Genomic DNA, 57,042 nt, shown 5'->3' on the forward strand with positions numbered 1-57,042 from the left:
TCAGAATCCGAAGATTTCCTTGCCCAGCGCGAACACCGGCAGCGCGGCGAGCACGCCGTCGATGCGGTCCAGCACGCCGCCGTGGCCGGGAATGATGTGGCCCGAGTCCTTGGCGCCCGCGTGGCGCTTGATCAGGCTCTCGTACAGATCGCCCAGCACCGAGGCGAACACGGTGACCACGGCGGTGACGACCAGGCCGACCACGTGGCCGCCGTCGATGCCGGCCAGCCAGCCGAAGCCCAGCGCGACGATCAGGCCGGCGAGCATGCCGCCGCCCAGGCCTTCCCAGGTCTTGTTGGGGCTGATCCGCGGCGCCAGCTTGGTGCGGCCGAAGGTGCGGCCGGCGAAGTAGGCGCCCGAATCGGCGGCCCACACCACCGCCAGCGCGGTCAGCAGCCACAGGTGGCCGTTGTCGCCGCTGGCGTGGATGAGCACCAGCGAGGCCCATGCCGGCACGATGGCGAGGGTGCCGGCCAGCAGCTTGAGCGCGCGCGCCGGGCTGCTCGGGCTGGCGCCGAAGGTGAAGAAGCGCAGCCACAGCAGCGCCATCAGCCACCAGGCGATGCCGACCAGCGCGGCGATCTGGTACAGCACCAGCGAGCCGTCGCCGGCCCATACCATCAGCACCATCAGCAACAGGTTCAGCACCAGCAGCACGGTACGGGCGAGGGTGTCGTCCACGTCGGCCAGCTTCAGCCATTCCCACAGCCCGATCAGGAACACGGCGGCGGCGGCGGCGGCCAGCCACTGGGTGGGCAGCATGAGAATGGCGAGGATGGCGACCGGCGCCATGATCAGCGCGGCGATGACTCGGGTCTTGGTCATGGGGGGGACGTCTCGGTGGCCAGGGCGGCGATCTGGGCGCTGGTCAGGCCGAAGCGGCGTTCACGTGCGGCGTAGGCGTCGAGCGCCTGCTGCAGGACGGCGGCGTCGAACTCGGGCCACAGCACGTCGGTGAACCACAGTTCGGTATAGGCCAGCTGCCACAGCAGGAAATTGCTGATGCGGGTGTCGCCGCCGGTGCGGATGAACAGGTCTGGCGGCGGCAGGTCGGCCAGGGCGACCCGGCTGGACAGCATCGCCTCGTCGATCTGTTCGGGCAGCAGGCGGCCGGCGGCCACGTCCGCGGCCAGCTCGCGTGCGGCCCGGGCGATGTCCTGGCGGCCGCCGTAGCTGGCGGCGATGCTAAGGGTCATCGCGCGGTTGTCGGCGGTGCGCTGCTCGGCCAGCTGCATGCGGCTGACCAGCGCGGCGCCGAAGCGCTCGCGTTCGCCGATGAAGCGGACGCGCACGCCACGGCGATGCAGCTCGTCCACCTCGCGGTCGAGCGCATTGAGGAACAGCTTCATCAGCGCGTCGACTTCCTCGCTCGGCCGGCCCCAGTTTTCACTGGAAAAGGCGAACAGGGTCAGCGCGGCGACGCCACGCTCCAGGCAGAAATCGATGGTGCGGTTGACCGCGCGCGCGCCGGCGCGATGGCCGATCACGCGCGGGCGGCGTCGTTTCTGCGCCCAGCGCCCGTTGCCATCCATGATGATGGCAACGTGGCGCGGGATCGGCGCGAGGGTCGGGGTGGTCGGGGCCTGGGACATGGGGCTCAGACCGCCATCAGTTCCTTTTCTTTCTCGGCCACGACACTGTCGACGTCCTTGATGGACTTGTCGGTCAGCTTCTGGATGTCGTCTTCGCCGCGCTTCTTGTCGTCTTCGCTGATCGCCTTGTCCTTGATCAGCGCGGCGATCGCCTTGTTGGCGTCCTGGCGGATGTTGCGGATGGCGATCTTGGCGCCTTCGCCTTCCTTCTGCACCTGCTTGCCCAGCTCCTTGCGGCGCTCTTCGGTCGGCGGCGGCAGGTTCAGGCGGATGACGGTACCCGCCACGTTCGGGGTCAGGCCGAGGTCGGAGGCGTAGATGGCCTTCTCGACGTCCTTGATCATGCCCTTGTCGAACAGGGTGATGACCAGCGAGTGGCCTTCGGACACGCTGATCGAGGCGACCTGGTTGAGCGGGGTGTCGGTGCCGTAGGCCTTGACGGTGATGCGGTCCAGCAGGGCCGGGGACGCACGGCCGGTGCGGATGGAGGTGAGGGTGTGCTTCAGAGCATCGATGCTCTTTGCCATGCGCGTCTGCGCGTCCTGCTTGATTTCGTTGAGCATCGCCCGAATCCTGGATGTAACCGGTAATCGGGCGATTATAGGCGAATACGGGGCCTGGCCGCCTTATCGCTGCCGCCAGCGGCCGCTCCCCGGGGGAGCGGCGCGTGCCGCGTTCAGGCTGCCGGGTCGCGACCCTTCACCAGGGTCCCGATGTTCTCGCCGTGCAGGATCTTCAGCAGCTCGCCCGGCTGGCCCATGTCGAACACGCGCAGCGGCAGGTCGCTGTCGCGGGCCAGGGCGAAGGCGGCGGTGTCCATCACTTCCAGGCCGCGACGGATCACTTCGTCGTAGGTCAGGCTGTCGAAACGGACCGCATCGGCGTACTTGTTGGGGTCCTTGTCGTACACGCCGTCGACCTTGGTGGCCTTCAGCAGCAGGTCCGCGCCGATCTCGATCGCGCGCAGGGCCGCGCCGGAATCGGTGGTGAAGAACGGGCTGCCGACGCCGGCGGCGAAGATGACCAGGCGACCCTTTTCGAGGTGGCGGATGGCGCGGCGGCGGATGTAGTCCTCGCACACGTCGTTGATCTTGATCGCGCTCATCACCCGCGCCTTGGCGCCGAGCTTCTCCAGCGCGTCCTGCATGGCCAGCGCGTTGATCACGGTGGCCAGCATGCCCATCTGGTCGCCGGTGACCCGGTCCATGCCGCCCGCGGCCAGGCCGGCGCCGCGGAAGATGTTGCCGCCGCCGATCACCAGCGCCACTTCGGCACCGGCCTGCTGGGCTTCGATCACTTCGCGGGCGAGGCGGTTGATGACCTTCGGGTCGATGCCGTAGTCCTCATCCCCCATCAGTGCCTCCCCGGAAACTTTCAGCAGGATGCGACGATAGGAAAGATTGGACATGGTGGCCTCTGGATGCGTGGAAAACGCGGGAATTCTACTGGAAGCCGGGTCGCACCGTGAGAAAACTTGTTGCACTGCGGCGGCGGCCGGGAGGGCCCCGGCCACGGCCGGCGGGGCGCCCCGGTCAGGCCGGGGCGGTGCCCGGAGAGCGAGCGATGACGCGGTTGCGGCCCAGGTTCTTGGAGCGGTAGAGGACGTCGTCGGCCGCCTTCAACAGGTCCTGAACATCGGCGAAACGCTCGTAGCCCCCCTGGGTCGCCACGCCGGCGGAAAACGTGACGAACAGGGGGCCGTCGGGGACTTCGGCCATGGGCGTGTTGACGATGTTGGCCAGTACCCGGCGCACCACGTCCAGCGCGACCAGCTCGGTGGTGTTGGGCAGCAGGGCGATGAACTCTTCGCCGCCGAAGCGGGCCACGGTGTCGCTGTTGCGCAGCTGTTCCTGCAGCTTGCCGGCGAAGGCGCGCAGCACCTGGTCGCCCATCAGGTGGCCGTGGGCGTCGTTGATCTTCTTGAAGTCGTCCAGGTCGATGAAGGCCACCGACAGCGGCCAGCCGTGCCGGGTGGCGCGCAGGAATTCCTGTTCCAGCACGGCCTCGAGCTGGCGGCGGTTGAGCACGCCGGTGAGCGCGTCGCGGTGGGCCTGCTCGGCGAGGCGGTTGGCGCGGGCCTCGAACTCGTCGGCACGCTGCCGGGCCAGGGCGGCATCCTGCATTTCGCGCAGGTTGCGCAGGGTGGCCAGTTCCTGGGCGTGGTCGATCAACTGCTGCACGCGCGAGGGCGAGAACAGGGTGGTTTCGAACAGGGCGCTGATGTCGGGCAGGGCCTCGCCGATGCGGGCCAGCACCTGGTCGAACTGGGCGCTGTCCAGCTGCAGGGTTTCGTTGACCTGCTGCAGCGCGTGTTCGCGCGCGGCATCGGCGTCGGCGTTGAGCCAGATGTCGGCGACCGCGCCGGACAGCGCCACGCAGGCCTGGAAGGTGTCTTCGGCGGCGGCCGGCGACTCGCTGCGCGCGATGCTGTCCACCAGGTAGCGCGGCAGATCCCATTGCTCGGCCATCCAGGCGCCGACGTCGGCATGGCTGGACTGCAGGTGCTCGCGTTCCAGCGCGACCAGCGCGTCGTTGTCGGTGGCCTGGCGCAACAGCGGCAGGTAGGTGTCCGGCTGCGACTGGGCCAGCACCAGGATGCCCAGGTCCTGCAGCAGGCCGGCCAGCATCAGTTCCTCGGCCTTGCGCAGGCCACGGGCCTGGCCGAGCAGGCTGGCGGCCAGGGCGCTGAGGATGCTGCGCCGCCAGGCGCGCTCACGCAGGTCCTGGCCCCGGCCCGGTGCGGTCAGGCCCTGGGTGACGGTGAAGCCCAAGGCGAGGCTGACGGTGGCGTTGAGGCCGAGCATGGTCAGTGCCTGGCCGAGGTTCTCGATCCGGCGGCGGCTGGCATACAGGGGCGAGTTGGCGATGCGCAGCATGCGCGCGCTCAAGGCCATGTCGATGGCGATGATGTCGGCGGCGGTGGTGATGTCCGCTTCCGGGTCCTGCGCCAGTTCGATGATGCGCAGGGCAATGCCTGGCGGCGAGGGCAGGTTGCGGCAGAGCGCCAGGGCGGCTGTCAGCTCGGGAGGCATGGCGGGATGATGTGTGTGTTGTGGCAAGAATACATGGAGTCCGTCACAGATTTGAGCGTTGATTCCTGCCCTGGGCTCCACGCTGGCGTGGGCATCACGATGGTGATGCGCCATGCCATGCAAGCCCGGTGGGCAGATCGCGGCGGGTGTGTTCGTCGCGCCCTTGGTAACACATTCGCCGGCGTAGGGGGAGGGTCGGAGGGCTCGGCTGCGGCCCGGCGCGGCGTTGCGGGCCGCGTAGCGCTACCATGCGCGGTTCATTCACAAGGAAGGCGCACCACATGGCGGTCAAGACGCTGCAGGAATTTCTGTCCACCACCCAGGAAAAGGACGTCAGTGCCGATGCTTTCGAGCTGGAAAGCCCGCACATGCTGGAGGTCCGGGTCGATGGGATGGTATGGGCCAAGGCGGGCTCGATGGTGGCGCGCAAGGGCGGGGTGAAGTTCACCCGGCAGGGGCTGCTGGAGCAGGGGTTGGGCACGCTGCTGAAGAAGATGGTGAGCGGCGAGGGCCTTCAGTTGATGAAGGTCGAGGGGCAGGGCCGGGTGTACCTGGCCGATGCGGGCAAGCAGGTGACGCTGGTGCGGCTGGCGGGGGAGTCGATTTTCGTCAACGGCAACGATGTGCTGGCGTTCGAGACGGGCGTGGCGTCGAAGATCACGATGATGAAGAAGGTGGCGGGGATGCTGTCCGGCGGCCTGTTCAACGTGAAGCTGAGCGGGCACGGGATCGTGGCGATGACGTCGCACTACGAGCCGATGACGCTGCCGGTGACGGCGCAGGGCGGGCCGGTGTTCACCGATCCGAACGCGACGGTGGCCTGGTCGGGGTCGCTGGTGCCGGAGATCGTGACCGACATTTCGCTGGGGACGCTGGTGGGACGCGGGTCGGGCGAGAGCCTGCAGATGCGTTTCGCGGGCGAGGGCTGGGTGGTGGTGCAGCCGTACGAGGAAGTGACGTTCCAGTCGAAGGGGTGAGGGTGGGGGGGGGGGGGGATGTGCGCTGGCGCGCGGCTTTTTTGCGTCAACGTCAACTTCAACGTCAACTTCAACTTCAACTGCCACTGCCACTGCAACTGCAACTGCGGCGCCGCGGTGCCGCGGGTTGGGTCGGCGCGGGTGGGCTGGCGGGACACGCCGTGAATCCATCCCTGGAGGCTCGTGGGCGCCATCCATGGCGCCCAACGGTCCCGCCAGCCCACCCGCACCAACCCCCGACAATGTGCGGGCGCGTTGGGAGGGCAACGGCAACAGCCGGGGGGCGGTGGGGGGTGTCGGTTTGCTGTGGGGTGGTGGCTGGTGAGTCAGTGGTGTGGGGTGGTGGCTGGTGAGTCAGTGGTGTTGGGTGGTGACGGGTGAGTCAGTGGTGGTGGGTGGTTAATGGCTGGCGAGTGATTGGTCGTTGGTTGGGGGCCGCACGGTGGTTGGCCTTCCGGCCGCCGGGTGGTTAGGGGATGGTGGATGGGGTGGTGGATTCGTCGAGAGATGGGGGGTAGAGCCGACCGTTGGTCGGCTGCTCCGGACCACTCGATATCCCACCCCAAAACCACACCTCATCTCCCCATCCAACCCATCCACAAACCAACCATACCGACCACGCCGACCACCCSCCCACCCSGCCACTCAGCCACTCAGCCACCCGGCCACTCAGCCAATCGGCCAATCGGCCAATCGACCAATCGACCAATCGACCAATCGACCAATCGACCAATCGACCAATCGACCAATCGACCAATCGACCAATCGACCAATCGACCAATCGACCAATCGACCAATCGACCAATCGACCAATCGGCCAATCGGCCAATCGACCAATCGACCAATCGACCAATCGACCAATCGACCAATCGACCAATCGACCAAGCCCGCTTCAACAGCAGAACCAAAGCCCCGCTGTCCCCATCCATCCGTCCGCGACACCATGTCGGGGCTGGCAGGCTTACCCCCTGCCGGGACCGTTGGGCGCCATGGATGGCGCCCAACGAGCCCCCATGGATGGGTTCACGGCGTGTCCCGGCAGGGGGTAAGCCTGCCAGCCCGCACGGAACCACAGACAGCAAGGAAGCCAGCTCTTCGCTCTTCGCTCTGCGCTCTGCGCTTCAACGCTTCAACGCTTCAAAAAAAACAACCACCCACAAAAAAACCCGGCCGAAGCCGGGTTTTTTCGTTGAAGCGAATCACCCGCCATCGCCGAAGCGACAGCGCGGTGGATCAGGCCAGGCCGGCCTGCTTCATCACTTCGGCGGCGTAGTCTTCCACCACCTTCTCGATGCCTTCGCCAACGGCCAGGCGCTTGTAACCGACCACGTCGGCGTTGGCAGCCTTGACCACCTGCTCGACCGACTGGTTGGTGTCCAGCACGTACGGCTGGCCGTACAGGGTCACTTCGTTGACGATCTTGGCGATCTTGCCGCTGATGATCTTTTCCAGGATGTCGGCCGGCTTGGACTTGTCCTTGTCGGTCATCTTGGCCAGTTCGATTTCCTTTTCCTTCGCAACGAACTCGGCCGGCACGTCGGCCGCCTTGTTGTGCGGCGGGTTCATCGCAGCCACGTGCATCGCCAGGCCGCGGGCCAGCTCGGCGTCGCCACCGGCCAGTTCCACCAGCACGCCGATACGGCCGCCGTGCACATAGGCAGCGACGTTGTTGGCCGATTCCAGGCGCACGATGCGACGCACGTCGACCTTCTCACCGACCTTGGCGATCACCGCGGCGCGGGATTCCTCGACGGTCTCGCCCGACGGCAGCTTGGCCGCCTTCAGCGCGTCGATGTCGGCGGCGCCCGAGCTCAGGGCCACCGAAGCAACGGCCTTGGAGAAGTCCAGGAAGTTGCTGTCCTTGGCGACGAAGTCGGTTTCGGAGTTGATCTCGACCAGCACGGCCTTGTTGCCGTCCTGTGCCGCCACGATGATGCCCTCGGCAGCCACGCGGTCAGCCTTCTTGTCGGCCTTGGCCAGGCCGGACTTGCGCAGCCATTCGGCCGAGGCGTCGATGTCGCCGCCGTTTTCGGTGAGTGCCTTCTTGCACTCCATCATGCCGGCGCCAGTGCGCTCGCGCAGTTCCTTGACCAGGGAAGCAGTGATTTCCACGGGATTTCCTCACGAAAGAAAGGGGTTGGGCCGGCATGGTGGCCGGCCCGTGTGACAGTGTCCTGTCGTCGCGCCGTCGGCAGCGGACAGGAGCAGCGGCGGGCGCGTGGCGCCCGCCGGGGGCCTGGATCAGGCCTGGGCTTCGCCAGCCTTGTCGGCAGCCGGAGCGGCAGCGGCCTTCTTGGCCGGCGCGCGGCGGGCCGGCTTGGCTTCGTCGGCAGCGCCGGCTTCGGCGAACTCTTCCTCACGCACGGTAGCGGCGTGCGGCGCAGCGGCCTTGCCTTCCAGCACGGCGTCGGCAGCGGCGCGGGCGTACAGCTGCACAGCGCGGATGGCGTCGTCGTTGCCCGGGATCGCGTAATCGACCAGTTCCGGGTTGTAGTTGGTGTCGACCACGGCGATCACAGGGATGCCGAGCTTCTTGGCTTCCTTGATGGCGATGTCTTCGTGGCCGATATCGATGACGAAGATCGCGTCCGGCAGACGGTTCATGTCCTTGATACCGCCCAGCGAGGCTTCCAGCTTGTCGCGCTCGCGACGCAGGCCCAGCACTTCGTGCTTGACCAGCTTGTCGAAGCTGCCGTCGGTTTCGCCGGCTTCCAGTTCCTTCAGGCGGGCAACCGACTGCTTCACGGTACGGAAGTTGGTCAGCGTGCCGCCCAGCCAACGCTGGTTCATGAAGGGCATGCCGCAACGCTCGGCTTCTTCACGGATCGACTCGCGGGCGCTGCGCTTGGTGCCCAGGAACAGGATGGTGCCGCGCTTCTGCGCAACGCTGGAAATGAAGTTCATCGCGTCATTGAAGAGCGGAACGGTCTTTTCCAGGTTGATGATGTGGATCTTGCCGCGGGCGCCGAAGATGTACTGGCCCATCTTGGGGTTCCAGTAACGGGTCTGGTGGCCGAAATGGACGCCGGCTTCCAGCATCTGACGCATGGTGACCTGGGGCATTGCAGTAACTCCTGATGGGGAACCGGCCGCCACGGGGAATAGTTGGGCGGTCCGCCGCAAGGCGGGTGGTTCCGGGGTTTGGCTTCCCTGTCGCTTCCGTGGCCGAACTCCTCGCGGAGCACCCCGGCACGGATATGGGCGGCAGGTGTGGATTCACCGGTGACGTCCGGTGTTGACGTATTGCCGCGCCAAGGCGGCAGCAATCCGGTCGATTATAGCCCGCCCGGGGCGTTGCCTGCAATGTTGCCAGCGGCGGCGGGCAGGTCGGCCTCGCCGGCGTGGTCCAGGCGGGCGCGGAAACGGCCCCCGGCGTAACCCTCGGGCCGGGCGGGCAACGGCCAGCCACGGGTGCTGCGCGGCAGGACATAGCCGGCCAACCCGTTGATCAGGGCGTGGCGCCGGCCCTGCGCATCGACGAACACCAGGTCGGCCAGGTGGGCGTGGCCATCGCCGTCATTATAAAGGCGCAGCAGCGGCGCCGACGGCCCCCCGGCCAGGGCCACGCGCAGGCGCGAGGACGGTGCCGCCGGCGCCTGCGGCTCCAGGAATACCGGCAGCGAGACGCGGGTGGCATCGGCACTGGCGTCCGCGCCCGGGCTGATCACCAGCCGATAGCCCTGCTCGGCCGCCGCCGGCGCGGCACCCAGCCGGACCACCCGCAGGCGCTGGCGCTGGCCGGGCGCGATGCGCAGCTGGGCCGGGCTCACCACCAGCGTGTCGTCGGCCTGCAGTCGCTCCTGGTCGCCGTCCTGCTCCCAACGGTACAGCCGGGCCTGGCCGGTCCATGGCGTGCCGGCGGGATTGGCCAGCCACAGCTCGGCGTGCGCGGGGACGGCCGGGACCGAGACGCTCAGCGGGCTGATCTCCAGGGCACGCGCGGACAATGGCACCAGCGCCGACAGCGCGACGACCAGCAGCGATCGCATCAGTAGGTCACCGTGACCCGCGGCGCCTGGCCGGCCTTGGTGGGCGGTGCGGGCGGGCTCAACGCACTCACTTGGGCCGGAACCGGCGCGCGGCCGTCGCTGCGCTGGTGCGCGGGGCGGCAGGCTGCATCGGCCGACGCACCGGCGCGGGCGCAGTCGGCGATGATCCGCACCCCGACCCGCAGCGCGGCGCTGCCGGCGGGCCGGGCCTGGGCGGTCGGGGCGCCCGCGGAAAGGCTCAGCAGGCAGGCCAGGGCAAGCGTGGACGGGCGCGGGGACATCGGGCGTCGCAAAGCGGGGGATGCGACCGTTAGCGGCCGGGATCGCAGCCGCTTGAGCAAATGTGTCTAGTGGGTCAATAAGTGATGGTGACGGTGATCACATCGCTGTAGCTGCCCTGCGCCGGAACCGCGCCCGTGGTGGGTGGGGCGCGCCCATACACCGTCAGCGTCTGCGCCGCCCCGTTGCCGGTGCCGGCCTGGGTGTCCGTGTTGACGGTGGTGCCCCAGCGCTGCGAGCGGGCCGGATCGCGGTAGAGCTCGTAGGGGATGTAGTAGACGCTGTTGTCCGGTGCGGTGAAGCGCATGCGCCGGGTGGTGCCCTGCGCGTTCTGGCCGTTGCCCAGGCCGATGCTGTAGGCGGTGCGGTTGATGCAGGTCAGCCCGATCGTCGAGGTGCGGTCCAGGTTGGCGGTGATCGCCCCGGCATTGCTGCCGAAGTCCATGTCGGTGGTCACGTAGGCGCTGCACTGGGGCAGCACGTTGGCGCTGACCGTGAACGGGAAGGCGCTGTCGGCGGTCTTGTGGCCGCTCACGCCGCTGGCCGTGGTGCACAGCGCGGGCGGCTGCGCGGTGCCGATGATGCTCTCGTTGTAGGCGTATTCCAGGCTGACGTTGGCCGCGGTGAAATTGCTGGCGAAGCTGCCGGCCGAGAGCACCTGCGCGGCTGGCACCTGTCCGTACAGGGTGACGCTCTGCGCGCCGCTGCCGCCGGTGATCAGCGGGACGGCATAGCTGAGCGTGACGATCGCCGCCGGCGGTGAGCCGCCGGGAACGGTTCCCCACACGGTCGTGCGCCCGGCATTGGTGTACAGCTGGAACGCCATGGGGTCGGCGGTGGCGTTGGTCATGCTGCGGGTCGGCAGCACGCTGGTGCCGGTGCTGCCCGTGCCGATTTTCAGGCAGGCGCGCACGCTGGCGCTGCCGAGGATGCTCAGCGCGGCGGTGCTGCAGGTGATGGTGAAGCTGGTCATGGCATTGGTCGGGCTGGCCGCGCCATTGGTGATCGTGCCGAACGCCAGCGTCGTCGGTGCCGTGGCGGTGCAGGTGGTGTCCGCGCGCGCCGGCACCGCGTGGCCCGCCAGCGCGATGACCAGCAGCAGGGCGAGGCGCAGCGCGGCGGTCATGGCGCCGGCGCCGGCAGGCAGCGCAGTGGGCCGATGCGCGTGGCGCCCGGCGAGGTGGCGGTGACGGTGGGCGCGACGTGCACGCGGCAGTACCCGTTCGGCACCTGCACCTGCAGGTCGGCCGGCAACGCCACGTCTTCCAGGTAGGTCTCCCCGTCATAACCGACCGTCGCGCTGCGTCCGCCGGGCAGCCGCACGCTGCTGCCCACCGGCAGCGGTGCCCCGCTGGCATCGTGCAGGACCACGCTCCAGGCCTGGGTGCGGCGCAGCCCGAAATCCACGCCGAGCCCGGCACTCTGGCGCGGCGTGACCCAGGTATCCACGCGGTCGGCGCGCATGTCGGCGGGCAGGTCCAGGGTGTCGATCGACAGCCGGTTGCGCTGCCAGGACAACAGCGGGGTGACCAGCAGCAGGCCGTTGCGGTCGGTGCTGCCGATCAGCCGGTTCTCCAGCCGCACCGGGATGCCGGGATGGCCGTCGGTGGAGACCACGGCGAAGGCGTCGGAGACCTCGCGCGCGGCGAACAGGTGCCCGCCCATCCAGACCACGCTGCCGCTGGCACTGGCGTAGCCGTAGTCGAACTCGCCCTGGCGCGCGTAGCCCAGCGAGTAGCGGCCCACCCGGTTGAGCCAGCCCAGCTCGGCCAGCCCGCCGCCGCCATCGTCGCCGCCACGCGCCTGCACGCGCCAGCCATGGCCGCCCTGGCTGCCATCGCCGGGCACCGGCTGGGAGAGGTCGGCGACATAGGTCATGCGCTCGCCGTTGCGCTGTGCCGACACGCTGCTCTGGCGGTTGCGGCCCAGCGCGGCCGACACCGACAGGTAGGCGCTGCGGTCCTCGCTGTCGGACAGGTTCTGGTTGAAGGACAGGTAGGCCGACCAGCGGTCGCCGAAGCTGCGCGACCAGAACAGGCTGGCATAGCGGTTGTCCTCGCCGTCGGGGTAGCGCAGGCGCAGGTAGCTGGCGCTCAACGAGCCGGCCCGCTGCAGGTTGAGGCCGAGCGTGGCCTGCTCGCTGATGTCCGGCGGCAGGGTGTCCTGCAGCGCGCCCAGGTCGCGATAGTCGCCATGGCTGCGCCGGGTGGACAGGTTGATGTTGAAGCGCCGGTTGTTCCAGCTGTAGCCCAGCGCGTATTGGCCGCCCTGCAGGCCGTCGAGGCGGCTGTGCGCATACGCCGCGTTGAGCACCCCGGCGCCGCCCAGCAGCCACCAGCCGCCGACCCCGCCATTGATCACCCCGCCGCCGCCCTCGACGTGCGCCTCGGCGGTGAACTGGTCGCTGGCGCCATGCCGCCAGGTCGCGCCGCCGATCACCGGCGCTTCGTAGCCGAACGAGCGGATGCCGTAGTCGCGGCGCATCTTGCCCAGCCCGGCCGACCAGTCCGATAAGCCCTTGGCGAGCAGCTGCTGGGCCCCGTAAAAGGCGAAGTCCAGCGTCTGCATACGGCCGAACGCATCGGTGATGACCACCTGTGCGTTGCCGGTGCCGTTGATGCCCGGTTGGGCCGCCAGCTGGAACGGACCGACCGGGACCTCGCCGTTGTACTGGCGCAGGCCATCCACGTACAGCTCCACGTTGGAGGGCACGACCGCTTCGCCGAGGAAGGTCGGCGTGGGGGTCAGCACGCGGTACGGCTGCAGGCCGTAGTTGCGCCCGATCTGCACGCCGCCCATGCGCACCGGCCGGCTCCAGTCGACGAAGCCGCTGTAGAAATCGCCGACGCTGAGGGTCACCGCCGAATCAGGGAAGTCCAGGCGCCAGGCGGTATCCAGGCGCACGCTTTCGCCGCGCCACTGGTGGTCGGCCGGGTCCTGGTAAGTGCGCAGCAGCGCGCTGGACTCGAACACGCCGCTGCCCAGCCCGAACAGGCGCACCTCGGTGGTCAGGGCAAGGTTGCCGCCGCCTTCGTTGTGGCTGCCGTAGAGGTCGTAGTTGAGCACCGCGCCGGGCGAGGCCGCGGCGGCGGGCGCGGTGTCGGTCGGACGCTCCAGGCGCGTGGTCGGCAGCGACAACTGGTCCAGCGGCACGTCCAGGGCCAGCGTCTGCAGGCTGGCGTCGTAGCGCACCACCACCCCGCTGAGCTGGTCCAGCGCGACCGGCTCCTCGCCCCGTGCCGAAAAACCGAGCTGGCGCAGGGTTGCCGCCGACGCCATCAGCCGGCCCTGCAGTTCGGTGAACGGCAGCAGGCCGCGCGGGGTCTGGTTGAGGGTGACGTCCAGGTACAGCGTCTGCGCGGCCGTCAGCGGCGTGGGCGGTGGCAGCAGTGCTTCCCCGGACGCGCCGATGTCGGCGTCGGCGGCCATCGCCGCGCACGGTGCCAGCGTCGCGGTGAGCAGCATCCGCACGCAGGCCTCAGCGAGCCGCTGGCGCGACGGGCAGTGGCGTCTGGGCCGACTCGCCATTGATCTTTGCCGAGAACGTGGCGCCCGCCAGGCGGGCCGCCGGAACCTCCAGCGGCCAGCGCATGGTCTGCCCGCCGAGGACGTAGCCGATCAGGCCGGGATGGATGATCTGCGGCCGTTCCGCCGTGCCCGCGCCGATGTCGGCCAGCTGCGCGTAACTGTTGCCGCTGTTGTGCACTTCCAGGGCCGGGCGCCCGTCATCGAGCCGGGCCACGCGCGCCTGCAGGGCGTGTTTGAGCGGCTGCTCGCCGGCCGGCTGGATGAAGACCGGCATGGAGTAGCGCAGCACGAACTGCATGCCGGTGCGGCGCGGGTCCACGCTGGGCAGTTCGTCCACCACCACCCGGTAGGCGCGCTGTGTGGTCGGCGCCGTGGGATCGCTGCGCACGACCCGGATCAACTGCTGCTGGCCGGCGGCCAGCGACTGCATGGGCGGGCTGACCTGCAGCGCGGTGGTTGGCAGGAGCTGGTCCTGGCCGGTGTCCTGGCGCCACTCGAACACGCGCACCTGCACCTGGACCGGCGTGGTGCCGCTGTTGGTGAGCCACAACGCGTCGGCGTTCTGGCGCGGCGTCAGTTGCAGCGACGTAGGGGCGACCTGCAGGCTTGCGGCGGTGGCGCTCCCCATCAGCAGCCACAGCCAGCCAAGGGCCGCGCACCCGAACCGCCAAGGGCCAGGCCCTGCGGAAATCGGCATGGCGGACCTCAGTAGGTGATGGTGGCGGTGATGGTGTCCTGGTAGTTACCCGCGGCGGCATTGTTGACGCTGGGGTTGGCGATCTGGCCGTAGACATTGAGCGTCTGCGCCAGTCCGGTGCCGATGCCGGCGGCGGTGTTGGTGCCGGTGGTGGTGCCCCACACGTTGGTATGGGCGGCATCCCGATACAACTGGTACCCGACGAAGTTGTTGGCGGTCACGCTGACGTCGGTGTTCTTCATGCGCCGGGTGGTCACGTCGTTGGCCGTGCCGGCATTGGCGCCGGCGTTGAGCGCGACGGTGTACGGTGTCAGCGCCGAGCACTGGGCGGTGATGGTGCCCTGGGCGTTGGACGGGGTGGTGGCGGTGGACAGTGCCGAGCCGAAGTCCACATCGGTGGCGGCCGCGGCGGTGATCGTGCAGGCCTTGGTAATGATGATCTTGACGTTGAAGGTGGTGGTGTCGGCCGCGAAGGCGGGCGCCGCCAGGCCGGACAGGGCCAGGCTCAGTATGGTCGTGCGGAGGAATCGCATGGGCATGCTCCTTGGACGGATGTCCTTGCTGAACAACACGATGCTGCCGGGACTGCTACTGCGGGGGTCACCCCGGTTATAGGGAGGAACTTGTTGCGAAGCCGTGAGATTGGGAAAAATCAATGGCCGTTTTCGGCACGATCTAGCGTTGCGTGACTGCCATCACATATGTTCAGGAACCTGACACTGCCCCCAGCCCAAACCCCGCCTGTCAGCGTTCCACCCGATCCCGTTCAGATTGGCCCCGGATCGGCGATAATGGTCGACATGAGCGTGAATCTGAAAACCCCCGAGGAAATCGAACTGATGCGCATCGCCGGCCGCTTGGCTAGCGAGGTGCTCGACATCGTCACCCCGTACGTCAAGCCCGGCGTGACGACCGAAGAGCTGGACCGCATCTGCCACGACCACATCATCAACGTGCAGAAGGCCACGCCGGCCAACGTCGGCTACCGAGGCTTCCCGAAGACGGTCTGCACGTCGGTCAACAACGTGATCTGCCACGGCATCCCCAGCGAAGCCAAGGTCCTCAAGGACGGCGACATCGTCAACATCGACGTCACCGTGATCAAGGACGGCTGGCACGGCGATACCAGCCGCATGTACTACGTAGGTACCCCGTCGACGATGGCCAGGCGCCTGGTCGATACGACCTACCAGGCCATGTGGGCCGGCATCCGCGCGGTCAAGCCGGGCGCCACGCTCGGCGATATCGGCCATGCCATCCAGACCCTGGCCGAAGGCGAGCGGTTCAGCGTGGTGCGTGAGTACTGCGGCCACGGCATCGGCAAGGTCTACCACGATGAGCCGCAGGTGGTGCATTACGGCCGCCCGGGCCAGGGCCTGGTGCTGCAGCCGGGCATGACCTTCACCATCGAGCCGATGATCAACGAGGGCACCCGGTACAACAAGGTGCTGCCCGACGGCTGGACCGTGGTGACCAAGGACCGCAAGTTGTCGGCGCAGTGGGAGCACATGATCGCGGTCACCGAGACCGGCGTGGACGTGCTGACCCTCTCGCCCGGCGAATCGCAGGTCTGAGCATGCTGCCGGCGAGCCCGATGCTGGACGCGCCGGCCGACTCCGTCGCCGACCCGGACTGGGCGGCGCTGGCACGGCAGTCGCTGCAGCAGACCGACGCGCGGCTGTACCGCCGCTTCGACCAGGGCGACAGCATCGAGCGCCTGCTTGCGCTGCGTGCGCGCGCGGCCGATCACCTGATCCGGCTGGCCTGGCAGCGCTGCCTGCCCGCCGGCTCGGGGCTGGCGCTGTTCGCGGTGGGCGGCTACGGGCGCGGCGAACTGTTCCCGCGTTCGGACATCGACGTGCTGGTGCTCGGCGCGCCCGAACAGCAGCGTCGGCATGAATCGGGGCTGGCGCGCTTTTTCGCGCTGGTGTGGGATTGCGGCCTGCCGGTCAGCCATGCGGTGCGTTCGCCCGCCGAATGCACCCAGGCCAGCGCCGACCAGACCGTGCTCACCGCCTTGATCGAATCACGCCCGCTGGTCGCCGACGAGGCCGCGCGTGCGGCGTTGAAGGCGGCGGTGAACGTGGACGGCCTGTGGTCGCCGCGTGCGTTCTTCCTGGCCAAGCGCGAGGAGTTGCTGGCCCGCCATCAGCGCTTCGGCGATACCGCCGACAACCTCGAGCCGGACATCAAGGACGGCCCGGGCGGGCTGCGCGATCTCAATACGCTGGGCTGGATGGCGTTGCGCGCCTTTGGCGTGCGCGACCTGGAGGCGCTGGTCGGCCTGGGCCATCTGGGCCCGGATGAAGCGGCCGCGCTGAAACGCGAGCGCTGCGCGCTGGCGCGGCTGCGCTTCGGCCTGCACCTGGTCGCCAACCGGCCCGAGGAACGCCTGCGGTTCGATTACCAGAAGACCCTGGCGGCACGCCTGGGCTTCGAGGACGACCTCGAAAGCCTGGCCGTGGAAAAAATGATGCAGGGCTTCTACCGCAGTGCCACCGTGGTGCGGCGGATCAGCGATCGGCTGCTGCAGCGCTTCGAGGAACAGTTCGACGGCGAAGCGGTGCCCGAGCCGGTCAGCGTCGGCTTCTCGCTGCGCCGCGGCTACCTGGCCGCCAACGACCCGGCGTGGCCGCAGGGCGACATCGAGCAGGTGTTCGCGCTGTTTTCCAGTTGGGCCTACAACCCGGAGGTGCGCGGCCTGCATTCGCTGACCGCGCGCGCGCTGGCCGAAGCGTTGCCGGAGCTGGCCGCCTATACCGATGCCAGCCCGGCCGCACGCGAGCAGTTCCTGGCCCTGCTGCGCAGCCCGCGCGCGGTGGACACGCTGGCACGGATGGCGCGCCTGGGCGTGCTGGGGCAGTGGATCCCCGCGTTCGCGCAGGTCTCCGGGCGCATGCAGTTCGATCTGTTCCATGTGTACACGGTGGACCAGCACACCCTGATGGTGCTGCGGAACATCGGGTTGTTCGCCAGCAGCCGTGCCGACGAGCGGTTCTCGATCGCGCACGAAGTGTGGCCGCGCCTGCGCAAGCCGGAGCTGCTGCTGCTGGCCGGCCTGTTCCATGACATCGCCAAGGGTCGCGGTGGCGACCATTCCGAACTCGGCGCGGTGGATGCGCACGCCTTCTGCCAGGCGCTTGCGCTGAGCAGTTCGGACACCGAACTGGTGGCCTGGCTGGTCGAGCAGCACCTGCGCATGTCGGTCACCGCGCAGAAGCAGGACATCTCCGATCCGGAGGTGATCCACCGCTTCGCCACGCTGGTGGCCAGCCGCGATCGTCTGGATTACCTGTACCTGCTGACCTGCGCCGACATCGCCGGGACCAGCCCGAAACTGTGGAACGCCTGGAAGGACCGGCTGCTGGCCGACCTCTACTTCGCTGCGCGTCGTGCACTGCGCGACGGGCTGGAAAACCAGATGCCGGCCGCCGAGCGCGTGGCCGAGGCGCGCGAGTCGGTGCGCCAGCTGGTGCGTGAGCGGGGTTACGACGATGCCACCATCGAGCGCCAGTTCACCGTGATGCCGGACGAGAGCTTCATCCGCCTGCGGCCGGAGCAGCTGGCCTGGCAGGCCGCGGCGCTGGTGCCGGTCAAGCAGGGCCAGACCCTGGTCAAGGTGCGTCGGATCACCCCCGACGACCAGGCGCTGGAAGTGTTCGTGCATTCGCCCGACCGCGATGGCCTGTTCGCCGCGATCGTGATGACCCTGGACCGCAAGGGCTACGGCATCCATCGTGCGCGCGTGCTGGATGGCCCGGTGGACACCATCTTCGATACCTTCGAAGTGACCCCGGCCGACAGCTTCGCCGATGGCAACGCACAGCGGCTGGAACTTGCCCTGCGTGAAGCGCTGGCCGGCGATCTGACCCGCTTGCGCCCGTCGCGGCGGGTGATTCCGCGGCAGTTGCGGCATTTCCGCTTTGCCCCCCGCATCGAGTTCCGCGATGGCAGCGACGGCAACCCGGGCACCCGTTTCAGCCTGGTCGCGCCCGACCGCCCCGGCCTGCTGGCCGACGTGGCCTTCGTGCTGCGCAACCAGCGCCTGCGCGTGCATGACGCACGCATCGCCACCTTCGGCGAGCGCGCCGAAGATATGTTCGTGATCAGCGACGAGCACGACCACCCCCTTACCGAATCCGCCAGGCAGCAGCTGCACGACGCGATGCTGGCCTGCCTGGACCCTGATCGAAACGCCGGAGACCCCCACTGATGGCCACCAAGCCCGCCAAGAAGACCGCTGCCAAGACCGCAGCGGCCAAGAAGACCGCTGCCCCCAAGGCCGCGCCTGCCACCCGGCCGGCGGCGGTGAAAAAGGTCGCGACGAAGAAGGCCGCGACGAAGCAGGCGCCGGCCACCAAGGCCGTTGCCACCCCGGCCGAAAGCGCGGCCAAGCGCAGCGCCAGCCGCGATGCCACCATCGCCCGCAAGTCGCTGCGCAAGCCGGCCACCCCGGGCGTTGAAGAACTGAAGTTCGGCATCGAAAGCGCCTTCGAGCGCCGTGCCACGCTCACCCTGCACGAGCTGGAAGGCTCGACCAAGCCGCTGGTCGGCCGGGTCATCGACGGCCTGGAAACCGGTGAATTCCGCGTCGCCGAGCCCGATGGCCACGGTGGCTGGAAGGTCAACGAATGGCTGAAGAAGGCCGTGCTGCTGTACTTCCGGGTCAACGACATGGCCGTGGTCGACGCGCGCCCGGCGCCGTTCTGGGACAAGGTGGAATCGCGCTTCGCCGGTTTCGATGAGGCCAAGTTCCGCCGCGCCGGCGTGCGCGTGGTGCCCGGCGCGATCGCCCGTCGCGGCAGTTACTTCGGCAAGGACGTGGTGCTGATGCCGAGCTTCACCAACATCGGCGCCTACGTGGGCGAGGGCACCATGGTCGATACCTGGGCCACGGTCGGTTCGTGCGCGCAGATCGGCAAGCACTGCCACCTGTCCGGCGGCGCCGGCATCGGCGGCGTGCTCGAGCCGCTGCAGGCCAGCCCCACCATCATCGAAGACCATTGCTTCATCGGCGCGCGTTCGGAAGTGGTGGAAGGTTTCGTGGTCGGCCACCACAGCGTGATCGGCATGGGCGTGTTCCTGGGCCAGAGCACCCGCGTCTACAACCGCGCCACCGGCGAAATCAGCTACGGCTCGGTGCCGCCGTACAGCGTGGTGGTGTCCGGGCAGCTGCCGTCCAAGGACGGGTCGCACTCGCTGTACTGCGCAGTGATCGTCAAGCAGGTCGACGCCAAGACCCGCAGCAAGACCAGCGTCAACGACCTGCTGCGCGGCCTGGCCGACTGAGCACGCCGCTGCCCGCGCTGGCGCAGGCAGCGCGCTACCGCCACCCGGTTGCCGGGTGGCCGGGACGCGCGCTGCAGCGTCTGCTGGCCTGCACGGCATTGACCGCCGCGCGGCGCGGACTGACCGGCGTGGTGCCGGTACCGCCGCTGGTCAGCGACGTGCGCGAGGTGGTGTACCTGAGCTGGTGGGTGGAGGCGCGGCATGCGCCCCCGCCGCCGCCCGGCCACCGGCTGTTCGTGCATGACGGGCGCACCCCCTACACGATCCTGACCTACCGTCATGGCCACTTCGGGCCGGCCCTGGCCGGCCCGTTGCGTCGTCTGTTCCCGTCGCCATTGCAGAGCAACTGGCGCTGGTACGTGCTGCCGGACGCTGCCGACGCACGGTCGGACGAGCCGCGCGTGCTGTTCGATCGCAATGTGATCGACAGCGTGGTGCATGCGGTGGGCGCGCGGCTGTGGAGCGATGCCATGCAACCGCACCTGGCCGCGCGGTTCGAGCATGCCGTGGATGCGCACGGCGGCCACACCCTGATCGAACCGGGGCAGGGCAGTGCGCCCATGCTGCGGGCACGGGTGCGGCCCGCCGATGCGCTTCCGGCGGCGTGGGCCGCCGGCGCCTTCGGCGATGCGGCCCGGGCGATGGCGTTCCTGGCCTGCCAGGATGCTGCGTTCGCGGTCGCCCCGGATGGCCGGCTGGCGCTGACCCGCATCGACCTGCCGATCGCCCTGGCAGCGGTGCAGCCGTTGCAACTGGACGGGCCGGTGTCCTGCCCGCACCTGGCCGCGATGGGCGTGGCGCTGGACGATGCGTTCTGTTTCCGGGTGCCGCAGGTGCCGTTCCGGGTCGTGTCCGAACGTCTGTTGTGACATCCTCAGTGCGTCCTTCCTGATCGATGCTGCACGCCGCGCCATGACCACCACCCTGTACGGATTGAAGAACTGCGACACCTGCAAGAAAGCCACCAAGTGGCTGGATCGTTTCCAGGTGCCGTACACCTTCGTCGACTACCGCGACCAGAAACCCTCGCCCGAGACGCTGATCGACTGGGCCCGCCAGGCCGGCGGCTTTCCCGCGCTGATCAACCGCTCCTCCACCACGTGGCGGCAGTTGCCGGAGAACCGCAAGGCGGCCGACTCGGACGCCGAATGGAAGCTGCTGCTGCGCGAGTACCCGCAATTGATCAAGCGCCCGGTGGTGGTCAGCGCCGATGGCGTGATGACCCAGGGCTTCTCGGACAACGGCTTCAAGCAGCGCTTCGGAGTGGACGCGTGAACGATGTCGTCGCCCTGACCTGCGACCTGATCGCGCGCGCGTCGGTCACCCCCGAAGACGCCGGCTGCCAGGCGCTGCTCGCCGCGCGGCTGGAGCGCGCGGGGTTCCAGTGCGAACACCTGCGCCTGGGCGAAGTGGACAACCTCTGGGCCACGCACGGGCACGGTGCGCCGGTGCTGGTGCTGCTCGGGCACACCGACGTGGTGCCGACCGGGCCGGTCTCGGCCTGGACCAGCGATCCGTTCGACCCGCAGATCCGCGACGGCGTGCTGTACGGGCGCGGCGCGGCCGACATGAAGGGCAGCGTCGCCGCGTTCGTGGTCGCCGCCGAGCAGTTCGTCGCCGCCCATCCGCAGCACGCCGGCACCCTGGCGGTGCTGCTGACCAGCGACGAGGAGGGCGATGCCATCGACGGCGTGCGCCGGGTGGCCGATATCTTCCGCGCGCGCGGGCAGGGCATCGACTGGTGCATCACCGGCGAACCGTCGTCCACCGCGGTGCTTGGCGACCTGCTGCGCGTCGGTCGTCGTGGCAGCCTGTCGGCAACGCTCACCGTGAAGGGGGTGCAGGGCCATGTCGCCTATCCGGACAAGGCGCGCAACCCCATCCACCTGGCGGCCGCGGCGCTGGCGGAACTGACCGCCCGGCAGTGGGATGATGGCTTCGAGAGCTTCCCGCCGACCAGCCTGCAGGTGTCCAACATCCACGCCGGGACCGGGGCCAACAACGTGATCCCCGGCGCGCTGCAGGTGCTGTTCAACCTGCGCTACAACCCGCATTGGAACGCCCCCGCGCTGGAACGGGAGATCGCCACGCTGCTGGACCGGCATGCGCTGGACTACACGCTCGGCTGGCACCGCAGCGGTGAGCCGTTCTATACGCCGGAAGGCACCCTGCGCCGGGTCGCGCGCGAGGTGCTCGGCGAATTCGCCGGGGCACCGCCGGAAGAGAGCACCGGCGGCGGTACCTCCGATGCGCGCTTCATCGCGCCGTTGGGCGCGCAGTGCATCGAAGTCGGGCCGGTCAATGCGAGCATCCACCAGGTCGACGAGAACGTGCGTGTGGCCGACCTGGAACAGCTGCCGGCGCTGTACCAGCGCCTGATCGAACGCCTGCTGGCCTGAGCCAGGAAAGACCTGGCGCCGGCCGTTGGCCGTTGGCCGTTGGCCGGTGCCGGCGTCGGCCCGGCCATCACCGGCACGGGCCAGCATCGGCCGGCGCGACGCCCGGGTCAGGCCACGATCAGCCCGAACGCGGCCAGGGCCGCGGCCGCCTGGCGCTGCGAAATCACCGCCTTCTTGAACAGCTTGGCGTCCATCACGTTGAGCCCGCTGATGTCGGTGCCGCGCAGGTCCGCGCCTTCAAAGCGGGTCAGCCGGGTCTGCGCATTGCGCAGGCTGCCGCCATTGAACACGGCATCGCGGAAGTCGCAGCCGGAGAGCTCGGCATCGGAAAAATCCATGCCCTCCAACTGCGCCTTGCGGAACGACAGCCCGCGCAGGTCGGCGCTGACCAGCAGGCAGTCGCGGAATTCCAGCGCCCACCCGGTCACCTCCTGCAGGTGCGCACCGGTCAGCTTGCAGTCGGCGAACTGCACCGAGGACAACGTTGCACGGCGCCAGTGGCTGTTGTTGAGGTCGCAATGCGAAAACCGCGCGTCACTCAACAGCGCCGCGCTGAAGTCGCACGCGCCGCCGCGGCACTTGTGCCACTGGCTTTCTTCCAGTGATGCCGCCAGCCAGTTGGCGCCGGCCAGCGAACACTGGTTGAACTGGAACCCGTCCATGTCCAGCCGCGAAAAGTCGCCGTGGTCGAACGTGCAGCCCTCGAAGACGGCTGCACGCGGATGCGCGGCGATGATCGCCTGCATGCGCGTGCGGGTGATGGATTCATCGCGGAAAGTGGCGGTGTTCATGCGGTCATTCTGGAGGATGGGGGGCACAGGCGGCAGTCTTGAAGGCAGCGGCGGAGTGTGTACAGCGTCACCGGCGCACATCCTGCGGCTCCCTCCGACGTAGAGCCGACCGTTGGTCGGCTGCCGTGGGTGCAGACACGTGGGGCGACACGTGCAGCCGACCAACGGTCGGCTCTACCGGGTGGTTGTCCTGGATGTCCGGCGTCAGTCGAAGGTCCAGAACGGCGCCTTGATCCGCTCGCGCCAATAGGGCTCGCCGGCCAGGTAGAACGTCTGCGCATGGGCCTTTGCGAACCAGCCGGCGGCGGCGTCCAGATCGCGCGTCACGCCGGCGCGGCCACGGCCGAGCAGCAACCCGCTGAAATACTGCCCGTACACATTGCCCTGGTCAGCGGCCAGGCGGTACCAGCGCAGTGCGTCCACGCCATCGCGCGGCAGGCCCATCCCGAGTTCGTACATCGCGCCCAGATCCACCTGGGCGTCGGCATCGCCGCGCTGCGCACGCCGCTGGATGTCGACGACCAGGGAATGCAGGGTGCCATCGGCCTGCGCCGCGATCGCCTGTGGCAGCCGCGAGGATTCGGATGGCATGTGGAAGTAGATCGTTGCGCGCAGGTCCCAGCGCAGTGCGCTGGCCGCGTCACCGTGTTCGCGATGGACCTTGGCCAGCATCAGCATGGCCATCGGATTGCCGTGCCCGGCGGCAGTGCGGTACCACCGCTCGGCTTTTCGGGGTGAGGCGCGCAGGGCGGTGCCCTGCACGATGTTCGGGCCGGTGCCATGCAGCAGCTCGCCGTGGGTCCAGATCCGGCCCAGGGCTTCTTCGGCCTGGGTGTTGTGGACGCTCCACGGGGTGACAGCGGCGGCACGTTCGTACCACGTCACCGCGCGGGGGTCGTTGAAGGTTTCAAAGGTCCTGGCTGCGTCCCAGGCACCCACGAAGCTGCCATCGGCTGCCTGGGTTTCGATCGACTGCACGATGCTGGCCGGCGTCCGTGGCGGGGCGCTGCTGCAGGCGATGAGGGAAAGGGCCAGGGCGATGCTGGCCGGGCGTGAAGCGATGCGTCCGATGCGGGGGATCATGCCGGCCAGGTGATGCGGAAGGGCGCCGATTATCGCCCGGTCCCGCAGCGCCGGGTTGCCCGCGGCGGTCGGTTTGGTTGCCATCGCAACAGTTGCGCCGCTGCCAAAAGCCGGTTACGGTCGGTCCATGTCCTCGTTCCCGGCCACCGCTGTCAGCAATACCAACCGCACCAATCTGCGCGCGAATAATCGTGCGCGGCCGATGCGGGACTGCGACCAGGGCTAGTACAAGCAACACGCCCGGACCCCAGAAAACCCGCATCGACCGATGCGGGTTTTTTTGTGGCCCGGGTTTACCCCTTCCGGGCCTGGGTGGCCGGTCGAATGCCTGCAATACGTGTATTCCCCCATCATCAGGAGCTGTTCCCATGTGTTCGATCTTCGGTATTTTCGGCCTGCAGGTCGGTGACGACCTCCCGGCGCTGCGCCGCCACGCGCTGGACCTGTCCCAGCGCCAGCGCCATCGTGGCCCGGACTGGAGCGGGGTGTATGTCGATGCCGGCGCCGTCCTGGTGCACGAACGGCTGGCCATCGTCGACCCGGCCGGCGGCTCGCAGCCGCTGCTGTCCGAGGACGGCCAACTGGCGTTGGCGGTCAACGGCGAGATCTACAACCACCGCGAACTGAAGGCCGAACTGGCCCAGCCCTACGCCTTCCAGACCGGCTCGGACTGCGAGGTGATCAACGCGCTGTACCGCCAGGACAGCCCGGCCTCGTTCCTCAACCGCCTCAACGGCATCTTCGCCTTCGCGTTGTGGGATCGCGATCGCCAGCGGGTGCTGATCGCACGCGATCCGATCGGCGTGGTGCCGCTGTACTGGGGCCATGACAAGGACGGGCGCCTGGTGGTGGCCTCCGAGCTGAAGTCGCTGGTGGACATCTGCGCCGATGCCGCGCAGTTCCCGCCGGGCCACTGGTACGACAGCGCCACCGACACCCTGACCCGCTACTACGAGCGCCCTTGGCGCGACTATGACGCCGTGGAAGGCGTGGAGGCCGACCGGGTCGAACTGCGCGAGGCGTTCGAGCGCGCGGTGCACCGCCAGTTGATGACCGACGTGCCCTACGGCGTGTTGCTGTCCGGTGGCCTGGATTCCTCGCTGGTGGCCGCAGTGGCCGCACGTTACGCCCGCCACCGCATCGAGGATGGCGACCAGAGCGAGGCCTGGTGGCCGCGCCTGCACTCCTTCGCCATCGGCCTGAAGGGCTCGCCCGACCTGGCCGCCGCCGCCATCGCCGCCGAGGCGCTGGGCACCGTGCACCACGGCTTCGAATACACCTTCGAGGAAGGCCTGGACGCGCTGCCGGAGGTGATCCGGCACGTGGAAACCTACGATGTCACCACCATCCGCGCGTCCACCCCGATGTTCCTGCTGGCGCGTCGGATCAAGGCGATGGGGGTGAAGATGGTGCTGTCCGGCGAGGGCAGCGACGAGATCTTCGGCGGCTACCTGTACTTCCACAAAGCGCCGAACGCGCGCGAGTTCCACGAAGAGCTGGTGCGCAAGCTCGATGCGCTCAACAACTACGACTGCCTGCGCGCCAACAAGTCGATGATGGCCTGGGGCGTGGAGCCGCGCGTGCCGTTCCTGGACCGCGAGTTCCTCGACGTGGCCATGCGCATCGATGCGCGGCACAAGATGGTCGGGCAGGGCCCGCAGGGCGCGCGCCGGATCGAGAAGGCGGTACTGCGCGAGGCCTTCGAAGGCTATCTGCCCGACTCGATCCTGTGGCGACAGAAGGAGCAGTTCAGCGATGGCGTCGGCTATGGCTGGATCGACGGGCTCAAGGCGCATGCCGAAACGCAGGTCAGCGACCGGGTGATGGCCGCGGCCGACAAGCGCTTCGTGCACAACCCGCCGCAGACCAAGGAGGCGTATTACTACCGCCACGTCTTCGAGCAGTACTTCCCCACCCAGGCGGCGGCGGAGACCGTGCCGGGCGGCAAGTCGATTGCCTGTTCCTCGCCTGCGGCGATCGCCTGGGATGCCAGTTTCGCCACGATGGCCGATCCGTCCGGCCGCGCCGTAGCCGGCGTGCACGAGCAGGCGCTGGCCTGATCGCAGGAGGGCCACCACGGCGTTGGCGCGCCGTGGTGGAAAGAGGACTGCCGTACGCCGCGCCACCCCGTAGAATCGCTCCCTCAATCGATGGGGATCGGTAATGGAATTGAAGAGCAGCGGCGGGATGCGTCGGAGCGGGTTGGCATGGCGCTACCTGGGGTGGGTGGCGGTGCCCTTGCTGGTGGGCCTGGGCCTGGCGCGGTATGCCGGCCCGAGCGTGACCGCGCAGGTCAGCCGTGCCGACGCCTCGCTCGGCGCCGACTGGGCCGCCCACCTGCATGCGCCGCTGGGCCTGTTCCTCATGCAACTGCTGGTGCTGCTGCTGGTGGCCAAGGGCGCCGGCTGGCTGTTCCGGCGCTTCGGCCAGCCCGGCGTGATCGGCGAGATGGCCGCCGGGCTGATGATGGGCCCGCTGGTGCTGGGCGCGCTGCTGCCGCAGGTGCACGGTGCACTGTTTCCTGCCGCGTCGCTGGGCTCGCTGGGCCTGCTCAGTCAGTTGGGCGTGCTGATGTTCCTGCTGGTGGCCGGTGCCGAGCTGGACCTGGGCGGCCTGCGCGGTCGTCGGCGCTTCGCCTTCGTGGTCAGCCATGCCGGGATCGCGGTGCCGTTCGTGCTGGGCGTGGCGCTGGCGATCTGGCTGTACGGCGCGCATGCGCCGCGCGGGATCGGCTTCACCGGGTTCGCGCTGTTTGTCGGGATTTCATTGAGCATCACCGCGTTCCCGGTGCTGCTGCGCATCCTCGCCGACCGCGGCATGACCAGCACGCCGCTGGGCCAGACCGCGATCGCCTGCGCGGCGCTGGGCGATGCCACCGCGTGGTGCCTGCTGGCACTGATCGTGGCCGCCGCACAGGCGCAGGGCTGGGTGCCGGCGGCGATCAACCTGGGCTGCGTGGTGCTGTTCGTCGGGCTCATGCTGGGCGTGGTGCGGCCGTGGTTCTCGCGGCAGGTCATCGTGGCCGGGCAGGAAGGCCGCTGGCTGCTGGTGATGCTGCTGATGGCACTGGGCTGTGCGCTGGTCACCGAAATGCTGGGCATCCACGCGTTGTTTGGCGCATTCGCCGCGGGCGTGGCGGTGTCGGGCAATGCCACCTTGCGCCACACCGTGGCCAGCCGGGTCGAGCCCTTCGCGGTGACCCTGCTGCTGCCGTTGTTCTTTGCCATGACCGGCCTGCGCATGCGCGGCGATGCGTTGCAGGCCAGCGACCTGCTGCTGTGCCTGGTGGTGATCGCGGTGGCCACGCTTGGCAAGCTGTTTGGCACGTGGAGCGCGGCGCGCAGTGCCGGCATGGACAGCCAGGAGGCATGGAAACTGGGCGCGCTGATGAACACCCGTGGCCTGATGGAGCTGATCGTGCTCAACCTGGGCTACGAACTGGGGTTCCTCGGCGATCGCCTGTTCGCCGTGCTGGTGATCATGGCGCTGGTGACCACGGCGATGACCGGCCCGTTGTTGAGCTGGATGGAGCGCGGCAAGCGCTGACCGGCCCGGATGCACGCGCGCGGCGTGGAGCCGGTGGCCGCGTGGGGGCAGCCCCGCATGGCGTGGCGCTACCTCGGTTGCAGCGTCAAGGTGTAGACCGTCGGTCCTGGCAGGAACGGCGTCGGCGCGCCCGTCACCCAGTCCGCATGCCCGGCCCCCCAGAACGGTGACAGCGGGTGCCCGCTCTGGCCGCCGGGCATGTGGATCACCCCGTCGGCCTCGTGCCCGGGCGACACCACCATGCGCTGTGACGCGCCGAATGCCGGGCCCTGCACGCGCGGCATGTCGCGGTCGCCGGGGAGGCGGTCGGCGGGCATGCACAACCAGCGCCTGGCGAGGTCGGGCAGGGCGCGGCTGACCGGGTGGCAGATCGCCGCGGTGTTGCGCTCGCCCCAGGTGCGGTCGGCCAACGTCGGCCCCTGCGCGGCGAGGTCGGCCTCCAGGCGTTTGGCCGCATCGGCCAACAGCGCATCCCAACTCGCGTACGGCGGTGGCAGCAGGTGCGCGGGGCGTTCGCTGACCAGCGGCCACAGCACCCCTTCCATCTGTGCCAGGCGGGGTTCCAGGTAGTCATCGCCCAGGCGTCGCTTCGCGGGGGCGAGCAGGCCGGTCGAGACGCTGTCCAGCACCATCCCGCGGAAACCGCGGGTGATCCGGTAGCTCACCGCGTTGGCCGACGCGTGCCCCTCCCAGTGACGGGTGGCCACGTCCAGCCGCTTCAGCGCCGGGTCGTCGCTGTGCGCCACCACCTGCCGCAGCAGCACCCACCAGCGTTGCAGGAACAACGCACGGTCGTCGAGCTGGATCGCCAGCAGATCGGCTTCGCTGAAGCGTTCCCTGGCCAGCAGGTCGTCGCGGATCTGGCGGCCGCGCGCGCCCAGGTCGTAGCCGGCATTGCCGGCCACCGCCAGCGCCTGGCCATCCAGCACGCGCCCGTTGGCGGTCCACAGGCGATGGTTGGCCGGGTCGACCAGGGCCGGTGAGGCGTCGCTGCGGATCGGCCACGGCGCGCACTGCGCGGCTACCGGCGCCGCGCCGCTGGCGGGTGCGCAGTCGGCGGCGCGGTCAGGTCGCGCACCGATCAGGCGCCAGGCGATACGGCCATGGCGGTCCGCCAGCAGCAGGTTCTGGGTGGGGATGCCGGCGCGATCGGCAATGTGCAGGGCATCGTCGAGGTCGGCCGCGCGTGCCATGTCGGCGAAATCCAGGCGCACCGCGCCCGGCAGTTGCGCGGTCCAGCGCAGGGCATCGCCGCTGCCGTCGGCACGCGTGTGCAGGATCGGGCCCCACGCGGTTTCGCGCACCCGCAGCACGGTGTCGGGCTGGCCCGCCACGCGGATGCGCTCTTCGTAGGTGCGGATGCCGTCCCCGCCACCCGGCGCGTCGGCCGGCACCGGGATGAAATCGGCGTTGTCGATGTAACTGTTGGTGAAGCCCCATGCCACGTGACCGTTGCTGCCGACCACGATCGCCGGCAGGCCGGGCAGCGAGAACCCGCTGACGTCGACCTTGCCGCCGGGGGCCTGCGCGTCGGCATAGCGCAACCGCACCCGGAACCACAGGTTGGGCGCGCGCAGGCCCAGGTGCATGTCGTCGGCGAGGATCGCGCGCCCATCGGCGGTGAGTGCGCCGGCCACGGCGAAATTGTTGCTGCCCTTGACGTCCTGATCGGCCGGCGCGGCTGCCGCTGTGGGCGGCGAGCGTGGATCGGCGCGCAGATCGAGCTGTACGGCCGACGGCAACGGCGCATTGCCGCGTGCCGCCCCGAACAGCGGTGCATCCCACTCGCTGCCGTCGTGGCTGAGCAGCGCATACAGCGCCGGCGGCACCACCGCGCGGATCCGGGCCATCGCCAGCTCGGTCTGGTTGCCGGGGTCCTGCAGGTCGGCGTACATCGCCAGCCCGGCGAGCACGCTGTCCTCGGCGGTCCAGGCCGCCGGCGCCTGGCGCAGCAGCAGGTAGGGCCAGGGGCGTACACGCAGGTCGGCCAGGCCCTGGTTGACCCCGGCCACGTAGGACTGCACTCCCTGCGGGTCGGCACCGACGGCGTGCGCCAGGTGCGCGTGGGTACGGGCGCGCAGGCGATGCACGCGCATGCGCTGGTCGGCGGGGATCGCGGCCGGCCCGAACAGCTCGGCCAGCTCACCGGCCGCGCTGCGGCGCATCAGGTCCATCTCGAAGTAGCGCTCCTGCGCATGCACCAGGCCCAGGGCACGCATCGCGTCGCGCTGGTTCGCCGCATCGATGGTGACCACCCCCAGCGCGTCGCGGCTCACGCTGACCGGGGCCTGCAGCCCGTCGACGCGCTGCTCGCCCTCCAGCGGGGCCAGGCTGCCGCGCAGCAACAAGACAGTGCCAACGATGAGCAGCGACACCAGCACCAGCAACAGCCACAGCACCCGCGTGAGCCAGCGACGCATGCAGCGCCTCCCGTTGACGTTGTGCCCTGGATTGTAGGGGCTGTGAGGGCCATGTGCAGGCCAGGCGAAGCGCAACTGCAAGTGATTCCGATTAGATCATTGGATTTCTGGATGGGGCACCATGGCGCCCATCGATCCACCAGGAAGCACCCCCATGAAAGGCAATCCGGACGTCATCGCGTGTTTGAAGGAGCTGCTGCGCGGCGAATTGGCGGCGCGCGACCAGTACTTCATCCATTCGCGTCGCTACGAGGACCAGGGCCTGATGGCGCTGTACGAGCGCCTCAACCACGAGATGGAAGAAGAGACCCAGCACGCCGATGCGCTGCTGCGCCGGATCCTGTTCCTCGGTGGCAACCCGGACATGCGCCCGCACGCCTTCGAGCCGGGCGTGACCGTGGAAGAGATGCTGCAGAAGGACCTGGACACCGAGTACAGCGTGCGCAACAACCTGGCGGCCGGCATGAAGCTGTGCGAACAGCACCAGGATTACGTGAGCCGCGACATGCTGCTGGTGCAGTTGAAGGACACCGAGGAAGACCATGCCTGGTGGCTGGAACAGCAGCTTGGCCTGATCAAGCGGATCGGCCTGGCGCTGTACCAGACCAGCAAGATGGATGCGAAGGGTACGGCCGCGCACTGACGCGCCTACGCGCATCAGTCCCACGATGTGCTGCGCACATCGCGGGCCCCGGCGTATCACCTTCCACATGCCCGCGCCTGTCGGCGCGCCCCCTTGGATTCCAAGGGGGCTGTTTCTCCAGACGGTGTCCTGGATGCGTGACGATCCACCGCCCCGTCATCGGGTTCTGCTCGCCAGCCAGCTTTCGCCAGCACGCTGCAGAAGCCCTCGTCCGCCCGCCAGCAACTGCCAGCCAGCCGACAAACGAAACAGCCGGGGATTCCCGGCTGTTTCGTTTTCCAGGCACGTAGCGTAGTGCCGGGCTCTGCCCGGCAACCGCGCAACGCGCGGCAGATGCGGCCGGGCAGAGCCCGGCGCAACGCAGTGGGGGTGTGGGGAACGCGGACGGCCGGGTTTCCCCGGCCGTTTTTTCATCTGCGCTGTTAGCTTGCGGTCATTCCACCGCCAACCCTTCCACCTTCTGCCAGCCGCGCGGCAGCAGGTGGCCACGCGTGGCGCGCGTGCCCAGGTAGGTCTCCAGGTCCTTGAACGACAGGTTCATGGTGCGCGTGCCGCTGCGCACCAGCAGCGTGTTGCCCGGGCCGACCGAGACCACCGCGACCACGCGCTCGGTGGCGAGCTTGGCCTTGGGGATGTCGATGATCTTGTTGCCCTTGCCCTTGTCCAGTTCCGGCAGGTCGCTGGCGGCGATCGCCAGCAGGTTGCCCGAACTGGTCACCGCCACGATGCGGTCCGTTTCCGGATTGGCGACCACCGCCGGGGTGAGCACCTTCGAGCCGGACGTCAGGTTGAGCATCGCCTTGCCGGCCTTGTTGCGCCCGGTGAGGTTCTCGAAGCGGGTGACGAAGCCATACCCGTGGGTGGAGGCCAGCACGAAGCGGGTGGTGTTCTCGCCGCTGGCCAGGGTCAGGAACTGGCTGCCCGGCGCCGGCGAGAAGCGGCCGGTGAGCGGTTCGCCGTTGCCACGTGCCGAGGGCAGGGTGTGGATCAGCGTGGAGTAGGCGCGCCCTTCGCTGTCCAGGAAGGCCACCTGCTGCGTGCTGCGCGCACGCACCGAGCCCAGCAGCGCATCGCCCTCGCGGTAGGAGAGGGTGGAGGGGTCCATGTCGTGGCCCTTGGCCGCGCGGATCCAGCCCTTTTCCGAGAGCACCACGGTCATCGGCTCGCTCGGCACCAGCTCGGTTTCGTCGATCGCCTGCGCGGCACCACGCTGCACCAGCGGCGAACGGCGCGCGTCGCCGAACTTCTTCGCATCGGCGGTGAGTTCGTCGCGGATCAGCTTCTTCAGCTTGGCCTTGCTGTCCAGGATGGCCAGGATCTTGTCGCGCTCCTTGGCCAGTTCGTCCTGCTCGCCACGGATCTTCATTTCTTCCAGGCGGGCCAGCTGCTTGAGCTTGGTTTCCAGGATGTATTCGGCCTGGTCGTCGCTCAGCGTGAAGCGCGCGATCAGCGCGGCCTTGGGTTCGTCCTCGGTGCGGATGATGTGGATCACTTCATCCAGGTTGAGGAACGCCACCAGCAGGCCTTCCAACAGGTGCAGGCGGCGCTCCACTTTCTGCAGGCGATGGTTGAGGCGGCGGGTGACGGTGGTGCCGCGGAACTGCAGCCACTCGCTGAGCAGCATCTTCAGGTTCTTCACCTGCGGACGCCCGTCCAGCCCGATCACGTTGAGGTTGACCCGGTAGCTGCGCTCCAGGTCGGTGGTGGCGAACAGGTGGCCCATCAGCTGGTCGGCATCCACGCGGTTGGAGCGCGGCACCAGCACCACCCGCACCGGGTTGGCGTGGTCGGACTCGTCGCGGATGTCTTCCAGCCACGGCAACTTCTTGGCGCGCATCTGGGCGGCGATCTGCTCGATCACCTTCGACGGCGAAACCTGGAAGGGCAGCGCGTTGATGACGATGTTGCTGCCGTCCTTGAAGAACGTCGAGCGCGCACGCACGCTGCCGTAGCCGGTTTCGTACATGTTCCGCAGGTCGGCCGGCGCGGTGATGATCTCCGCCGCGCTCGGGTAGTCCGGGCCCTTGACGTGCTCGCACAGGTCGGCCACGGTCGCGTCCGGATCGTCCAGCAGGTGCAGCAGCGCGCTGACGATCTCGTTGAGGTTGTGCGGCGGCACGTCGGTGGCCATGCCCACGGCGATGCCGGTGGTGCCATTGAGCAGCAGGTGCGGCAGGCGCGCCGGCATCCAGGTCGGCTCTTCCAGAGTGCCGTCGAAGTTCGGGGTCCAGTCGGTGGTGCCCTGGTTGATTTCGCCCAGCAGCACTTCGGCGATCGGGGTGAGCTTGGATTCGGTGTAGCGCATCGCCGCGAACGACTTCGGGTCGTCGGTGGAACCGAAGTTGCCCTGGCCTTCGATCAGCGGGTAGCGGTAGGAGAATGGCTGGGCCATCAGCACCAGCGCTTCGTAGCAGGCACTGTCGCCGTGCGGGTGGTACTTACCGATGACATCACCCACGGTACGCGCGGACTTCTTCGGCTTGGAGGCGGCATTCAGGCCCAGCTCGCTCATCGAATAGATGATGCGGCGCTGCACCGGCTTCAAGCCGTCGCCGATGAACGGCAGTGCGCGATCGAGCACCACGTACATCGAATAGTCCAGGTACGCCCGTTCGGCGTACTCGCGCAGGGGCAGCTGTTCAAAGCCGTGGAAGGCGGGGCGGGCAAGATCGGTCATGCGGGATTGTTACCTGTGGCAAGGGACGGCGACGGCTGTCGCCCTCGCAGGCGGTCGATTATCCGGATGCGGCCGGGGATGCCAAGCCGCGCGTTGGATTGAGGGGCTGGCCGTTGCGTGCCAGGTAGCGCCCGGGTGGGCAGCCGAAGTGGCGGCGGAACACCGTCACGAAGGCGCTGGGGCTGCTGAAGCCCAGCGCGTGCGCGATATCGGACACGCTGCGGCCATCGGACAACCGGCGCAGACCGTCGGCCAGGCGGGCCTGTTGGCGCCACTGGGCGAAGCTGAGCGTGGTCTCGTCGCGGAAGTGCCGGGTCAGTGTACGCGGCGACAACCCGGCCCACTGCGCCCATTGTTCCAGGCTGCGGCCGTCGGCCGGGTTGGCGATCAGCTGCGAGGCGATCCGCAGCAGGCGGCGGTCCTGCGGCATCGGCAGGTGCATGCGCTGGCGCGGCGCGTTGCGGATCTCATCCAGGAGCACCTCGATCATGTGCTGCTGGCGCAGGTCGGCCGCGGCCGCCGGCGCCCAGCGGGTCACCCGCACGGCCAGCGCCTGCAGCAGGTCGGAGATGGCCACCACGCAAGGCTGGTCGGGCAGGTCGTGGGCCATCTCGGCCGAGACGATCAGGCCCCACCCGCGCAGCGGACCGGAAATGCCCACCGTGTGGGGCTCGCCGGGCGGCATCCAGCCGGCACAGCCGGGCGGCAGCGACCAGTTGCCGTGGCGGGTGCGGATGTTGAGCAGGCCGGCCTCGACGCTGATCAGCTGCGCCCGGCGGTGCTGGTGCCAGTCGATTTCGCGGTCCAGCCCGCGCGCGCTCTCGATCTGGAAGCCCAGCACGGCCAGGCCGTCGTCGCGTTCGAGCCAGTCCAGCACGTCGTGCCGCACCTGGGCAGGGGGGAGGGCAACGGCGTCCTCTGGCCTGAAAACGTTATTCATTGTCCAGATTGTAATACCGGGCCACCGGAATGGGCCCTTAAGGTAGCCACCTCCGCATTGTTCTGGATGTTGCAACACAGCATTTGGTTCCAGATTAAATATTTCCATTGAGAAATATATTTTCTGGAAGTAAAGTGCGCCCCCATGATGATCTGCCCTGAATCCACTCCTCCCAGCTTCGGGCTGCTGTTGCGCCAGGTGCGCGACGGCCTGGTCCGTCAGCTCGACACGTCGATGGCCGAGGAAAACCTCGGCATTGGGTTCACCCACTACCTCGGCTTGAAGGTGCTCTCGGTGAAGGCCCCGTGCACCGCCAACGAGTTGGCCCAGGCCCTGGACCAGGTGCCCAGCGCGGTGACCCGCCTGCTGGACAAGCTGGAAGCCATGGGCTGCGTGCGGCGCGAGCCGCATGCCCAGGACCGGCGGGCGTTGCAGATCGTATTGACTGAAGAAGGCCGCCAGTTGTGGGCCCGGCTGAAGCAGCGCGGCGACCAGACCATCGACGACGCGATGCGCGACTTGTCCTCCGACGAGCGCGCGCAGCTGCTTTCCCTCATGACCCGTGTACGTGACTCGCTGATTACGCCATGACCTCCTCCCCTGATCGCACTTCCCCGCTGCGTCCGCTGCGCCCGGTGCTGGTGTCCGTGCTGGCCCTGGCGCTGGCCGCCTGCGCCAGTAGCCGCGGCCTGCAACCGCAGGCCACGCTGCTCGACGCCGACAGCCTGCAGACCCAGCGCACCCTGGCCGCCGACGGCCTGAGCCAGCCCGGCTGGCCGGCCACCGACTGGTGGCGCGCGCTGGGCGACCCCCAGCTGGACGCGCTGATTGCCGAAGGCCTGCAGCGCAACCCGGGCCTGGATGCGGCCGATGCGCGCCTGCGCCAGGCCCGCGCCCAGATCGGCACCGCCCATGCCGAGCGGCTGCCCAGCCTGTCCGCCTCCGGCGGCTACACCGGCGTGCGCCTGCCCGAATCGATGGTCGGCGACGAACTGGGGGGCAGCTATGCCGGCAGCGGCCAGGCCTATCTCAGCTTCAGCTATGGCATCGACCTGTGGGGCGGCAAGCGCGCCGCCTGGGAAGCGGCCGTGGACAGCGGCCATGCCGCCGAAGTGGATGCACAGGCCGCACGCCTGAACCTGTCCGCCGCGATCGCCGAGGCGTATGCGCAGTTGGGCTATGCCTACACGCTGCTCGACGTGGCCAGCGAAGAGCTCGGGCGCTCGCAGAAGACCCTGGACCTGACCCGGCAACGGCGCGCAGCCGGCATCGACAGCGACCTGCAGACCCGCCAGGCCGAAGCCCGCATCCCGGCCGCGCAGCAGCAGCAACAGGCCGCCCAGCAGCAGATCGACGAGGCCCGCACCGCGCTGGCCGCGCTGGTCGGGCAGGGGCCGGACCGTGGCCTGCAGATCGAGCGCCCGCGCGTACTCAGCCCGCTGGCGCTGCAGTTGCCCGGCGTGCTGCCCAGCGCGCTGCTTGGCCGGCGCCCGGACATCGTGGCGGCGCGCTGGCGCGTGGAGGCGGCCAACCGCCAGATCCACGCGGCCAAGGCGCAGTTCTACCCGAGCCTCAACCTGACGGCCCTCGGCGGGGTGGTCTCCAGTGAAGTGGACCAGTTGCTGAAGAGCGGCTCCACCTTCGCCTTCCTGGGCCCGGCGCTGAGCCTGCCGATCTTCGATGGCGGCCGCCTGCGCGCCAACCTGGACAAGACCGACGCGCAGTACGACCTGGCCGTGGCCGACTACAACCAGTCGGTGGTCAACGCGCTGCGCGACGTCGCCGACCAGGTCAATGCGGTGCGCTCGCTGGCCAGCCAGGCCGCCGCGCAGCAGCAGGCGGTGGATACCGCCCGCGCCGCCCACGACCTGGCCGAGCAGCGCTACCGCGCCGGCATCGGCAGCTACCTTGAAGTGCTGGTGGTCGAAGAGCAGCTGCTGGTGTCCCAGCAGCGGCTGGCCGAACTGCAGTCCCGCCAGATCCTTGTTTCGGTACGGCTGAGCCAGTCGCTGGGCGGTGGGTTCACCCCGTCCGGCGACACCGCCACGCTCGCCACCGCCCCTGATTCCACGCATTCCTGAGACGCCTCCCATGAGCCAGACATCCGCTCCCGCTGCCGCCCCGGCAGCTCCGTCCCGTCGCGGCAAGCTGCTGCGCGGCCTGTTGGTCATCGTGGTGCTGCTGCTGGCCGCGCTGGCGCTGTGGTACTTCATGTTCGGCCGTTGGTTCGAAGACACCGACGATGCCTACGTGCAGGGCAACCAGGTCCAGATCACCCCGCTGGTGGCCGGTACCGTGGTGGCCATCAACGCCGATGACGGCATGCGCGTCGAGCGCGGCCAGCTGCTGGTGCAGCTGGACCCGGCCGACACCGAAGTGGCACTGCAGCAGGCCGAAGCCAACCTGGCCAAGACCGTGCGCCAGACCCGCGGCCTGTATCGCAGCGTCGAAGGCGCGCAGGCGGATCTGAACGCCCGCCAGGTGACCTTGAAGCGCGTCCGCGAGGACTTCAACCGCCGCAAGGACCTGGCTGCCACCGGCGCGATCTCCAACGAAGAGCTGGCGCACGCCCGCGACGAACTGGCCGGTGCAGAAGCGGCCGTGGCCGGTTCGCGCGAAACCTTCGAGCGCAGCAATGCGCTGGTCGATGACACCGTGATTGCCACCCAGCCGGACGTGCAGGCCGCCGCCGCGCAGCTGCGCCAGGCGTACCTCAACAACGCCCGCGCCGGCATCGTCGCCCCGGTCAGCGGGTATATCGCCCGTCGTTCGGTGCAGGTTGGCCAGCGCGTGCAGCCGGGTACCGCGCTGATGGCGGTGGTGCCCACCGACCAGATGTGGGTGGAAGCCAACTTCAAGGAAACCCAGTTGCGCCACATGCGCCTGGGCCAGGAAGTGGAGCTGCGCTCGGACCTGTACGGCGGTGACGTCACCTACAAGGGCCGCATCGACAGCCTCGGCCTGGGCACCGGCTCGGCGTTCTCGCTGCTGCCGGCGCAGAATGCCAGCGGCAACTGGATCAAGATCGTGCAGCGCGTGCCGGTGCGCATCGCCATCGATCCCAAGCAGCTGGCCGAGCACCCGCTGCGCATCGGCCTGTCGATCAAGGCCGAAGTGAGCCTGCGCGACCAGAAGGGCACCGTGCTGCCGACGCAGTTCGCCAAGGGCCAGGTGTTCGACACCGACGTCTACGCCAAGCAGCTGCACAGCGCCGATGACGTGATCCATACGATCATCCAGGGCAACCTGCCGCAGCAGGCCAAGGCGAACTGAGGCCGCCATGTCCGCACAAGCTCCCGCCGCGCCCGGCACCCCGGGCGCACCGTCGGCGCCAGGTGCGGCCGCCGGTTTCCTGCCGCCCAGCGTGGCCCTGTGCACCGTCGGCCTGGCGATGGCCTCGTTCATGCAGGTGCTCGACACCACCATCGCCAACGTCTCGCTGCCGACCATCGCCGGCAACCTCGGCGCCAGTTCGCAGCAGGCCACCTGGGTCATCACCTCGTTCGCGGTCAGCACCGCGATCGCGCTGCCGCTGACCGGCTTCCTGAGCCGTCGCTTCGGCGAACGCAAGCTGTTCGTCTGGGCGACGCTGGCCTTCGTGGTCACCTCGCTGCTGTGCGGCCTGGCCCAGAGCATGGGCATGCTGGTGCTGTCGCGCGCGCTGCAGGGATTCGTGGCCGGCCCGATGTATCCGATCACGCAGTCGCTGCTGGTCTCGATCTACCCCCGCGAGAAACGGGGGCAGGCGCTGGCGCTGCTGGCGATGATCACGGTGGTCGCGCCGATCTGCGGCCCGATCCTGGGCGGCTGGATCACCGACAACTACAGCTGGGAATGGATCTTCCTGATCAACGTGCCGCTGGGCATTTTCGCCGCGATGGTGGTGGGCAGCCAGTTGAAGGGCCGCCCCGAGCAGATCGAGAAGCCGAAGATGGATTACGTCGGCCTGATCACCCTGGTGGTCGGCGTGGGCGCATTGCAGCTGGTGCTCGACCTGGGCAACGACGAAGACTGGTTCTCCTCCACCAAGATCGTGGTGCTGGCCTGCGTGGCGGTGGTGGCACTGGCGGTGTTCCTGATCTGGGAGCTGACCGACAAGGACCCGATCGTCGACCTGAAGCTGTTCCGCCACCGCAATTTCCGCGCCGGTACGCTGGCGATGGTGGTGGCGTACGCGGCATTCTTCAGCGTCTCGCTGCTGATCCCGCAATGGTTGCAGCGCGACATGGGCTATACCGCGATCTGGGCGGGCCTGGCGACGGCGCCGATCGGCATCCTGCCGGTGATCATGACGCCGTTCGTGGGCAAGTACGCCTCGCGTTTCGACATGCGCATGATCGCCTCGTTCGCGTTCGTGTTCCTGTCCTTCACCAGTTTCATGCGCTCGGACTTCAACCTGCAGGTGGACTACGCGCACGTGGCCGGCGTCCAGCTGATCATGGGCATTGGCGTTGCGCTGTTCTTCATGCCGGTGCTGCAGATCCTGCTGTCGGACCTGGACGGTCGCGAGATCGCGGCGGGTTCGGGCCTGGCCACCTTCCTGCGCACGCTGGGCGGCAGCTTCGCGGCGTCGTTGACGACCTGGCTGTGGGCGCGCCGGACCCAGGTACACCACGCCGACCTGACCGAGCACATCTCGGCCTACCAGCCGGGCATGCAGGACCAGGTGGCGGCGATGGGGCAGGGCGACCTGCAGCATGGCGCGGCCGTGCTCAACAACATGATCAACCACCAGGCATCGCAGATGGGCTTCAACGACATCTTCTTCCTGCTGGGCTGGATCTTCCTGGCGATCATCGCCTTCCTGTGGCTGGCCAAACCACCGTTCGGCGCAGGCGCGGGCGCGGCGTCCGCCGGCGGGCATTGATCCGCAGGTGAGCTGAAACGAAAAACCCCGTCGAAAGACGGGGTTTTTTTTCATGTTGGCTGCGAAGAGCACGTGCAGAGCGGAGCAGAGCAACAGCAGAGCAACAGCGCATCGTCTGTATGTCTCGTGGCTTGGTCGGGTACGGGTGGGCTGGCGGGACACGCCGCGAGTACGTCCCTGTAGGCTCGTTCGCGCCATCCATGGCGCTCTACGGTCCCGCCAACCCACCCGTACCCGCCCTTGAAAGTGAGTCGGTGCGCGACGAAGAGCGAACGGCCAATAGCCCAACAGCTCAACAACCCAACAGCCCAACAGCCCAACAGCAAAGTAGCAGGCAGCAAAGCAGCAAAGCAGCAAAGCAACAGGCAACAGGCAGCAAGTAGCGAGGCAGCAAGTAGCGAGGCAGCAAGGCAGCCGACCAACGGTCGGCTCTACCGCGTTAGGTCTTGTACGTTGGCCACCGGCCCACTGTCTGGGGCGGGGGTGTGTGGGTTCGCGGGACCGTCGTACGCCATGGATGGCGTACGCGAGCCTCCACGGATGGATTCACGGCGTGTCCCGCGAACCCACACATCCCCGCCCAGCCCGGCGCAGGCACAAACGCAACGCACTGGCTCTAGGCTCTGGCTCCAGGCTCTGGCCTTGGCTTCTAAAAAAAAGAAACAAACCCCAAACCCCAGACATGAAAAAACCCGCTTTCGCGGGTTTGATCATTATCTGAGTCATGGTGCCCAGGAGAGGACTCGAACCTCCACGAAGTTGCCCCCGCTAGCACCTGAAGCTAGTGCGTCTACCAATTCCGCCACCTGGGCGACTCAGGAGGAGAATTCTGCGGGAGAACTAAAATTGTGTCAACAGCATTTCGCGGGAAATTTCGATGCTGGCGCGACGCTGCTTCGCCGCTCCACATGCCGCGTGAGGCATGGCGTCCCAGTCCAACGTCAGCCAACGCCAGAAACGAAAAAACCCGCTTGCGCGGGTTTGATCATTGTCTGAGTCATGGTGCCCAGGAGAGGACTCGAACCTCCACGAAGTTGCCCCCGCTAGCACCTGAAGCTAGTGCGTCTACCAATTCCGCCACCTGGGCGACTCAGGAGGCGAATTATGCGGAAGCATTGCAGCACTGTCAATGCATTCTGGCCCGCTATCGACACCGGGTGGCGCCAGCGCTGCCGCGGCGCGGCTTGACCCCGCATGCGGCCACTCAAAATACTCGTCGTACCCCGCAGCAAGGCGTTCCCATGGACACCCCGATCCTGCACTTCCACCCGCTGTCTTCGTGCTGCCAGAAGGTGCTCATCGCCGCCGGCGTACTCGGCGTCGCGCTGGACACGCGCCTGTTGAACCTCGGCGACCCGGTCGAGCGCGCGGCATTCCGGGCACTGTGGCCGCTGGACAAGATGCCGCTGCTGATCGAGCAGGGCACGCCCATCGGCGAGACCAGCATCATCATCGAGTACCTCCAGCTCCACCATGCCGCCGACGGTGCGTGGCTGATTCCAGCGGATCCGGCGCAGGCGCTGGCGGTGAGGTTCTGGGACCGGTTCTGCGACTTCTACGTCATGACCCCGATGCAGGCGCTGACCGCCACGCTGCTGCAGCCGGACGCGCAGGGGGATGCGCAGGCCACGGCGGCGGCGCGGGCAACCCTGCTCAAAAGTTACGCATTGCTGGATCGCCAGCTCGAGGGGCGGCGCTGGCTGACGGGCGAGGCGTTCACCCTGGCCGACTGCGCCGCGGCGCCCGCCCTGTTCTATGCCGTGGCCTACGTGCCGTTGCCCGACGCGCATGCCGCGCTGTCGGCGTACGTAGAGCGGTTGATGGCGCATGCGGACGTGGCCGCGGTGGTCGATGCGGCCCGCCCGTGGTTCAAGTACTTCCCGGGACGGGCGGGGCTGGCCCGCCGCTACTACGACCCGCAGGCCTGATCCGCGCGGTTTCGGGAGGGCAGAAACGAAAAAACCCGCTTGCGCGGGTTTGATCATTGTCTGAGTCATGGTGCCCAGGAGAGGACTCGAACCTCCACGAAGTTGCCCCCGCTAGCACCTGAAGCTAGTGCGTCTACCAATTCCGCCACCTGGGCGACTCAGGAGGAGAATTGTGGCGATGCCGCCGGGGCTTGTCAACGCTTTTGTTAAATTTCTTCACAAACCTGCATCCGCATCCGCCTAGACCGGTTCTGCACACCATCAGCGGTTACCATGGAGGCCAATGAAACCAAAGAAACCGACCCGGGGCGCGAAAGCCCCCAAGTCCCCGGCGCCCCAGGCTGCCGGTCCGTCGGGCAAGCCCCGCGCTGCCGCCAAGAAGGCCGGCAAGCTGCCACCGTGGATGCCCGAATCGATGAACACCCCGGCGCCGCCGCGGGGCGGCAAGCGCGGCGGCCCGAAGCCGGACACCGGCGCGCCGATCCCGACCCGCCGACGCCCGCACCCGAGTACCGCCGACATGAACGTGATCGACCCGCATGCGGCGCGTGAGGCCGAGCGCTATGCCCAGCCCATCGCCAGCCGCGAGGCGATCCTGCAGCTGCTGGACCGCTGCGACGGCCCGCAGACCGCCGAGGAGATCGGCATCCACCTGGGCCTGACCGAACCGGATCGCGCCGATGCACTGGGCAAACGCCTGGGCGCGATGGTGCGCGACGGCCAGCTCGTGCAGAACCGCCGCGGCGGCTTCGCCCCGGTGCAGGCCACCAACCTGATCACCGGCGTGGTCATCGCCAACCCGGAAGGCTTCGGCTTCCTGCGCCCGGTGGAGGGCGGCGACGACCTGTTCCTGCCGCCGTATGAAATGCGCAAGGTCATGCATGGCGACCGCGTGCTGGCCAACGTCACCGGCATCGACCGTCGTGGCCGTCGCGAGGGCAGCATCGCCCGCGTGCTCGAGCGCGGCATGACCCGCCTGATCGGCCGCTTCAGCGTCGAGTTCGGCATCAATTACGTGGTCCCCGACGACAAGCGCGTGCAGCGCAATGTGCAGATCCCGCCCGACCAGACCGGCGATGCCCGCGACGGCCAGCTGGTGGTCTGCGAGCTGACCCAGGCGCCGGATACGCGGCGCCCGCCGATCGGCCGCATCATCGCGGTGCTCGGCGACAAGCTGACCGCTTCGCTGATCGTGGAAACGGCGATCCATGGCCACGAGCTGCCGTTCGAGTTCCCGCAGGAGGTGCTCAACGAGGCCTCGGCGGTGCCGCTGGTGGTGGAGCCGTCGATGATCGGCGGCCGCGTGGACCTGCGCAGTACGCCGCTGGTGACCATTGATGGCGAGGATGCCAAGGACTTCGACGACGCGGTCTATTGCGAACCCAATGCCGACGGCTTCCGCCTGGTTGTGGCCATCGCCGACGTATCCAATTACGTGCGCCCCGGCACCCCGCTGGACGATGAAGCCCAGAAGCGCGCCACCTCGGTGTACTTCCCGGGCTTCGTGGTGCCGATGCTGCCGGAGACTCTCTCCAACGGCATCTGCTCGCTGATGCCCAAGGTCGACCGCATGTGCTTCGTCTGCGACATGCAGGTGAGCCGCGAGGGCGAGGTGGTCCATTCGCGCTTCTACGAGGCGGTGATGAATTCGCACGCCCGCCTGACCTACACCCAGGTCTGGCAGGCGGTCGGCGAGAACGACACGGCCGTGCGCAACCAGATCGCCGCGGTGCTGCCGCAGGTCGAGCGCCTGCACCAGCTGTACAAGGTGCTGGCCAAGGCGCGCACCAAGCGCGGCGCGATCGAGTTCGAGTCGTCTGAAGTGCGCTTCGTGCTCGACAACACCGGTGAGGTCACCCAGGCCGGCATGCTGGTGCGCAACGATGCGCACAAGCTGATCGAAGAATGCATGATCGCGGCCAACGTGCAGGCCGCCCGTTACCTGCTGCACAAGCAGGTGCCGGCGCCGTTCCGCGACCATGCCAAGCCGCCGGAAGCCAAGTACGACGACCTGCTGGAGTTCCTCAAGGAATTCAAGCTGAGCCTGCCGCCGTGGTCGAAGGTGCAGCCGGGCGATTACACCAAGCTGCTCAAGAAGGTGCGCGAGCGCCCGGATGCGGCACTGCTGGAATCGGTCCTGCTGCGCAGCCAGAGCCTGGCGGTGTATTCGCCGGACAACCAGGGCCACTTCGGCCTGTCGCTGGACGCCTACGCCCACTTCACCTCGCCGATCCGTCGCTACCCCGACCTGCTGGTGCACCGCGCGATCAAGCATGCCCTCAGCGGCGCGCCGGTGGAGAAGTTCACCTACGCGGCACGCGAGATGGCCGCACTGGCGCTGCAGTGTTCCGAGCGTGAGCGCCGCGCCGACGAGGCCGAGCGCGAAGTCGACGAGCGCTACCGCGCGGCGTGGATGGAAAAGCACGTCGGCGGTCAGTTCGAAGGCGTGATCAGTGGCGTGACCAGCTTCGGCCTGTTCGTGGAACTGGACGAATCCAAGGTCAACGGCCTGGTCCACGTGACCCAGCTCCCGCACGACTATTACCAGTTCGACGCTACCCGCAAGACCCTCAGCGGCGAACGCCGCGGCAAGGCCTACCGCCTGGGTGACCGGGTGCGCATCCTGGTGCTCAAGGCCAGCATGGAGGAGCGCAAGATCGACTTCCGCCTGGTCGAGGAAAAGGACGACGAGGTGGCCGAGCTGCCGCCGCGCGGCCAGCCCGCCAAGCGCCAGAAGCAGAAGTACTGACCGACGCGCGTACCGGCTCCGGCCGGTACCCCGCCCGTGCCGGTGCCGACCCTGGGTCGGCATCCGCTTGGGCCGCACCCTGCACACACCGATCGGAGCGCATGCCATGCCCGACGACACCCCCCAGTACAGCGGCGGCTGCCAGTGCGGCGCGGTCCGCTTCCATGTGCGCGGTGCGCTGACCGACAGTTCGATCTGCCACTGCCGGATGTGCCAGAAGGCGTTCGGTGCCTATTACGCACCGCTGGTGTCGGTGCGCCAGGTCGATTTCCGCTGGACCCGGGGCGAGCCACGCCGGTTCGCCTCGTCCAACCTGGTCAAGCGCGGTTTCTGCGCGGACTGCGGCACGCCGTTGACCTACGAGGCGCCCGACGGCATGGCCATCGCCGCCGGGGCCTTCGATGCGCCGGCCCGTTTGCCGCCGACCGTGCAGTACGGGGTGGAGAGCAAGCTGCCGTTCGTGGACGGCCTGGGCGCCCTGGCCGTGATCCGCGACGAGGACGATCCGGAAATGACGCTGCTGCAGGGCCTGGTCTCGCACCAGCACCCTGACCATGACACGCCATGATGAGGGGCGGGCAGGGCCTGGCCGGGGCGCGTGGGCGCCCGCGGACGCGGCCGGCGCGGAGGGGGCAGCGGTCCCTGCGCGGCCGGGAGTGAACGCCCGGCAGGGCAGGGCGGGCCTTGATGCTCTACCATTACCACCCCCTGTACCGGTCGTGCCCCCGCAATGAGCAAGCAAAGCCAGTGGATCGTCGGCGTCAACGCCGTCGCCTCTTCGATCGAGAACGATGCCGAGAACGTCCGCGAGGTGCTGATCGAAGCCAGCGCGAAGAATCCGCGGCTGGTCGAGATCGAAGAGAATGCGCGGCGCAAGGGCATCGACGTGCGCAAGGTCAACACCCAGGCGCTGGACGGCGTGGGCGGCTCGGTGCGCCACCAGGGCGTTGCCGCGCGTTACCAGGCCGCACGTACCTATAGCGAAAACGAGCTGGAAGGCCTGGTCGAGGCCGCCGAGGGCAAGGCCCTGCTGCTGGTGCTCGACGAGGTGCAGGACCCGCACAACCTGGGCGCCTGCCTGCGCAGCGCGGCTGCCGCCGGTGCCACCGCGGTGATCATTCCCAAGGACAAGTCCGCGACGGTCAACGCCACCGTGCGCAAGACCTCGGCCGGTGCCGCCGATCGCATCCCGGTGGTGGCGGTGACCAACCTGTCGCGTTGCCTGAAGGATCTGCAGAAGCTGGGGGTGTGGATCTACGGACTGGCCGGCGAAGCCACCGCCTCGCTGTATTCGATCGACCTGAAGGGCAACGTGGCGCTGGTGCTGGGCGGCGAAGCCGACGGCCTGCGCCGCCTCACCCGCGAAAACTGCGACAGCCTGGTCAAGATCCCGATGCCGGGCGACATTGAAAGCCTGAACGTCTCCGTCGCCACCGGCGTGAGCCTGTTCGAAGCCGTCCGCCAGCGCGGTCTGTAACCGCGCGCCGGTAGCGCCGACCGTTGGTCGGCTGAAGACCCGATACGTAGCGCCGACCGTTGGTCGGCTGCAGACCCGATACGTAGCGCCGACCGTTGGTCGGCTGCAGACCCGATACGTAGCGCCGACCGTTGGTCGGCTGCAGACCCGATACGTAGCGCCGACTGTTGGTCGGCTGCAGACCCGGTACGTAGCGCCGACCGTTGGTCGGCTGAAGACCCGATACGCAGCGCCGACCGTTGGTCGGCTGCAGACCCGGTATGTAGAGCCGACCGTTGGTCGGCTGAAGACCCGATACGTAGCGCCGACCGTTGGTCGGCTGAAGACCTGCGCGTAGAGCAGCCGACCAACGGTCGGCTCTACGGTTACCCCGCGCTGCCGCCCAGCGCCTTGAACAGCGTCACATCGTTGATCAGCTGCTTCTGCTTCACCGAGGCCAGCGACAGCTCCGCGTCGCGGCGGGTCTGCTGCGCTTCCAGCCAGGTGCGCAGGTCGGTGGCACCCACGCGGTAACGCACTTCGTACATCCGCTCGATCTCCACCGCCTCGTCATACGACGCCTGCGACGAGGCCACCTGGCGCGCGAACTGCTCGCGGGCCGACAGCGCGTTGTCCACCTCCGACAGCGCGGTATACAGCGTGCGACGGAACTCGTTGGCCGCGATCTGGTAGTCGGTGCCGGCCATGCGCGTGTTCAACTGCGCCTGGCGGATGTTGAGGAACGGCAGCGACAGGCCGGCGCCCAGCGTGGCGACCGGGTTTTCCAGCACGTTGGACAACGACGTCGCGCCGCTGCCGACGCTGCCGGTGAGGCTCAGCGCGGGGTAGTACTGGGTGGCGGTCACCTTGATCGTCTTGAGGCTGTTGCGCAGCCGCAGCTCGGCCGCGCGCAGGTCCGGTCGCCGCCCGAGCAGGTCGGCCGGCAGGCCTTCGGCCACGACCGGGCGGCCACCATCACGCAGTTGCTGCGGCTCTTCGTCCAGTGGCCACGGCTGCCCGTCCAGCAGCACGGTCAGGGCATTGCGGCTGGCCACGCGCTGCTGCTCCAGCGCGCTCTGCGCGGCGCGCTGCGCTTCCAGGCTCTGGGTGGCCTGGCGGACCTCCAGGCGCGACACCGCGCCGGCGTCGAAGCGCGCCTGGACCAGTTGCCGGGTGCGCTCCAGGCGGGCCAGGTTGGCCTGGCCGGCGGTGATCGACTGGTTGAGGAAGGCCAGCGTCCAGTACTGCGTGGCCACATCGCCGACCACCAGCAACGCGGTGTTCTGCAGGTCTTCCTCACGCGCCTGCGCCTCCCACTGGGCGATGTCGCGCTGGGTGCGCAGGCGGCCCCACAGGTCGATTTCCCACTGCAGGGACACGCTGGCCGAGCTGTTACGGCTCCAGTCGGCGCGCTGGTCGATGGCGCGGCTGCCGTTGCTGCCGACGCTGCCGCCGGGCTGCGGCCACAAGGCGTTGTCGGCCAGCCCGGCCTGCAGGCGTGCGCGCTGCACGGCCAGCCCGGCCGAGGCCAGGTCGGTGTTGGCGGCCAGGGCGCGCTCGACCACCCGGTCCAGGCCCGGGTCGCCAAACTGGTGCCACCAGGGGTCGTCACGCACATCGGTGCTGGCGGCATGCGGCAGCGCGTCCACGGTTTCGGTGGGGGCGTTGCGTGCCGCATCGCCCCGCCCGTAGCCGGCCGGCACGGTCGGTGCATCGACCTGGTAGTGCCCGGTGCTGACGCAGGCGCCGAGCGCCAGCGTGGTGGCGCAGGCCAGGGCCAGTGGGCGAAGGCGGGCGAGGGTAAGCGGAGAAAGGACCATCATCATTCGCGCGCCAGCGCCTCCACGGGATCAAGTTGGGCGGCATTGCGCGCCGGAAGGAAGCCGAACGCCACGCCGATCAGGCTGGAGCAGGCGAAGGCCGCGACGATCGACGCGGTCGAGTACACCATCTGGAAATCCGGGGCGAACTTGCCGAACAGCCAGCCCACCAGCAGCGACAGGCCCACGCCGAGCAGGCCGCCGAGCAGGCACACCAGCACCGCCTCGATCAGGAACTGCTGGCGGATGTCGCTCTGTCGCGCGCCCACGGCCATGCGCACGCCGATCTCGCGGGTGCGCTCGGTCACCGACACCAGCATGATGTTCATCACCCCGATGCCGCCCACCAGCAGCGCGATCGCGGCGATCGCGCTGATCAGCAGGGTCATGGTGCGGGTGGTCTGCTCGATGGTCTCGCGGATCTCGGCGCTGTTGCTGAGGAAGAAGTCCTCGGTGCCGTGGCGCATGATCAGCAGCTTGGAAATCGCCGCCTGCGCTGCATCCATCGGCGTGCTGTCATCCACGCGCACGGTGATGCTGGATACATAGCTCTGGCCGAGCATGCGCGACATCACCGTGGTGTAAGGCACCCACACGCCCAGGCTGGTGCTGCCACCGAAGCCGAAGCTCTGTCGCTGCGCCACGCCGATCACCCGTACCGGCACGTTGCCGAGCAGGATCACCTGGCCGATGGGATCGGCGCCGTTGGGGAAGAACTGGGTGCGCGTGTTCTCGTCGATTACCGCCACCTGGGCCAGGCCCTTGACCGCATCGCCATCGAAGAAGCTGCCCTGGCTGAGGGTGACGCCCTTGACCCGGAAGAACTGCTCGCCCACGCCACTTACCTGCGCGGTGGCCGACTGGTTGCGGTAGCGCGCGGTGACCGAGGAGGAGACGCTCGGGGTGGAGCTGTCCACATAGCTCTGCCGTGCCAGCGCGTCCGAATCGCTGGCCTTGAGGGTCTGCACGCGCGCCGAGCGCATGTCGCCGAAGCCGCGCCCGGAGTAGACGTCGATGGTGTTGGTGCCCAGCGCGCTGATGTTCTGCAGGATCTGCTGCTGCGACCCATTGCCCAGGGCCACCACCGAGACCACCGAGGCGATGCCGATGATGATGCCCAGCATGGTCAGGAACGTGCGCAGGCGATGGGCATTCATCGCCAGCAAGGCCATCCGGAATGCCTCGGTGAAGCGGTCGCGCGCGGCGCGCCAGCTGTGGCCCTTGCCGGCGGCCACGGTGGCGTCGCGCTGGGCGCGATAGGTCGGTGCGTTGGGGTTGGCGCGGTCGGCGATGATTTCACCGTCGCGGATCTCGATGATGCGCTGGGCGTGCTCGGCCACGCTCATGTCGTGGGTGACGATGATGATGGTGTGGCCTTCGGCATGCAGCTCGCCGAGGATGCCCATCACTTCCTCGCCGGACCGGGTGTCCAGCGCGCCGGTCGGCTCGTCGGCCAGGATCACCTCGCCACCGTTCATCAGCGCCCGTGCGATCGACACGCGCTGCTGCTGGCCACCGGAAAGCTGGCCGGGCTTGTGCTGCATGCGATCGCCCAGGCCCAGCCGCTGCAGGAGCTGTTCGGCGCGCGCGGTGCGCACGGGGGCGGGGCTGCCGGCATACACAGCCGGCACCTCCACGTTGCCGCGCGCGTCGAGGTCGCCGAGCAGGTGATAGCGCTGGAAGATGAAGCCGAAATGCTCGCGGCGCAGTTCGGCCAGCTCATCCGGCAGCATGCTGCCGGTCTCGCGGCCGGCCACCTGGTAGCTGCCGCGGGTGGGGCGGTCCAGGCAGCCGAGGATGTTCATCAGGGTGGACTTGCCGGAGCCGGACTGGCCGACGATGGCGACGATCTCGCCGGCGGCGATGTCCAGGTTGACGTCGCGCAGCACGGCGATGGTCTCATCGCCGGCGGGAAACTCGCGGCGCAGGTCGCGCAGGCGCAGCAGTGGCATGTCCTTCGACGCCGGGCTCATCGACGCGGTCCACCCATGCCCGGGCCACCGATGCGGACCTGGGCGCCGCGGCCACCGCCGCCGCCACTGCCGGCCGCGGCCGCGGTCGCGCCGCCTTCGCCGACCACCACCTTCTCGCCTTCCTCCACGCCGGACAGCACCTCGGCCGTGGCGCCGTTGTTGATGCCGATCCTGACCTCGCGCGGGGCCGGCATGCCGTCGGCGTCGGCCACGCGCACCATGTACTGGCCATCGCGGGTCTTCGGGCCCAGCGCCACCGCCGGGATGGTCAGCACGCCCTTGGCCTGCTTGAGCATCACCGAGACCTGCGCGGTCATGTCGATGCGCAGGCTGCCGTCCGGGTTTTCCACGTCGAACAACGCGTTGTAGTACACCGCGCTGCTGGAACTGGAACTGGACGCACTGGAACTGGACGAACTGTCGTTGGCGATCGAGGCCGGCGCCGGATTGATCTGGCGCAGGGTGGCGTGGTACTTGCGGTCCGGCTCGCCCAGCGTGGTGAAGTACACCGGCATGCCGGCCTTGATCTTGACCACGTCCGCCTCGGAGACCTCGGCATTGACCGTGACCAGGTCCAGGCGGGCCAGCATCACGATCGTCGGCGCGGTCTGGTTGGCGTTCACCGTGCGCCCTTCCTCGGCGACCACGGCGACCACGGTGCCATCCATGGGCGCGGTGATGCGGGTATAGGACAGGGTGGCGCGGGCGGTGGCCAGTTCGGTCTCGCGGCCCTTGATCTGCGCGTCGTAGGACTGGATCTGCGCGCGGGCGGTCTTCAGCTTGGCGTCGGCGGCGTCGTACTCGGCACGCGAGGTGGCCTCGGCGGCCAGCATCTGCTGCTGGCGCGCGAACTCCAGCTCGGCTTCGCGCAGGCTGGCCTGCTGCACCGCGCGCTGCGCCTTGACCTGGTCCAGCGTGGCCTGGGCGTTGAGCACCTGGTTCTGCTGGGTGGTGGCGTCGATCTCGGCGATCAGGTCGCCTTCCTTGACGGTATCGCCCAGCTGTACCTTCAACGACTTGATCTGGCCGGAGGCCTGCGCACCCACGCTGACCAGCTTGTAGGCATCGATCACGCCGGTGGCTTCCACGGTCTGCTCGATGTCGCCACGGGTGACCGCGGTGGTGGCCAGGGCCGGGGCAGCCGGCTTGCGCAGGTACCATGCGACAATCGCGGCCACCGCGACAAGGACGATGATCGACAGCAGCAGGCGGCCGCGACGGGTGGTGGGCAGGCGGGGCTTCACGATGATCGTCTACTCGGCAGGCCGGCGTGCGGCGTTGTCAGCATTGTGAAGACCCCTCCGCGCTGGCTCAACACTCATCATGTGTCGGGGCGTAACCGCAGCGTGGCTTTCTTATGTCGTTGTGTGTCGAGCGGCTTGTTTGAAACACGCGTACGCAAACCACTGGATGCGGTTCAGCTCCCGACAGGGGATCATGGCCGCATGGAGACTCTCAATCCGATGCATCGACTGCTGATCGTCGACGACGACCACGACATCCGCCACCTGCTGGCCGAACAGCTCGGCCGTGCCGGCTATCAGGTCAGCACCGCCAGCGATGGCCAGGCCATGCGCCAGGTGCTCGAGCGCGAGCACGTGGACCTGATCGTGCTCGACCTCAACCTGCCGCGCGAAGATGGCCTGACCCTGTGCCGCGACCTGCGCGCGCGCTCGAGCACGCCGGTGATCATGCTCACCGCGCGCAGCGAGCCGATCGACCGCGTGCTGGGCCTGGAAATGGGGGCCGACGACTACCTGGGCAAACCGTTCGAGCCGCGCGAACTGCTGGCGCGCATCCGCAATGTGCTGCGCCGCACCGAAGCGCTGCCGGCCAACCTGGAGCCGCTGGCGATCCGGCGCGCGCGCTTCTCGCACTGGATCTTCGACCTGGAGCACCGCCACCTGCTGGATCCGGATGGCCGCGTGGTGGTCCTGTCCGGTGCCGAGTTCCGGCTGCTGCGGGTGTTCGTGGGGCACGCCAACAAGGTGCTCTCGCGCGAACAGCTGGTGGCGTTGAGCAGTGGCCGCAGCTACGAATCCCAGGACCGCGCGATCGACCTGCAGGTCAGCCGGCTGCGCAACAAGCTGGCCGACGATGGCGGCAGCGACGGGTTGATCAAGACCGTGCGCAATGAAGGGTACGTGCTGGCCACGGCGGTGACCCTGGAATGAGACGCCTGGGCCGGTTCTTCGCCTCGATGGTGGGGCGCCTGTTCGTGATCCTGCTGCTGGGCATGAGCGTGGCCGCGATCGGCGCGACGATGCTGGCCAGCGCCAAGCGGCAGCAGGAGTTCGAGCGACAGAACCTCAATCGCATCGCCGACCGGCTGCAGGGCTTCGTCAACATGCTCGACGGCAACCCCGAGCTGCGCGACCGCCTGCTCGACAGCGGGGGCCCCAGCGTGCGGCGGCTGCCGCCCGGCGCGCGGGTGGGGCGCCCGGACACCGCGCTGATGGAGGTGCTGGACGACCGCCCCGGGCCGGTGGCCAGCAGCCAGGTTGCCTTCACCTCGTTCCGCTCCTGCCTGCCGCGGCTGCCCGAGCTGCCGCACCCGAAGAAGCCGCGCAATGGCCCGCCGCGCGAGAGTGACCCCGCCTTCATCCCGCCCAAGTGCCGGATGGTGGCGCTGCGCCTGAGCGATGGTACCCCGCTGCAGCTCGCGCTGGATTCGCCGGCGGTGGCGCACAACGGCATCCTGGCCGTCGACCCGCTGTTCCTGAGCCTGCTGGTGCTGGCCATCGCGGTGCTGGCCTACGTGGTCGCGCGCATGGCCAGCGCGCCGCTGCAGCGCCTGGCCGCCGCGGCGGCCGCGCTCGGCGATGACCTGCAGGGCGCGCCGATGCCGGTGACCGGGCCGCTGGAGGTACGGCGCGCCGCCGAGGCCTTCAATGCCATGCAGAAGCGCCTGCAGCGCCACCTGGGGGAGCGCACCCAGATGCTGGCGGCCATCACCCATGATCTGCAGACCCCGGTGACCCGACTGCGGTTGCGGCTGGAGAACGTGGGCGATGAAGCCCTGCGCGAGCGCCTGATCGGCGACCTGGCGGCCATGCAGGCCTTGATCCGCGAGGGCCTGGAGCTGGCCCGGAGTGCCGAGAGCGCCGAGCAGCGCGCCGCGCTGGACCTGGATTCGCTGCTGGAGAGCATCGTGGAGGACGCGGTGGAAGCCGGTGCCGACGTGCGCTTCGACCGGCCCAGCGGGGCGGTGCTGATGCTGCGCCCGCTGGCCATGCACCGGTTGTTCTCCAACCTGGTCGACAACGCGGTTACCTACGGCCAATCGGCCCGGGTCAGCGTGGAGCAGGACGCGGACAAGGTGGTGGTGCGCATCCGCGACAGCGGCCCGGGCCTGGCCGAGGACGAACTGGAGGCGGTGTTCGACCCGTTCGTGCGGCTGGAGACCTCGCGCTCGCGCGCGACCGGCGGTGCCGGCCTGGGCCTGACCATCGCCCGCGCGCTGGCCGAGAAGGACGGTGCCCGGCTGAAGCTGCGCAACCACCCGAAGGGCGGGTTGGAGGCGGTGGTGGAGTGGCCGGCCAGCCTGCGGGCCAGCGGCGCCCGCCACGCCTGAACGACGTGGACACAAAGTGGTGCGGTTTTGCCTACTATGGGCAACCCCACCGCGTTGTCCTGCATGAGCGCGTCTTTGCCCGTCGGTTGCCATTGGAGTGCATCGCCGCCTGTTGCCTGCTGTCCTGCCCACCCCGGCTGGTCCTGATCGATGGGCCAAGGGGGAGGCGGTAGCCGGTGGCGGCCGGCACAACGAAAGGTCTTGCAGCGCGTCGGCGCGGCGTTGCTGTGGCTGTGCCTGTGCGGGCTGATGTCCTGGCCGCTGTCGGCCCAGGACGGGCCACCGCCGCTGCGCGACTACGCCATCGACGTGTGGACCTCGCGCAACGGCCTGCCGCACAACTCGCTGCGCGACATCGCGCAGACGCCCGAAGGCCACCTGTGGTTCGCCACGTGGGAAGGCCTGGTGCGCTACAACGGCCTGGATTTCACCGTCTTCGACCGCAGCACCAAGCCGGGCCTGCGCGATAACGGCGTGGGCGCGCTGTTCGTCGATCGCGCCGGTGCGCTGTGGATCAGCGACTCGCGCGGCAACGTCACCCGGCGCGGCACCGACGGGCGCTGGCAGGTGTTCGAACATGCCCCGGGCGCGCCGGAGGTCCTGATCCAGGCGATGCAGATGGACAGCCACGGGCGCCTGTGGCTGCTCTACGAGGGCCAGGGCATCGGCAGCCTCGGCGCGGACGGCACCTTCCAGTACCAGAAGCCACCGGCGGACGTGCCGATGGCGATGAGCTTCACCAAGCTGGTGGTGGATGCGCAGGACCGGGTCTGGGTGGGCACGCTGGATGGCCTGGTGGTGCGCGACAACGACGGCGTGCTGCGCCGCGCCCCGGAGAGCTTCGGGCTGGGCCGCGGCCTGGTGTGGCCGTACCGCGCGCCCGACGGGGTGATGTGGATCGTGGCCGGCGAGCGCGTCTACCGCATGCAGGACGGCCTGCCGCAGCTGCAGCACCGCCTGCCCGGGGTGATGCATATCACCGCGATGCTGCAGGACCGGCACGGCGACCTGTGGCTGGGCACCGAGAACCAGGGCCTGCTGCGCTTGTCGCGGCATGGGCTCGAGCGCCTGCCGAACGGGCTGTCGCTGCCCGGAGGGCGGGTGGTGAGCCTGCGCGAAGACGCCGAAGGCAGCATCTGGGTGGGCGCCAACGGCGGCCTGTACCGCTTGCGCGAGACCTTGTTCAGCAGCTTCACCGAGCGCGATGGGCTCAGCGGCGACTACGTGCGCACGGTGCTGGAGGACCAGGACCGGCAACTGTGGATCGGCAGCGCCAACGGCCTGGACCGGCGCGATGCGCAGGGCCGGTTCGTGCCGGTACGGCTGCACAACAGTGGCGGCAAGACTCCCTCGGTGCTGAGCCTGGCCCAGGACCACGACGGCGACCTGTGGGTGGGCACCTTCGGCGATGGCGTGTTCCGCCTGGACTCCCACGGGCGCACGCTGCGCATCTACGGCACGGCCGATGGCCTGCCCGGCGGCAACATCCGCGCGATGAGCGTGGACCGCGCCGGCGCGGTGTGGGCCGGCACCCAGAAGGGCGTGGTGCGGATCGACCGCAGCGGCGTGCACGTGCCCGACCTGCCGGGGATGCCCGGTGGACTGATCACGGCGATGACGCACGACGCCGATGGCGCGTTGTGGATCGGCACCATCGAAGGCATCAAGGTGCTGCGCGGCGACCACGTGCAGAGCATCGACCTGGCCCCGCTGGGAGGCGGGCGCAGCGTGTTCGGTTTCCAGCAGATCGGCGATGCGATGTGGATCAGCAGTGATCGCGGCCTGTACCGCTGGGAAGACGGCACGCTGGCGAGGGTCGGCCTGGAGCAGGGGATGCCGGTGGACACGGTCTTCCAGCTGGTGCCCGACCGGGTCGGCAATGTCTGGATCAGCAGCAACCGGGGCGTGCTGCGCACCGACATGGCCATGCTCAACCAGGTCGCCGATGGCCGCGCCAAGCGGGTCGAGGTGGAGCATTACAACGAAATCGACGGCATGGCCAACTCGCAGGCCAACGGCAGTTCCGGGCCGTCGGCGCTGCTGCGTCAGGACGGCACGTTCTGGGTGGTCACCGCCGGTGGCCTGAGCATGGTCGACCCGTTGCGCCTGCAGCGCTTCCGCGAGCGCCTCGCCCCGCCGGCGGTGATCGAGAACGTGCTGGTGGATGGCAAGCCGCTGCATTGGCAGGGCAGCGACCACAACCGCATTCCCGGTGGGCGCCGGCTCAGCGTGAGTTATGTCGGCCTGAGCTACCTGATGTCCGAGCGGATCCGCTACCGCACCCGCCTGGCCGGCCTGGACAACGGCTGGATCGAGCGCGGCCAGCAGCGCAGCGTGGAGTTCATCGGCCTGCCGCCCGGCGACTACACCCTGCACGTATCGGCGGCCCATCCGGGCGGTAGCTGGAGCGACAGCGAAGCGGTGTGGGAGTTCACCGTCGAACCATTCCTGTGGCAGCGCCGCAGCGTGCAGGCGATCGCCGCCCTGCTGTTGCTGGCCGGGTTGGTCGCGCTGTACCGCTACCTGATCAACCGCTACAAGGCCAGCAACATCCGCCTGGCGCGGATGGTGGACGAGGCCACCCGCGACCTGCAGGCGCAGACGGTCAACCTGCAGGCCCTGAACCAGGAAAAGACCGAACTGGCCGACCGCCTGGCGGTGCAGGCCGAGCAGTTCGGGCGCCAGGCGCGCGAGGACGCGTTGACCGGGCTGCCCAACCGGCGCGCATTCGACGAGGCGCTGGCCCGCGATTTCGCCCGCTCGCAGCGCAGTGGCCATCCGCTGTGCTTGGTGGTGCTGGACATCGACCACTTCAAGGAGGTCAACGACCAGCACAGCCACAGCGTGGGCGACGTGGTGCTGGTTGAAGTGGCGCGGGTGATCGCCTCGGCCTGTCGCGACTCGGACATGCCGGCGCGTACCGGTGGCGAAGAGTTCACCCTGCTGCTCAACGACACCCGCCTGGCGGAAGCGGCGCAGGTCTGCGCGCGCCTGCGCGGGCTGTTCCATGACCATCCGGACTGGGCCGGCGTGCCGGGCCTGAAGGTGACCTTCAGCGCCGGCCTGGTCGAACTGGATGCCGCCGACCGCACCCCGATGCTGCTCTACCAGCGCGCCGACCGTGCGCTGTACCGCGCCAAGAGCGAGGGACGGGACCGCACCGCAATCGGGTAGAGCCGACCGTTGGCCGGCTGCGCGCAGTGATCGATACATCCGTAGAGCCGACCGTTGGTCGGCTGCGCGCGATGATCGATACACCCGTAGAGCCGACCGTTGGTCGGCTGAGCGCGATGGGGGATGTGCGGGCGGTTGGCGTTGAAGAGCAGCCGACCAACGGTCGGCTCTACGGTCGCGGCCACGCGACGGCGATGGTGCAGAACGACTTGACGTTCTGCTCGGTCTCGTACACCGCGCTGTGCGCCTCGTCGGCATCCCAGCCCAGGCCCGCGGCGGTGGCCGCAGGTAAGAGCACGGTCTGGCCACAGACCGTGCTCGGCTGCGCGCGGTGATCGATACACCGGTAGAGCCGACCGTTGGTCGGCTGAGCGCGATGATCGATACACCCGTAGAGCCGACCGTTGGTCGGCTGCGCGCGATGGGGGATGTGCAGGCGGTTGGGGCTGAAGAGCAGCCGACCAACGGTCGGCTCTATGGTCGCGGCCACGCGACGGCGATGGTGCAGAACGACTTGGCGTTCTGTTCGGTGTCGCACACCGCGCTGTGCGCGTCGTCGGCATCCCAGCCCAGGCCCGCGGCGGTGGCCGCGGGTAAGAGCACGGTCTGGCCATAGACCGTGGCCGGCTGCGCGCGGTGATCGATACACCGGTAGAGCCGACCGTTGGTCGGCTGCGCGCGATGGGGGATGTGCAGGCGGTTGGCGTTGAAGAGCAGCCGACCAACGGTCGGCTCTACGGTCGCGGCCACGCGATGGCGATGGTGCAGAACGACTTTGGCGGTCTGCTCGGTGTCGTACACCGCGCTGCGCGCGTCGTCGGCATCCCAGCCCAGGCCCGCGGCGGTGGCCGCGCGTAAGAGCACGGCCTCGCCACAGACCGTGCTCGGCTGCGCGCGGTGATCGATACACCGGTAGAGCCGACCGTTGGTCGGCTGCGCGCGATGGGGGATGTGCAGGCGGTTGGCGCTGAAGAGCAGCCGACCAACGGTCGGCTTTACGGCTTCGGCCAGGCGTTGGCGATGGTGCAGAACAACTTGGCGGTCTGCTCGGTGTCGTAGACGGCGCTGTGCGCTTCGTCGGCATCCCAGCCCAGGCCCGCGGCGGTGGCCGCGCGTAAGAGCACGGCCTCGCCATAGACCGTGGTCGGCTGCGCGCGGTGATCGATACACCGGTAGAGCCGGGGTTTGTCGGCTGCTCGCAGTGGTCGATACACCCGTAGAGCCGACCGTTGGTCGGCTGCGCGCGATGATCGATACATCCGTAGAGCCGACCGTTGGTCGGCTGCACGCGATGATCGATACACCCGTAGAGCCGACCGTTGGTCGGCTGCGCGCGATGATCGATACATCCGTAGAGCGGACCGTTGGTCGGCTGCGCGCGGTGATCGATACACCGGTAGAGCCGACCGTTGGTCGGCTGCGCGCGATGGGGAGCGTGCAGGCAGTTGGCGTTCAAGAGCAGCCGACCAACGGTCGGCTCTACGGTCGCGGCCAGGCGTTGGCGATGGTGCAGAACAACTTGGCGGTCTGCTCGGTGTCGTAGACGGCGCTGTGCGCTTCGTCGGCATCCCAGCCCAGGCCCGCGGCGGTGGCCGCGCGTGCCAGCACGGTCTGGCCGT

General features: G+C 68.7%; 44 protein-coding genes, 3 tRNA genes and 4 pseudogenes (1 of these 51 only partly in view). 21 read left to right on the top strand and 30 right to left on the bottom strand.

What is annotated here, in order from left to right; translation table 11 throughout:
* From AC1DGC_RS08870 to AC1DGC_RS08890, 5 genes are all read right to left on the bottom strand, one after another.
* Entirely contained in the window at positions 1–825 is an 825-nt protein-coding gene (locus AC1DGC_RS08870; protein ID WP_259204070.1) for a phosphatidate cytidylyltransferase, read from the bottom strand.
* Positions 822–1,592 (bottom strand): polyprenyl diphosphate synthase, encoded by a 771-nt coding sequence (gene uppS / locus AC1DGC_RS08875; protein WP_478047686.1) that lies wholly within the window; start codon positions 1,590–1,592, stop codon positions 822–824. The genes AC1DGC_RS08870 and uppS overlap by 4 nt, the downstream gene beginning before the upstream one ends.
* Before the next feature lie 5 nt (positions 1,593–1,597).
* On the bottom strand, positions 1,598–2,155 hold the full coding sequence (frr, locus tag AC1DGC_RS08880; protein ID WP_256776804.1) for a ribosome recycling factor: 558 nt from the start codon (positions 2,153–2,155) through the stop codon (positions 1,598–1,600).
* 113 nt (positions 2,156–2,268) lie between these two features.
* Positions 2,269–3,000, bottom strand: coding sequence for a UMP kinase (gene pyrH / locus AC1DGC_RS08885; protein ID WP_259204085.1), 732 nt, complete (start codon positions 2,998–3,000; stop codon positions 2,269–2,271).
* Between the two features lie 124 nt (positions 3,001–3,124).
* Entirely contained in the window at positions 3,125–4,624 is a 1,500-nt protein-coding gene (locus AC1DGC_RS08890) for a GGDEF domain-containing protein (RefSeq protein WP_259204106.1), read from the bottom strand.
* Positions 4,625–4,905: 281 nt separating this feature from the next.
* Here AC1DGC_RS08890 and AC1DGC_RS08895 point away from each other — a divergent pair, with 281 nt between their 5' ends.
* Positions 4,906–5,601 carry an AIM24 family protein gene (locus AC1DGC_RS08895; protein ID WP_259204108.1) on the top strand — a complete coding sequence of 232 codons (696 nt, stop codon included), beginning with the start codon at positions 4,906–4,908 and terminating at the stop codon, positions 5,599–5,601.
* A gap of 653 nt (positions 5,602–6,254) precedes the next feature.
* On the opposite strand, the gene AC1DGC_RS08900 is transcribed toward AC1DGC_RS08895, so the two are convergent.
* From AC1DGC_RS08900 to AC1DGC_RS08940, 9 genes are all read right to left on the bottom strand, one after another.
* Complete coding sequence (locus AC1DGC_RS08900; protein WP_478047687.1) at positions 6,255–6,530, bottom strand: hypothetical protein; 276 nt, start codon at positions 6,528–6,530, stop codon at positions 6,255–6,257.
* Positions 6,531–6,834: 304 nt separating this feature from the next.
* Positions 6,835–7,713 carry a translation elongation factor Ts gene (gene tsf / locus AC1DGC_RS08905; RefSeq protein WP_259204118.1) on the bottom strand — a complete coding sequence of 293 codons (879 nt, stop codon included), beginning with the start codon at positions 7,711–7,713 and terminating at the stop codon, positions 6,835–6,837.
* Between the two features lie 129 nt (positions 7,714–7,842).
* Positions 7,843–8,664, bottom strand: a complete 822-nt coding sequence (gene rpsB / locus AC1DGC_RS08910; protein WP_259204130.1) for a 30S ribosomal protein S2 — start codon at positions 8,662–8,664, stop codon at positions 7,843–7,845.
* 212 nt (positions 8,665–8,876) lie between these two features.
* On the bottom strand, positions 8,877–9,590 hold the full coding sequence (locus tag AC1DGC_RS08915) for a fimbrial biogenesis chaperone (protein ID WP_478047688.1): 714 nt from the start codon (positions 9,588–9,590) through the stop codon (positions 8,877–8,879).
* The gene (locus AC1DGC_RS08920; protein ID WP_478047689.1) at positions 9,590–9,871 is read right to left on the bottom strand and encodes a hypothetical protein; all 282 of its coding nucleotides are present in this window, start codon (positions 9,869–9,871) and stop codon (positions 9,590–9,592) included. Before AC1DGC_RS08920 ends, AC1DGC_RS08915 begins: the two co-directional genes overlap by 1 nt.
* A 74-nt stretch (positions 9,872–9,945) precedes the next feature.
* On the bottom strand, positions 9,946–10,995 hold the full coding sequence (locus AC1DGC_RS08925; RefSeq protein WP_478047690.1) for a Csu type fimbrial protein: 1,050 nt from the start codon (positions 10,993–10,995) through the stop codon (positions 9,946–9,948).
* The gene (locus AC1DGC_RS08930; protein ID WP_478047807.1) at positions 10,992–13,334 is read right to left on the bottom strand and encodes a fimbria/pilus outer membrane usher protein; all 2,343 of its coding nucleotides are present in this window, start codon (positions 13,332–13,334) and stop codon (positions 10,992–10,994) included. Before AC1DGC_RS08930 ends, AC1DGC_RS08925 begins: the two co-directional genes overlap by 4 nt.
* 13 nt (positions 13,335–13,347) lie before the next feature.
* Positions 13,348–14,094, bottom strand: a complete 747-nt coding sequence (locus AC1DGC_RS08935; RefSeq protein WP_478047691.1) for a fimbrial biogenesis chaperone — start codon at positions 14,092–14,094, stop codon at positions 13,348–13,350.
* A gap of 8 nt (positions 14,095–14,102) precedes the next feature.
* Complete coding sequence (locus AC1DGC_RS08940; RefSeq protein WP_259204151.1) at positions 14,103–14,627, bottom strand: Csu type fimbrial protein; 525 nt, start codon at positions 14,625–14,627, stop codon at positions 14,103–14,105.
* 267 nt (positions 14,628–14,894) lie between these two features.
* Between AC1DGC_RS08940 and map the strand changes: the two genes are divergently transcribed.
* The 6 genes from map to dapE are packed head-to-tail and all read left to right on the top strand — an operon-like array spanning position 14,895 to position 21,782.
* Positions 14,895–15,668, top strand: coding sequence for a type I methionyl aminopeptidase (map, locus tag AC1DGC_RS08945; protein WP_259204160.1), 774 nt, complete (start codon positions 14,895–14,897; stop codon positions 15,666–15,668).
* Between the two features lie 20 nt (positions 15,669–15,688).
* Positions 15,689–18,307, top strand: coding sequence for a [protein-PII] uridylyltransferase (locus tag AC1DGC_RS08950; RefSeq protein ID WP_394164841.1), 2,619 nt, complete (start codon positions 15,689–15,691; stop codon positions 18,305–18,307).
* The gene (gene dapD / locus AC1DGC_RS08955; protein ID WP_259204174.1) at positions 18,307–19,383 is read left to right on the top strand and encodes a 2,3,4,5-tetrahydropyridine-2,6-dicarboxylate N-succinyltransferase; all 1,077 of its coding nucleotides are present in this window, start codon (positions 18,307–18,309) and stop codon (positions 19,381–19,383) included. Before AC1DGC_RS08950 ends, dapD begins: the two co-directional genes overlap by 1 nt.
* Positions 19,380–20,252 carry a hypothetical protein gene (locus AC1DGC_RS08960; protein ID WP_449334837.1) on the top strand — a complete coding sequence of 291 codons (873 nt, stop codon included), beginning with the start codon at positions 19,380–19,382 and terminating at the stop codon, positions 20,250–20,252. The genes dapD and AC1DGC_RS08960 overlap by 4 nt, the downstream gene beginning before the upstream one ends.
* 43 nt (positions 20,253–20,295) lie before the next feature.
* Positions 20,296–20,658, top strand: a complete 363-nt coding sequence (locus AC1DGC_RS08965; protein ID WP_449334801.1) for a Spx/MgsR family RNA polymerase-binding regulatory protein — start codon at positions 20,296–20,298, stop codon at positions 20,656–20,658.
* Positions 20,655–21,782, top strand: a complete 1,128-nt coding sequence (gene dapE / locus AC1DGC_RS08970; protein WP_394164831.1) for a succinyl-diaminopimelate desuccinylase — start codon at positions 20,655–20,657, stop codon at positions 21,780–21,782. The genes AC1DGC_RS08965 and dapE overlap by 4 nt, the downstream gene beginning before the upstream one ends.
* A gap of 107 nt (positions 21,783–21,889) precedes the next feature.
* Here the strand turns inward: dapE and AC1DGC_RS08975 are convergent, their stop codons facing one another.
* Positions 21,890–22,573, bottom strand: a complete 684-nt coding sequence (locus AC1DGC_RS08975) for a pentapeptide repeat-containing protein (RefSeq protein WP_259204185.1) — start codon at positions 22,571–22,573, stop codon at positions 21,890–21,892.
* A gap of 204 nt (positions 22,574–22,777) precedes the next feature.
* The gene (locus tag AC1DGC_RS08980) at positions 22,778–23,656 is read right to left on the bottom strand and encodes a tetratricopeptide repeat protein (protein ID WP_478047692.1); all 879 of its coding nucleotides are present in this window, start codon (positions 23,654–23,656) and stop codon (positions 22,778–22,780) included.
* Between the two features lie 368 nt (positions 23,657–24,024).
* Here AC1DGC_RS08980 and asnB point away from each other — a divergent pair, with 368 nt between their 5' ends.
* Complete coding sequence (gene asnB, locus AC1DGC_RS08985) at positions 24,025–25,716, top strand: asparagine synthase B (RefSeq protein WP_478047693.1); 1,692 nt, start codon at positions 24,025–24,027, stop codon at positions 25,714–25,716.
* Between the two features lie 103 nt (positions 25,717–25,819).
* Complete coding sequence (locus AC1DGC_RS08990) at positions 25,820–27,202, top strand: cation:proton antiporter (protein ID WP_449334797.1); 1,383 nt, start codon at positions 25,820–25,822, stop codon at positions 27,200–27,202.
* A gap of 68 nt (positions 27,203–27,270) precedes the next feature.
* On the opposite strand, the gene AC1DGC_RS08995 is transcribed toward AC1DGC_RS08990, so the two are convergent.
* The gene (locus tag AC1DGC_RS08995) at positions 27,271–29,622 is read right to left on the bottom strand and encodes a penicillin acylase family protein (RefSeq protein WP_478047694.1); all 2,352 of its coding nucleotides are present in this window, start codon (positions 29,620–29,622) and stop codon (positions 27,271–27,273) included.
* Between the two features lie 154 nt (positions 29,623–29,776).
* On the opposite strand from AC1DGC_RS08995, the gene bfr reads away from it, so the two are divergent.
* A complete protein-coding gene (gene bfr, locus AC1DGC_RS09000; protein WP_259204204.1) occupies positions 29,777–30,265 on the top strand; it encodes a bacterioferritin in 489 nt (162 codons plus the stop codon).
* 433 nt (positions 30,266–30,698) lie between these two features.
* Here bfr and parC read toward each other — a convergent pair whose 3' ends face one another.
* On the bottom strand, positions 30,699–32,942 hold the full coding sequence (parC, locus tag AC1DGC_RS09005; protein ID WP_394164826.1) for a DNA topoisomerase IV subunit A: 2,244 nt from the start codon (positions 32,940–32,942) through the stop codon (positions 30,699–30,701).
* Between the two features lie 58 nt (positions 32,943–33,000).
* Entirely contained in the window at positions 33,001–33,882 is an 882-nt protein-coding gene (locus AC1DGC_RS09010; protein ID WP_259204218.1) for an AraC family transcriptional regulator, read from the bottom strand.
* A 147-nt stretch (positions 33,883–34,029) separates the two neighbouring features.
* On the opposite strand from AC1DGC_RS09010, the gene AC1DGC_RS09015 reads away from it, so the two are divergent.
* From AC1DGC_RS09015 to emrB, 4 genes are read left to right on the top strand one after another with little or no spacing between them, the layout of a single operon-like run.
* Positions 34,030–34,473 carry a MarR family winged helix-turn-helix transcriptional regulator gene (locus AC1DGC_RS09015; protein ID WP_259204981.1) on the top strand — a complete coding sequence of 148 codons (444 nt, stop codon included), beginning with the start codon at positions 34,030–34,032 and terminating at the stop codon, positions 34,471–34,473.
* Complete coding sequence (locus AC1DGC_RS09020) at positions 34,470–35,963, top strand: efflux transporter outer membrane subunit (RefSeq protein ID WP_259204221.1); 1,494 nt, start codon at positions 34,470–34,472, stop codon at positions 35,961–35,963. Before AC1DGC_RS09015 ends, AC1DGC_RS09020 begins: the two co-directional genes overlap by 4 nt.
* A 10-nt stretch (positions 35,964–35,973) precedes the next feature.
* Entirely contained in the window at positions 35,974–37,155 is a 1,182-nt protein-coding gene (gene emrA, locus AC1DGC_RS09025; RefSeq protein WP_394164825.1) for a multidrug efflux MFS transporter periplasmic adaptor subunit EmrA, read from the top strand.
* 7 nt (positions 37,156–37,162) lie between these two features.
* Positions 37,163–38,749: a multidrug efflux MFS transporter permease subunit EmrB gene (gene emrB / locus AC1DGC_RS09030; protein WP_394164824.1), complete on the top strand. Its 1,587-nt coding sequence runs from the start codon at positions 37,163–37,165 to the stop codon at positions 38,747–38,749.
* Positions 38,750–39,474: 725 nt separating this feature from the next.
* On the opposite strand, the gene AC1DGC_RS09035 is transcribed toward emrB, so the two are convergent.
* Both AC1DGC_RS09035 and AC1DGC_RS09040 read right to left on the bottom strand, forming a co-directional pair.
* A tRNA-Leu gene (locus AC1DGC_RS09035) sits at positions 39,475–39,561 on the bottom strand.
* Between the two features lie 188 nt (positions 39,562–39,749).
* Positions 39,750–39,836, bottom strand: a tRNA-Leu gene (locus AC1DGC_RS09040).
* 154 nt (positions 39,837–39,990) lie between these two features.
* Between AC1DGC_RS09040 and AC1DGC_RS09045 the strand changes: the two genes are divergently transcribed.
* Positions 39,991–40,677, top strand: a complete 687-nt coding sequence (locus AC1DGC_RS09045) for a glutathione S-transferase family protein (RefSeq protein ID WP_478047695.1) — start codon at positions 39,991–39,993, stop codon at positions 40,675–40,677.
* 68 nt (positions 40,678–40,745) lie between these two features.
* Here the strand turns inward: AC1DGC_RS09045 and AC1DGC_RS09050 are convergent.
* Positions 40,746–40,832: transfer RNA gene (locus AC1DGC_RS09050), tRNA-Leu, on the bottom strand.
* A gap of 128 nt (positions 40,833–40,960) precedes the next feature.
* Here AC1DGC_RS09050 and rnr point away from each other — a divergent pair.
* The 3 genes from rnr to rlmB all read left to right on the top strand — a co-directional run bounded on the left by rnr (position 40,961) and on the right by rlmB (position 44,903).
* Positions 40,961–43,426: a ribonuclease R gene (rnr, locus tag AC1DGC_RS09055; protein WP_478047696.1), complete on the top strand. Its 2,466-nt coding sequence runs from the start codon at positions 40,961–40,963 to the stop codon at positions 43,424–43,426.
* A gap of 106 nt (positions 43,427–43,532) precedes the next feature.
* A complete protein-coding gene (locus AC1DGC_RS09060) occupies positions 43,533–43,994 on the top strand; it encodes a GFA family protein (RefSeq protein ID WP_259204241.1) in 462 nt (153 codons plus the stop codon).
* Positions 43,995–44,156: 162 nt separating this feature from the next.
* Positions 44,157–44,903, top strand: coding sequence for a 23S rRNA (guanosine(2251)-2'-O)-methyltransferase RlmB (gene rlmB, locus AC1DGC_RS09065; RefSeq protein ID WP_259204247.1), 747 nt, complete (start codon positions 44,157–44,159; stop codon positions 44,901–44,903).
* A 365-nt stretch (positions 44,904–45,268) separates the two neighbouring features.
* On the opposite strand, the gene AC1DGC_RS09070 is transcribed toward rlmB, so the two are convergent.
* The 3 genes from AC1DGC_RS09070 to AC1DGC_RS09080 are packed head-to-tail and all read right to left on the bottom strand — an operon-like array spanning position 45,269 to position 49,919.
* Positions 45,269–46,702, bottom strand: a complete 1,434-nt coding sequence (locus tag AC1DGC_RS09070; RefSeq protein ID WP_259204248.1) for an efflux transporter outer membrane subunit — start codon at positions 46,700–46,702, stop codon at positions 45,269–45,271.
* A 2-nt stretch (positions 46,703–46,704) separates the two neighbouring features.
* Positions 46,705–48,675 carry a MacB family efflux pump subunit gene (locus AC1DGC_RS09075; protein WP_259204249.1) on the bottom strand — a complete coding sequence of 657 codons (1,971 nt, stop codon included), beginning with the start codon at positions 48,673–48,675 and terminating at the stop codon, positions 46,705–46,707.
* Entirely contained in the window at positions 48,672–49,919 is a 1,248-nt protein-coding gene (locus tag AC1DGC_RS09080) for an efflux RND transporter periplasmic adaptor subunit (RefSeq protein ID WP_394164820.1), read from the bottom strand. The genes AC1DGC_RS09075 and AC1DGC_RS09080 overlap by 4 nt, the downstream gene beginning before the upstream one ends.
* Positions 49,920–50,120: 201 nt before the next feature.
* Here AC1DGC_RS09080 and AC1DGC_RS09085 point away from each other — a divergent pair, with 201 nt between their 5' ends.
* The 3 genes from AC1DGC_RS09085 to AC1DGC_RS09095 all read left to right on the top strand — a co-directional run bounded on the left by AC1DGC_RS09085 (position 50,121) and on the right by AC1DGC_RS09095 (position 55,423).
* Entirely contained in the window at positions 50,121–50,849 is a 729-nt protein-coding gene (locus AC1DGC_RS09085; RefSeq protein ID WP_259204255.1) for a response regulator, read from the top strand.
* A complete protein-coding gene (locus AC1DGC_RS09090) occupies positions 50,846–52,249 on the top strand; it encodes an ATP-binding protein (protein WP_478047697.1) in 1,404 nt (467 codons plus the stop codon). The genes AC1DGC_RS09085 and AC1DGC_RS09090 overlap by 4 nt, the downstream gene beginning before the upstream one ends.
* A 249-nt stretch (positions 52,250–52,498) precedes the next feature.
* Positions 52,499–55,423 carry a two-component regulator propeller domain-containing protein gene (locus AC1DGC_RS09095; protein ID WP_478047808.1) on the top strand — a complete coding sequence of 975 codons (2,925 nt, stop codon included), beginning with the start codon at positions 52,499–52,501 and terminating at the stop codon, positions 55,421–55,423.
* 169 nt (positions 55,424–55,592) lie between these two features.
* Here AC1DGC_RS09095 and AC1DGC_RS09100 read toward each other — a convergent pair.
* The 5 genes and pseudogenes from AC1DGC_RS09100 to rnt form a co-directional block, all read right to left on the bottom strand.
* Positions 55,593–55,730, bottom strand: a pseudogene (locus AC1DGC_RS09100) (ribonuclease T); the annotation flags it as partial.
* Between the two features lie 167 nt (positions 55,731–55,897).
* Positions 55,898–56,041: pseudogene (locus AC1DGC_RS09105) on the bottom strand (ribonuclease T); the annotation flags it as partial.
* A 116-nt stretch (positions 56,042–56,157) separates the two neighbouring features.
* A pseudogene (locus tag AC1DGC_RS09110) lies at positions 56,158–56,296 on the bottom strand (ribonuclease T); the annotation flags it as partial.
* A gap of 122 nt (positions 56,297–56,418) precedes the next feature.
* Positions 56,419–56,559 (bottom strand): annotated as a pseudogene (locus tag AC1DGC_RS09115) (ribonuclease T); the annotation flags it as partial.
* A 343-nt stretch (positions 56,560–56,902) separates the two neighbouring features.
* Positions 56,903–57,042 carry the 3' end of a ribonuclease T gene (gene rnt / locus AC1DGC_RS09120; RefSeq protein WP_259205016.1) on the bottom strand. It continues 448 nt past the right edge of the window, so only the last 140 of its 588 coding nucleotides appear in the window; its start codon lies beyond the right edge, outside the window; its stop codon occupies positions 56,903–56,905.

Source organism: Stenotrophomonas sp. 05N37 (genome assembly GCF_056397365.1).

Coding starts and splice junctions, on each gene's coding strand:
- AC1DGC_RS08870 (WP_259204070.1), bottom strand. CDS start 825: ATGACCAAGACCCGAGTCATCGCCGCGCTGATCATGGCGCCGGTCGCC.
- uppS (WP_478047686.1), bottom strand. CDS start 1,592: ATGTCCCAGGCCCCGACCACCCCGACCCTCGCGCCGATCCCGCGCCAC.
- frr (WP_256776804.1), bottom strand. CDS start 2,155: ATGCTCAACGAAATCAAGCAGGACGCGCAGACGCGCATGGCAAAGAGC.
- pyrH (WP_259204085.1), bottom strand. CDS start 3,000: ATGTCCAATCTTTCCTATCGTCGCATCCTGCTGAAAGTTTCCGGGGAG.
- AC1DGC_RS08890 (WP_259204106.1), bottom strand. CDS start 4,624: ATGCCTCCCGAGCTGACAGCCGCCCTGGCGCTCTGCCGCAACCTGCCC.
- AC1DGC_RS08895 (WP_259204108.1), top strand. CDS start 4,906: ATGGCGGTCAAGACGCTGCAGGAATTTCTGTCCACCACCCAGGAAAAG.
- AC1DGC_RS08900 (WP_478047687.1), bottom strand. CDS start 6,530: ATGGATGGGGACAGCGGGGCTTTGGTTCTGCTGTTGAAGCGGGCTTGG.
- rpsB (WP_259204130.1), bottom strand. CDS start 8,664: ATGCCCCAGGTCACCATGCGTCAGATGCTGGAAGCCGGCGTCCATTTC.
- AC1DGC_RS08915 (WP_478047688.1), bottom strand. CDS start 9,590: ATGCGATCGCTGCTGGTCGTCGCGCTGTCGGCGCTGGTGCCATTGTCC.
- AC1DGC_RS08920 (WP_478047689.1), bottom strand. CDS start 9,871: ATGTCCCCGCGCCCGTCCACGCTTGCCCTGGCCTGCCTGCTGAGCCTT.
- AC1DGC_RS08925 (WP_478047690.1), bottom strand. CDS start 10,995: ATGACCGCCGCGCTGCGCCTCGCCCTGCTGCTGGTCATCGCGCTGGCG.
- AC1DGC_RS08930 (WP_478047807.1), bottom strand. CDS start 13,334: ATGCTGCTCACCGCGACGCTGGCACCGTGCGCGGCGATGGCCGCCGAC.
- AC1DGC_RS08935 (WP_478047691.1), bottom strand. CDS start 14,094: ATGCCGATTTCCGCAGGGCCTGGCCCTTGGCGGTTCGGGTGCGCGGCC.
- AC1DGC_RS08940 (WP_259204151.1), bottom strand. CDS start 14,627: ATGCGATTCCTCCGCACGACCATACTGAGCCTGGCCCTGTCCGGCCTG.
- map (WP_259204160.1), top strand. CDS start 14,895: ATGAGCGTGAATCTGAAAACCCCCGAGGAAATCGAACTGATGCGCATC.
- AC1DGC_RS08950 (WP_394164841.1), top strand. CDS start 15,689: ATGCTGGACGCGCCGGCCGACTCCGTCGCCGACCCGGACTGGGCGGCG.
- dapD (WP_259204174.1), top strand. CDS start 18,307: ATGGCCACCAAGCCCGCCAAGAAGACCGCTGCCAAGACCGCAGCGGCC.
- AC1DGC_RS08965 (WP_449334801.1), top strand. CDS start 20,296: ATGACCACCACCCTGTACGGATTGAAGAACTGCGACACCTGCAAGAAA.
- AC1DGC_RS08975 (WP_259204185.1), bottom strand. CDS start 22,573: ATGAACACCGCCACTTTCCGCGATGAATCCATCACCCGCACGCGCATG.
- AC1DGC_RS08980 (WP_478047692.1), bottom strand. CDS start 23,656: ATGATCCCCCGCATCGGACGCATCGCTTCACGCCCGGCCAGCATCGCC.
- asnB (WP_478047693.1), top strand. CDS start 24,025: ATGTGTTCGATCTTCGGTATTTTCGGCCTGCAGGTCGGTGACGACCTC.
- AC1DGC_RS08990 (WP_449334797.1), top strand. CDS start 25,820: ATGGAATTGAAGAGCAGCGGCGGGATGCGTCGGAGCGGGTTGGCATGG.
- AC1DGC_RS08995 (WP_478047694.1), bottom strand. CDS start 29,622: ATGCGTCGCTGGCTCACGCGGGTGCTGTGGCTGTTGCTGGTGCTGGTG.
- bfr (WP_259204204.1), top strand. CDS start 29,777: ATGAAAGGCAATCCGGACGTCATCGCGTGTTTGAAGGAGCTGCTGCGC.
- parC (WP_394164826.1), bottom strand. CDS start 32,942: ATGACCGATCTTGCCCGCCCCGCCTTCCACGGCTTTGAACAGCTGCCC.
- AC1DGC_RS09010 (WP_259204218.1), bottom strand. CDS start 33,882: ATGAATAACGTTTTCAGGCCAGAGGACGCCGTTGCCCTCCCCCCTGCC.
- AC1DGC_RS09015 (WP_259204981.1), top strand. CDS start 34,030: ATGATCTGCCCTGAATCCACTCCTCCCAGCTTCGGGCTGCTGTTGCGC.
- AC1DGC_RS09020 (WP_259204221.1), top strand. CDS start 34,470: ATGACCTCCTCCCCTGATCGCACTTCCCCGCTGCGTCCGCTGCGCCCG.
- emrA (WP_394164825.1), top strand. CDS start 35,974: ATGAGCCAGACATCCGCTCCCGCTGCCGCCCCGGCAGCTCCGTCCCGT.
- emrB (WP_394164824.1), top strand. CDS start 37,163: ATGTCCGCACAAGCTCCCGCCGCGCCCGGCACCCCGGGCGCACCGTCG.
- AC1DGC_RS09045 (WP_478047695.1), top strand. CDS start 39,991: ATGGACACCCCGATCCTGCACTTCCACCCGCTGTCTTCGTGCTGCCAG.
- rnr (WP_478047696.1), top strand. CDS start 40,961: ATGAAACCAAAGAAACCGACCCGGGGCGCGAAAGCCCCCAAGTCCCCG.
- AC1DGC_RS09060 (WP_259204241.1), top strand. CDS start 43,533: ATGCCCGACGACACCCCCCAGTACAGCGGCGGCTGCCAGTGCGGCGCG.
- rlmB (WP_259204247.1), top strand. CDS start 44,157: ATGAGCAAGCAAAGCCAGTGGATCGTCGGCGTCAACGCCGTCGCCTCT.
- AC1DGC_RS09070 (WP_259204248.1), bottom strand. CDS start 46,702: ATGGTCCTTTCTCCGCTTACCCTCGCCCGCCTTCGCCCACTGGCCCTG.
- AC1DGC_RS09075 (WP_259204249.1), bottom strand. CDS start 48,675: ATGAGCCCGGCGTCGAAGGACATGCCACTGCTGCGCCTGCGCGACCTG.
- AC1DGC_RS09085 (WP_259204255.1), top strand. CDS start 50,121: ATGGAGACTCTCAATCCGATGCATCGACTGCTGATCGTCGACGACGAC.
- AC1DGC_RS09090 (WP_478047697.1), top strand. CDS start 50,846: ATGAGACGCCTGGGCCGGTTCTTCGCCTCGATGGTGGGGCGCCTGTTC.
- AC1DGC_RS09095 (WP_478047808.1), top strand. CDS start 52,499: ATGTCCTGGCCGCTGTCGGCCCAGGACGGGCCACCGCCGCTGCGCGAC.